The 57,671-nt window shown below is 55.3% G+C and carries 41 protein-coding genes (2 of these 41 running past the window's edge); 7 read left to right on the top strand and 34 right to left on the bottom strand.

What is annotated here, in order from left to right; translation table 11 throughout:
- The 7 genes in view from addA to HMPREF1985_RS03750 are tightly spaced (at most 36 nt apart) and all read right to left on the bottom strand, a layout consistent with a single transcriptional unit that may run on beyond the window.
- On the bottom strand, nucleotides 1-806 hold the 5' end (the start) of the coding sequence (addA, locus tag HMPREF1985_RS03780; protein ID WP_021771144.1) for a helicase-exonuclease AddAB subunit AddA. The gene continues 3,124 nt to the left of window position 1, outside the view; the window shows 806 of its 3,930 coding nt (coding positions 1-806); its start codon is at nucleotides 804-806; its stop codon lies off the left edge, out of view.
- Entirely contained in the window at nucleotides 772-4,395 is a 3,624-nt protein-coding gene (locus tag HMPREF1985_RS03775; RefSeq protein WP_021771143.1) for a PD-(D/E)XK nuclease family protein, read from the bottom strand. Before HMPREF1985_RS03775 ends, addA begins: the two co-directional genes overlap by 35 nt.
- 25 nt (nucleotides 4,396-4,420) lie before the next feature.
- Nucleotides 4,421-8,257, bottom strand: a complete 3,837-nt coding sequence (locus HMPREF1985_RS03770; protein WP_081695795.1) for a PolC-type DNA polymerase III — start codon at nucleotides 8,255-8,257, stop codon at nucleotides 4,421-4,423.
- Nucleotides 8,258-8,278: 21 nt separating this feature from the next.
- On the bottom strand, nucleotides 8,279-8,890 hold the full coding sequence (locus HMPREF1985_RS03765; RefSeq protein ID WP_021771141.1) for a lytic transglycosylase domain-containing protein: 612 nt from the start codon (nucleotides 8,888-8,890) through the stop codon (nucleotides 8,279-8,281).
- Nucleotides 8,874-9,479, bottom strand: coding sequence for a dephospho-CoA kinase (gene coaE / locus HMPREF1985_RS03760; protein WP_021771140.1), 606 nt, complete (start codon nucleotides 9,477-9,479; stop codon nucleotides 8,874-8,876). The genes HMPREF1985_RS03765 and coaE overlap by 17 nt, the downstream gene beginning before the upstream one ends.
- A gap of 36 nt (nucleotides 9,480-9,515) precedes the next feature.
- Nucleotides 9,516-12,122: a DNA polymerase I gene (gene polA / locus HMPREF1985_RS03755; RefSeq protein ID WP_021771139.1), complete on the bottom strand. Its 2,607-nt coding sequence runs from the start codon at nucleotides 12,120-12,122 to the stop codon at nucleotides 9,516-9,518.
- 25 nt (nucleotides 12,123-12,147) lie between these two features.
- Nucleotides 12,148-13,329, bottom strand: a complete 1,182-nt coding sequence (locus HMPREF1985_RS03750) for a L,D-transpeptidase (protein ID WP_051349056.1) — start codon at nucleotides 13,327-13,329, stop codon at nucleotides 12,148-12,150.
- A gap of 223 nt (nucleotides 13,330-13,552) precedes the next feature.
- Between HMPREF1985_RS03750 and HMPREF1985_RS03745 the strand changes: the two genes are divergently transcribed.
- The 4 genes from HMPREF1985_RS03745 (at nucleotide 13,553) to HMPREF1985_RS03730 (ending at nucleotide 16,884) form a co-directional block, all read left to right on the top strand.
- Nucleotides 13,553-13,906 carry an ASCH domain-containing protein gene (locus tag HMPREF1985_RS03745; protein WP_196805321.1) on the top strand — a complete coding sequence of 118 codons (354 nt, stop codon included), beginning with the start codon at nucleotides 13,553-13,555 and terminating at the stop codon, nucleotides 13,904-13,906.
- A 119-nt stretch (nucleotides 13,907-14,025) separates the two neighbouring features.
- Entirely contained in the window at nucleotides 14,026-14,733 is a 708-nt protein-coding gene (locus HMPREF1985_RS03740) for an SIMPL domain-containing protein (protein ID WP_021771136.1), read from the top strand.
- Nucleotides 14,734-14,773: 40 nt separating this feature from the next.
- Entirely contained in the window at nucleotides 14,774-15,943 is a 1,170-nt protein-coding gene (locus HMPREF1985_RS03735) for an acyltransferase (protein ID WP_021771135.1), read from the top strand.
- Between the two features lie 11 nt (nucleotides 15,944-15,954).
- A complete protein-coding gene (locus tag HMPREF1985_RS03730) occupies nucleotides 15,955-16,884 on the top strand; it encodes a metal ABC transporter substrate-binding protein (protein ID WP_040636975.1) in 930 nt (309 codons plus the stop codon).
- A 14-nt stretch (nucleotides 16,885-16,898) separates the two neighbouring features.
- Here the strand turns inward: HMPREF1985_RS03730 and HMPREF1985_RS03725 are convergent, their stop codons facing one another.
- From HMPREF1985_RS03725 to HMPREF1985_RS03715, 3 genes are all read right to left on the bottom strand, one after another.
- Complete coding sequence (locus HMPREF1985_RS03725; protein WP_021771133.1) at nucleotides 16,899-18,554, bottom strand: nucleoside kinase; 1,656 nt, start codon at nucleotides 18,552-18,554, stop codon at nucleotides 16,899-16,901.
- Nucleotides 18,555-18,632: 78 nt separating this feature from the next.
- On the bottom strand, nucleotides 18,633-19,634 hold the full coding sequence (locus HMPREF1985_RS03720) for an inorganic phosphate transporter (RefSeq protein WP_021771132.1): 1,002 nt from the start codon (nucleotides 19,632-19,634) through the stop codon (nucleotides 18,633-18,635).
- Complete coding sequence (locus tag HMPREF1985_RS03715) at nucleotides 19,627-20,253, bottom strand: DUF47 domain-containing protein (protein WP_040636973.1); 627 nt, start codon at nucleotides 20,251-20,253, stop codon at nucleotides 19,627-19,629. The genes HMPREF1985_RS03720 and HMPREF1985_RS03715 overlap by 8 nt, the downstream gene beginning before the upstream one ends.
- 190 nt (nucleotides 20,254-20,443) lie before the next feature.
- On the opposite strand from HMPREF1985_RS03715, the gene fba reads away from it, so the two are divergent.
- The 3 genes from fba to HMPREF1985_RS03700 all read left to right on the top strand — a co-directional run bounded on the left by fba (nucleotide 20,444) and on the right by HMPREF1985_RS03700 (nucleotide 23,228).
- Nucleotides 20,444-21,433 (top strand): class II fructose-1,6-bisphosphate aldolase, encoded by a 990-nt coding sequence (gene fba / locus HMPREF1985_RS03710; RefSeq protein ID WP_021771130.1) that lies wholly within the window; start codon nucleotides 20,444-20,446, stop codon nucleotides 21,431-21,433.
- Between the two features lie 131 nt (nucleotides 21,434-21,564).
- Complete coding sequence (locus HMPREF1985_RS03705; protein ID WP_021771129.1) at nucleotides 21,565-22,044, top strand: Lrp/AsnC family transcriptional regulator; 480 nt, start codon at nucleotides 21,565-21,567, stop codon at nucleotides 22,042-22,044.
- Nucleotides 22,041-23,228, top strand: coding sequence for an aminotransferase class I/II-fold pyridoxal phosphate-dependent enzyme (locus HMPREF1985_RS03700; RefSeq protein ID WP_021771128.1), 1,188 nt, complete (start codon nucleotides 22,041-22,043; stop codon nucleotides 23,226-23,228). The genes HMPREF1985_RS03705 and HMPREF1985_RS03700 overlap by 4 nt, the downstream gene beginning before the upstream one ends.
- Before the next feature lie 177 nt (nucleotides 23,229-23,405).
- Here the strand turns inward: HMPREF1985_RS03700 and HMPREF1985_RS03695 are convergent, their stop codons facing one another.
- From HMPREF1985_RS03695 to HMPREF1985_RS03580, 24 genes are all read right to left on the bottom strand, one after another.
- The gene (locus tag HMPREF1985_RS03695; RefSeq protein WP_021771127.1) at nucleotides 23,406-23,705 is read right to left on the bottom strand and encodes a late competence development ComFB family protein; all 300 of its coding nucleotides are present in this window, start codon (nucleotides 23,703-23,705) and stop codon (nucleotides 23,406-23,408) included.
- A 155-nt stretch (nucleotides 23,706-23,860) separates the two neighbouring features.
- A complete protein-coding gene (locus HMPREF1985_RS03690; protein WP_021771126.1) occupies nucleotides 23,861-24,694 on the bottom strand; it encodes an Asp23/Gls24 family envelope stress response protein in 834 nt (277 codons plus the stop codon).
- Between the two features lie 13 nt (nucleotides 24,695-24,707).
- Nucleotides 24,708-25,538, bottom strand: coding sequence for a PHP domain-containing protein (locus HMPREF1985_RS03685; protein ID WP_021771125.1), 831 nt, complete (start codon nucleotides 25,536-25,538; stop codon nucleotides 24,708-24,710).
- Nucleotides 25,539-25,659: 121 nt separating this feature from the next.
- Nucleotides 25,660-26,445 carry a TIGR00282 family metallophosphoesterase gene (locus HMPREF1985_RS03680; RefSeq protein ID WP_021771124.1) on the bottom strand — a complete coding sequence of 262 codons (786 nt, stop codon included), beginning with the start codon at nucleotides 26,443-26,445 and terminating at the stop codon, nucleotides 25,660-25,662.
- A 15-nt stretch (nucleotides 26,446-26,460) separates the two neighbouring features.
- Entirely contained in the window at nucleotides 26,461-27,012 is a 552-nt protein-coding gene (locus HMPREF1985_RS03675; RefSeq protein ID WP_051349055.1) for a hypothetical protein, read from the bottom strand.
- An 86-nt stretch (nucleotides 27,013-27,098) separates the two neighbouring features.
- On the bottom strand, nucleotides 27,099-28,643 hold the full coding sequence (rny, locus tag HMPREF1985_RS03670; RefSeq protein WP_021771122.1) for a ribonuclease Y: 1,545 nt from the start codon (nucleotides 28,641-28,643) through the stop codon (nucleotides 27,099-27,101).
- Between the two features lie 153 nt (nucleotides 28,644-28,796).
- Nucleotides 28,797-29,366, bottom strand: a complete 570-nt coding sequence (locus tag HMPREF1985_RS03665; protein WP_021771121.1) for an anthranilate synthase component II — start codon at nucleotides 29,364-29,366, stop codon at nucleotides 28,797-28,799.
- Nucleotides 29,347-30,846 carry an anthranilate synthase component I gene (gene trpE / locus HMPREF1985_RS03660; protein WP_021771120.1) on the bottom strand — a complete coding sequence of 500 codons (1,500 nt, stop codon included), beginning with the start codon at nucleotides 30,844-30,846 and terminating at the stop codon, nucleotides 29,347-29,349. The genes HMPREF1985_RS03665 and trpE overlap by 20 nt, the downstream gene beginning before the upstream one ends.
- 81 nt (nucleotides 30,847-30,927) lie before the next feature.
- On the bottom strand, nucleotides 30,928-31,203 hold the full coding sequence (locus HMPREF1985_RS03655; RefSeq protein ID WP_051349054.1) for a hypothetical protein: 276 nt from the start codon (nucleotides 31,201-31,203) through the stop codon (nucleotides 30,928-30,930).
- A gap of 110 nt (nucleotides 31,204-31,313) precedes the next feature.
- Nucleotides 31,314-32,102, bottom strand: a complete 789-nt coding sequence (gene trpA / locus HMPREF1985_RS03650; protein ID WP_021771118.1) for a tryptophan synthase subunit alpha — start codon at nucleotides 32,100-32,102, stop codon at nucleotides 31,314-31,316.
- A complete protein-coding gene (gene trpB / locus HMPREF1985_RS03645; RefSeq protein ID WP_021771117.1) occupies nucleotides 32,099-33,298 on the bottom strand; it encodes a tryptophan synthase subunit beta in 1,200 nt (399 codons plus the stop codon). Before trpB ends, trpA begins: the two co-directional genes overlap by 4 nt.
- A 17-nt stretch (nucleotides 33,299-33,315) precedes the next feature.
- A complete protein-coding gene (trpC, locus tag HMPREF1985_RS03640) occupies nucleotides 33,316-34,119 on the bottom strand; it encodes an indole-3-glycerol phosphate synthase TrpC (protein WP_021771116.1) in 804 nt (267 codons plus the stop codon).
- The gene (locus HMPREF1985_RS03635) at nucleotides 34,119-34,748 is read right to left on the bottom strand and encodes a phosphoribosylanthranilate isomerase (RefSeq protein WP_040636971.1); all 630 of its coding nucleotides are present in this window, start codon (nucleotides 34,746-34,748) and stop codon (nucleotides 34,119-34,121) included. The genes trpC and HMPREF1985_RS03635 overlap by 1 nt, the downstream gene beginning before the upstream one ends.
- 388 nt (nucleotides 34,749-35,136) lie before the next feature.
- Nucleotides 35,137-35,643 (bottom strand): tRNA adenosine(34) deaminase TadA, encoded by a 507-nt coding sequence (gene tadA / locus HMPREF1985_RS03630; protein WP_021771114.1) that lies wholly within the window; start codon nucleotides 35,641-35,643, stop codon nucleotides 35,137-35,139.
- Nucleotides 35,640-35,924, bottom strand: coding sequence for a hypothetical protein (locus tag HMPREF1985_RS03625; RefSeq protein WP_021771113.1), 285 nt, complete (start codon nucleotides 35,922-35,924; stop codon nucleotides 35,640-35,642). The genes tadA and HMPREF1985_RS03625 overlap by 4 nt, the downstream gene beginning before the upstream one ends.
- A gap of 102 nt (nucleotides 35,925-36,026) precedes the next feature.
- Entirely contained in the window at nucleotides 36,027-36,932 is a 906-nt protein-coding gene (locus tag HMPREF1985_RS03620; RefSeq protein WP_021771112.1) for a DUF2156 domain-containing protein, read from the bottom strand.
- Nucleotides 36,933-37,067: 135 nt separating this feature from the next.
- Nucleotides 37,068-40,850, bottom strand: coding sequence for a phosphoribosylformylglycinamidine synthase (locus tag HMPREF1985_RS03615; RefSeq protein ID WP_021771111.1), 3,783 nt, complete (start codon nucleotides 40,848-40,850; stop codon nucleotides 37,068-37,070).
- Nucleotides 40,851-40,899: 49 nt separating this feature from the next.
- A complete protein-coding gene (locus HMPREF1985_RS03610) occupies nucleotides 40,900-41,370 on the bottom strand; it encodes a YhcH/YjgK/YiaL family protein (protein WP_021771110.1) in 471 nt (156 codons plus the stop codon).
- A gap of 151 nt (nucleotides 41,371-41,521) precedes the next feature.
- Nucleotides 41,522-52,267, bottom strand: coding sequence for an MBG domain-containing protein (locus HMPREF1985_RS03605; protein ID WP_196805315.1), 10,746 nt, complete (start codon nucleotides 52,265-52,267; stop codon nucleotides 41,522-41,524).
- Nucleotides 52,268-52,328: 61 nt separating this feature from the next.
- On the bottom strand, nucleotides 52,329-53,984 hold the full coding sequence (locus HMPREF1985_RS03600) for a ShlB/FhaC/HecB family hemolysin secretion/activation protein (protein ID WP_051349053.1): 1,656 nt from the start codon (nucleotides 53,982-53,984) through the stop codon (nucleotides 52,329-52,331).
- Between the two features lie 355 nt (nucleotides 53,985-54,339).
- On the bottom strand, nucleotides 54,340-55,038 hold the full coding sequence (locus HMPREF1985_RS03595) for an ATP-binding cassette domain-containing protein (RefSeq protein ID WP_051349052.1): 699 nt from the start codon (nucleotides 55,036-55,038) through the stop codon (nucleotides 54,340-54,342).
- Nucleotides 55,022-55,819 (bottom strand): ABC transporter ATP-binding protein, encoded by a 798-nt coding sequence (locus HMPREF1985_RS03590; protein ID WP_021771105.1) that lies wholly within the window; start codon nucleotides 55,817-55,819, stop codon nucleotides 55,022-55,024. Before HMPREF1985_RS03590 ends, HMPREF1985_RS03595 begins: the two co-directional genes overlap by 17 nt.
- Nucleotides 55,812-57,359 carry an ABC transporter substrate-binding protein gene (locus HMPREF1985_RS03585; RefSeq protein ID WP_040636967.1) on the bottom strand — a complete coding sequence of 516 codons (1,548 nt, stop codon included), beginning with the start codon at nucleotides 57,357-57,359 and terminating at the stop codon, nucleotides 55,812-55,814. The genes HMPREF1985_RS03590 and HMPREF1985_RS03585 overlap by 8 nt, the downstream gene beginning before the upstream one ends.
- A 26-nt stretch (nucleotides 57,360-57,385) precedes the next feature.
- On the bottom strand, nucleotides 57,386-57,671 hold the end of the coding sequence (locus tag HMPREF1985_RS03580; RefSeq protein ID WP_021771103.1) for an ABC transporter permease. The gene runs 530 nt beyond the window's last position; the window shows 286 of its 816 coding nt (coding positions 531-816); its start codon lies beyond the right edge, outside the window; its stop codon occupies nucleotides 57,386-57,388.

The following is a 57,671-nucleotide window of genomic DNA, read 5'->3' as shown; positions in this document are numbered from 1 at the left end:
TCCAGCCATTCGCGATAAGGCTTCCATGCCGAAAGGAGCGACGCGTCCGATTCCGTTTCTCGGACGATCTGGCAGTCCGAATATGCCGCAAGACAGGAATCGAGCCTTGCAAGTGCTTCATCTGCCATGATCTTGGTCCATGGGCTATCCCATATAGAGCGGTCTTCTTCCCATGCGTAACGCGCCTGCTGCGCGGAAATCCAAGCCTTTGGAAAGGGCTGGCTCTGCGCAAATTTGTAGAGCCTGAGCACGGCATCGTAGACATTCTGATCGCCCTTCTCGTTGCCGTAGGCATCGACAAAGCCCAAGAACTCCTGCCACGCCAAACGCGCTTCTTCCTCCTCCGGTTCACAATATGCCTCTTCAAAGAGGCGTTCGAGTACGTCCTGCTGCAAGAGCGAGACTTCCTGATCAGAAGCGAGACGAAATTGGGGATCGACATCGATCGATTCGATATGTGCACGTATGACCTGCTGGCAAAATGCGTGGAACGTGCAGATCGAAGCGCCTGTAAGCAAAATCATCTGGCGTTCGATGCGCTCAGCGCGTTTTCCGCTCTTTCCTTCCCGCATCTCACGCTCAAGCTCGCGTTCAAGCGCCTTTTCAATGCGCTCGCGCATCTCCGTCGCCGCAGCATTCGTAAAGGTGACGACAAGCATTTCCTCAATGCTGCAGTCACCGCTTAGAATCTGCTTGATGATGCGGTCGACGAGCACGCTCGTCTTGCCGGAGCCTGCCGCCGCCGCGACGAGGATATTGCGTCCCCGCGTATCAATCGCCCTTTGCTGCGCTTGTGTGTACCGCATCACGCAAATCCTCCCTTCCCGTCCGCTCGATCATCTTGCGCTCGATCCTCGCATCGCTTTCTTTTTCGATATCGCGGTACGCATAGCCCGCAAGATTCAGATCGAAACCGCATACATCCGCATAAGGACAAAACGCACAGGCGTTTTTCTGACCCTCGCGATAAGGACGAATCCGAATATCGCCGTCTAAGATCGCCTTCCCCGTATCGCGAAGAATGCAATCGACATACGCCATCATGAGTTCAAATTCTTTTTGCGTGCGAATGTAGCCGCTGTCCTTGCTCGTCTTCGTAAATCCGCCATCGGACTTCTTGACCGAAGGCTTTATAAAGGCAAACGAAGAATCGATCGCCTTCGCAACCTCAATATCAGCAAGGACCCACCCTGGCATGCGAAGTGCCGCTTTGATCTTATCGGCGAGCTGCCCTGCACTTAGCCGCTTGTTTCCCGCATCGACAATCGGATTCCGTACGAGCGAGTAGAGCATGCCCGCAGGGATACGGTCATCTCCTTTTTGATGCAGCAGAATCTGTCCGACCATCATGTAGACGAGGAGCTGCAGCCTCAGCCCGTAGTAAACCTCGAATAAATTGATGGCAGCAGCGCCCGTCTTGTAATCGATGATGAGGAAATACCGGTCACTTGTATGAAGATCGAGCCGGTCGATCTGCCCCTTAAAGGAAAGCGCATATCCTTCGCCCAATTGCAGCGGCGTAAGCTGCACGCTGTCGCTCGCATGTCCGAACGGCTCTTCAAAGAAAGCAGGCTGAAACCGGGAAAACGCTGCCCACGCCGAGAGATGGCTCACCGTTCGCTCCGCCGTCGCGCGAATGCGCTGTTTCAGATGGCGGTAATTGTCACGGCTCAGCAATATCTCGCTTTGGAGACGCGGCGTGAGCGTATCGACGAGCGCACCACAGAGTGCGCTGCGCTTTTCTTCAGGCACGGCTGCCCAGTCGTTTTGATACGACGTCCTGACGACCTCGCTGTAAGCGCGCAGCACCGCATGAAGGAGCTTTCCGAGATCCATCTCACGAAACTGATACATCTGCCTCTCCATGAGTTTCAGACCATACGCGGCAAAGTGAGAAAATGGGCACTGATGGAATTTTTCAAACTGCGTGACGCTTCCGCTAAGCACACCGCGCGGTGCGAATAGTTCCTCAGCGAGCTTCGCGGGAAGCTGCTCATCCCGCGCTGTAGCAAAAAGTCCGGCGATCACGAGGTGCAGGGGTCTTGCAAGCTCTTTTTGCTCCCGCGCCCAGTTGTAGACATCACGCCAAAAAGCAGGCATGCCTTCGCCTGCAGCTTCCGATCCCTCCGCCCTCTGCTCCTTCTGTCCGCGCAAAGCACGTGCAAGGCTTGAAAGCGCAGGACGCGGCGCGGCGAGTTGGAGATCATCGCGGCGCGCGATGGTCTCCAAGCCAACGGAGAGCGTGCGCACGTCATTTGGAAGAAGCATCTGCATCTTCTTGACGATAGCAGCACGCATGAGACCATTTCCCTCTCCATCTGCCAGTGCATTCGATACCCATAAGTATTCGCGTGGCAGGGTGAAGGCATGGTAGAGCAAAAACTTCTCTCCAAAGCTGCTCTCCTGCCTGCCGCGCGAAATTTCGCGTTTCGGTGCACCGCTCTTTTGCGCTTTCAAAAATGCATCGGCAATATGCAGACGGTCTGCATCCGTCAAAAGCCCTTTTTCGCAGACACGGCGCGGCATCGTATTGCTCTCCGCCCCGATAATGTACAGCCCTCGTATATTTTCCATGCTGTTTTGATCAAACGAGGCGACTGTCACATAGTCGAGTCCAGGCGGAACCAAGGCAATCTCAAGCGCATCGAGCCCATCGGAAAGAAGTGCGCCGTAATCCGCGAGCGTAATCCCCTCGTCTCCGCTAATCTCTACGAGCTGATCAAAGAGTTCGATGGTATTCGCCCAGACCTGCCGGTTCTCCGCCGCATCAGCGAGCCTGCCGTCCGCTTCCGCCTGTTCTGTCCATTCGTCAAGCCGTTCGGGAACCCCCAGCGAGATGAGGAGTGCATAAAGCGCTTCCGTGATACAACGCACATTGCGAGTGCGCTCATCGCAGCCTGTTCGGATCGCGTGCTCGAAAGCGCAAAGCGCTTCTGCCGCCTGCCTGCGCATTCCGTCAATCTGTGCGAGCGCTTCCGCACGAGCATCGTCGACGCGGTCCTCGCCTTCGAGCGAGAAGCGACGATGCCAGCTCCAAGATTCTTCCTGCTGCCAGCGCTTCCTGCCTCGGATGCCAAACTCCAAGACGTAATTTTCAAGCCTGTCCACATCCTCGCGAACGAGCGGCGAAAAACCAGCCCGCAGATAACGAAAGACCGTCTCGTACGACCAGTTCTTCGTCACGACATCGAGTGCGGATCGCATGAGCTCTGCGAGCGGATGGTGCATGATCGGTCGCTTGCTGTCCGCAAAGAACGCAATACCGTACTCCTCAAACACGAGCGGGATAAGCCCGTCGTAAGCATCGTGGTCGCGCACGAGCACGCCGATGTCGCGGTAGCGCCAGCCTGATTCGCGGACGAGGCGCAGAATATCCGCCGCGACACACTCGACCTCGATGCGACGATTTGCCATCTCGGCAAGGCACACGCCCGCCTTTTCCGCAATCGGTTCTGCCCCGAGCCGAAAGAGTTTCTGCTCAAGTGCAGGAAGTGCCGTTCCTTTCGCATAGCGCCGTGCCTGCCCAAGCAAGCGGACAAGAATCGTTCTGCACGCACCAAACTCCTTGTGAGCCATGGCGAGGACAGACTGATACGTGCAATAAGAGCGATGGAAAAGACCAGCCTCCTGTTCATTTTCAGGCAATCGCAAGAAGACTTTTCCCTGTGCGTCCAAAACGCCCGCCATCGGAAGCGCGATATGCACCGAAGACGCCGTAGCGAGAATCTCACGCAGCACTTCCATCTCCTGCGGATTGAAGAATAGAAATCCATCGAGCCATACTTCCGCGCCTTTCATGATAGCGGCACGCGGCAGGACGCCGGCAAGCGCTTCCATCATGTCCTCGGAATCCGTTGCCTTCCCCGCCATTGCCGCATCGAATTCTTCGGAAAGGAGTGCCATATCGCGCAGCTTGCCCGCAAGCTTTTCCTGCCCTGAAAGGCTCTCTGCCGTATCGCGAAGAACGCCGCTCGTGATGCGATAGCTCTTGCATTCCTTGATGATGGCGGATAGGCTTTCCGTAAAGCCGCGTCGACGAACAGCGCGTCCGAACACGGCAAGATCCTTTTTCTTGGCATGATGGGAAAGAATTTGACGTAGGAGAATACGCCGACCGACCTCACTGATGCGCGTCACAGAAAGAGCTCCCGTCTCCATGAGCACGTAGCGAGCAAAGCGGCGGAATCCAAATACATAGCCGCGCAGAAATCCATGCCCGCGCGAAACGCGCGCGGCAAGTGCACGCTCCGCCTTGTACGTCATGTGCTCCGGCAGGAGCAAAATGAGTGGTGTGCCAAGAGGCTGCGCTGCCATGCGCTCGCACATATCGGATAAACACGCCTCCGTTTTGCCCGTGCCGGCACGCCCGACAATGAATTCGATTTTGGCAACCATGGTGCTCCTTCACTCTTTTTTCCGTTCAGACGAACAGTGCAATCTGATCGTCCTCGCCCATGCCCTCCAAGCAGCCGTGATCGCGCAGGATTTCGATGTTTGTCTTCGAAATGCCCGAACGGCGTCGGAGATCCTCTATCGAGGTAAACACCCCGGAGCGACGCGCCTCTACGATGTTCTGTGCTGCCTTTGCCCCCATGCCCGAAAGGGAACTGAGCGGCGGCAGCAGCGCATCGTCGAGAAGGATGAACTTCTCTGCATCTGACTCGTAGAGATCGACGTTCTCACAGTGGTAGCCGCGCAGATACATTTCCCATGCGAGCTGCAGGACAATGAGCGTATCGTTCTGCTTTTGGTCGAGCTTCTTCTCCTTCGCCATCGATTCGAGTGCTTCAATCCTTTCCTTGATGAAGTCCTTGCCGCGTGCGATGACATTTGCATCGAACGCGTCAGCGCGAATCGAAAAGTACGCCGCGTAATACGCGAGCGGATAATGCACCTTGCAGAATGCGATGCGGAACGCCATCATGACGTAGGCCGTCGCATGTGCGCGCGGGAACAGATACTTGATCTTCTGGCACGACTCGATGAACCACTCGGGGATGCCGCCCTTTCTAAGCGCCTCTACGACTTCCGGCGCAATGCCTTTGCCCTTTCGCACGTTTTCCATTGTCTTGAATGCGAGGAGCGGCTCAATGCCATTGTGTGCGAGATACATCATGATATCGTCACGCGCCGAAATCGCGTTTTTAATCGTACACTGTCCACCACGAATGAGATCCTGCGCATTGCCGAGCCAAACATCCGTACCGTGTGAGAAACCCGATATGCGCACGAGATCCGAAAACGCATCCGGATTTGTGTCGTCGATCATCTGACGCGTAAACGGCGTGCGGAACTCCGGTATGCCGAATGTCCCAGACGTCGCGCCAAGCTCTTCCGGCGTAACGCCGAGTGCTCCCGTCGAGTTGAAAATCGACATCGTCGCCGCGTCGTCGAACGGAATCGTCTTCGGATCGCGGTGCGTGATATCCTCAAGCATCTTGATGACTGTCGGATCATCGTGCCCGAGAATATCGAGTTTGACGAGACGGCTGCTGATGGAGTGATAATCGAAATGCGTCGTGATCGTGCCACAATCCATCTTATTGGCAGGATGTTGGATCGGCGTGAAGAAGTGGATGTCCATATTGCGCGGCACAACCATGATTCCAGCAGGATGCTGCCCAGTCGTACTTTTGACGCCCATGCAGCCATGCGCGATCCTGTCGATGTATGAGGCATGCTTGCGCACACCCTTTTCTTCGAAGAACTTTTTGACGTAACCGTATGCGGTTTTATCGGCAACCGTCTGGATCGAGCCTGCGCGGTAGACGTTGTCCTTGCCGAACAGCACCTCCGTGTACTTGTGCGCAACGGGCTGGTACGTTCCCGAAAAGTTGAGGTCGATATCCGGAACCTTATCGCCATCGAAGCCGAGGAATACGGCAAACGGGATATCGTGTCCATCCTTGATGAGCGGCGTGCCGCAGACGGGGCACTCCTTGTCCGGAAGGTCATAGCCTGAGCCGTAAGACCCGTCTTCAATGAACTTGCTGTACTGGCAATGCGGGCAGCGCCAATGCGGCGGAAGCGGATTGACCTCCGTGATGCCCGTCATCGTCGCGATGAAAGAAGAGCCGACCGAACCACGCGAGCCGACGAGGTATCCGTCGTCATTCGACTTCTTGACGAGGCGCTGCGCAATGAGGTAAAGCACGGAAAAGCCGTGTCCGATGATCGGCTTCAGTTCCTGCTCAAGGCGCACCTCGACAACCTTCGGCAGATTCTCGCCGTACATATCGCGCGCCTTGCGGTACGACATCGTGCGGATCACATCGTCGGCACCCGGAATCATCGGCGAGTAGAGATCGTCCGGTATCGGCTTGAAGCGCTCGATCATATCACTGATTTTACGTGGATTCGTCACGACGGCCTCGTACGCCGCCTCTTCGCCGAGATAGGCGAACTCCTTGAGCATCTCCTCCGTCGTCCGCAAGAAGAGCGGCGGCTGCAGCTCAGCGTCTTCAAATCCTTTGCCCTTCATGAGAATTGCACGGTAAATGCTATCTTCCTCATTGAGAAAATGGACGTCGCACGTCGCGACGAGCATCTTGCCGAGTTTCTTTGCAAGTGCCGCAACCTTTAGGTTGATGGCCGTTAGGTCTGCGTCCGTATGGATATGCGGGAACTTTTCACTCCGTTTCAGGAAGTCGTTATTGTGAATCGGCTGAATCTCCAAGTAATCGTAGAAGCCCGCAATATCAAGCAGCGTCTCGTCACTCTGTCCGTCGACGATCGCGCGGATGAGCTCACCAGCCTCACAGGCAGAGCCGATGAGAATATCCTTGCGGTACTCCGCAACGATCTTCTTCGGCAGACGCGGCTGGCGATAGTAGTATTTGAGATGCGAAAGCGATACCATCTGATAGAGATTGCGAAGGCCATTCGGATTCTTCGCTAGGAAGATGATGTGATTCGCACGCTTCTGTGCGTAATCTTCGCCGACGAGATATCCTTCCATGCCGTAGATGATCTTGATGCCGTTCTTGCATCCCTTGAGTGCCTTTGCCGCATCGGGGAATGCCTGCACGACACCGTGATCGGTGATCGCGATCGATGGCCATCCCCAGCGATCCGCTGTCTGAATGAGATCCTCGACAGAAACGACCGCGTCCATGCTGCTCATCTTCGTGTGTGCATGGAGTTCCACGCGCTTTACTCCAGCACGATCCTCACGCGTCTTCTTTTCCTTCTCGGCAAGACTGTCGACGAAGAGCACGTACTCATTCATGTAGCTGTCGAAGCGCACCGAACCGCGGACGCGTACCTCCATGCCTTCTTTGAGCTTGCCGACGATCTCATCAAAGTCCTCATCCTCGCCCGCCTTTCCACGTTTCGGCTTGAAAAACTTTTTGCAGGCGATGCCATCCGTATCATCGGTGAGGCAGAATGCGAGGAGTTTCGATCCCGTTTGGAACTCGTTCGTCTTGATGCCGGATTTCGCACCCGTTCCGATCCTTCCTTCCAGGATGACATTCTTCGTCTCGCCGTCAAGACTGTCAATCTTGTGCGCCTCGCCCATGACACCGCGTCCAAAAATGAGGTTTCCCGTGCTCTGCACGACGATGGGCTTGCTTAAATCGTCGTATTCTGCCTTCTTTTGCTCAGACGCAGATGTGCTCGTCTTTTGGTGCACAGCAGGAACAGCCGCCTTATCGCTTGCAGCTTCCTTTTTCGCTGCTACGAGATGGGGACGCATGCGTACAGGGCCACGCGCTGCCGGTGCTTCCTTTTCCCCGAGCGTTTCGAGCACTTCCTCACTCGCACTGCACTCGACGGTACAGCGATAGCCAAGCGTTTCCTTTAGTGCCTGCTCCATGCGTGAAACGACGGCGTGCGCATAAATGATCTCGGAACCCAGTTCACCTGGCACGGAAAGCGTGAGCGCACCGCCGTCTACCACGTAACGCGAGCGCTTCAGCAACTCATATACCGTATGATTGTCCTCTGCCACACGCTCAATGACCGAATCCCAAACGCGCGGAAGCGCGTCCTCGACATTGATGACGTCTTGATAGAAAACGACTTCGTCAAGGGCGCACTTCTTCCGTATCTGCTCGGATGCCTGTGTCAATAGATCCTTCGGGATAAGACTCGGCGACGTCAGCACGACCTCCCAACGATTTTCGCGCGTGCTGACCTCGACATGGCGAATTACGCCATTCCTGAGCAGCGTGCGCTCCGCATCATCGAGATGCATTCCCTTAATGAGCTCCCAAAAGAGATGCGCATTTTGAGGAACAATCCGATACTTCTGCATGACAGTCATCCTTTCTGCCCCTTACGGGTACAAGGATTCATAGTGTTGTTTCGTTTCGAGTACACGCTGGACGTATTCGCGCGTCTCCGTGTAAGGAATTGCGGCCGCATCCGCAAAGTCGTATCCCCAATCATACCGCTTCATCCATTCGTGCACGTTGCCGCGGCCTGCATTGTAAGCGGCAAGCGCTAGGCAATCATTGCCATGGAATTCCTGCTCCAAGGAATGGAGGTACCATATCCCAAAACCAATATTGCGCTCCGGCTCATGAAGTGCATCGACAGACTCCCCATACGATTCGTCGCCTACCTGTTCCGCGATCCACAATGCCGTGTCAGGCATGAGCTGCATGAGCCCGACGGCGCCGCGATGCGAATGTGCCTCACACTTGAACTTGCTCTCCGTCCAAATCACCGCTGCAGCGAGTGCGCTGTCGACTTGATACTTCGCGGCATACGATTCGACGAGCTCGCGGTGCGGATAAGGATAAAGCCATGCACGCTGCATAGCGGGAAGCCGCATGACGGCAAAAACGGCAAGCACGATGCCGAAGAAGCCCGCCAGGAGCACGATGCACGCCTTGCGCCTCGCGACGCGGCGCCTTTGCGCTACGCGCTCACGGAAGCTGCCCATGGACGCGCTCCTCCCATATAGCTTCAAACTGCGCCGCAAGCTCGTCTGGCGTGCCGGAATTATCGAGGATGACATCGGCGCGCACGCGCTTTTCATCGAGTGGCATCTGTGCCGCAATGCGCGCACGCGCCTCCTCCTCTTCATTCCCTTCGCGAGCCATGAGCCTAGCGAGCTGCACGGCAGGCGGCACGTAGACGAGCCAAACCTCATCGACGAGACGATCCCAGCCCACTTCGTAGAGGAGCGGCACATCAAATACAACGACGCGCTCTTTGCGCCGTAACGCCTCATGCATCTCGCTTTGCGCCTCCGCTTGAATGAGCGGATGACACGTCGCATCGATCCATGCTTTCTCCTTTGGCCGGTCAAATACGAATCTGCCGATACGCCGCCGATCCATTGTGCCGTCAGGCAAAAAAAACGAAAAAGGAAAATGCTGGACGAACGCGCGATGAATCGAGCCGCCCGGCACAGAGAGGCGCTTCGCGATGGCGTCCGCATCGATCACGCGGGCGCCCTTTGCCCGAATCATGTGGGAAACCGTGCTCTTGCCGCTCGCAATCCCGCCGGTAAGCCCTATCGTCTGCATAGATACTTCCTTCCCCAATATAAGTGGACAAACGGATCACTTTGCCTCTGCCCAATTCTTTCCCCAATGGATATCGATCGTAAGCGGAACCGAAAGCTTCACGATATGTTCCATGGCGGTCTTCAAAATATCCTGTACGAGCTCGAGTTCATCCGACACGACTTCGAGCAGGAGTTCATCGTGTACCTGCAGCAGGATACGGCTCTTCGTTCCCGCTTCATGCAGTTTTTTTTCTGCTTCGATCATCGCGAGCTTGATGATGTCTGCCGCCGTGCCTTGGATAGGCGTATTCATCGCCATGCGTTCCGCAAGGGCACGCTGATTGAAATTACGGCTCTTGATCCCAGGCAGTTCGCGCCTTCTTCCGAGCATCGTCGTGACGAAGCCATTCGCATGCGCTTCGCCTACCATGTGGTCCATAAAGGAGCGGATGCCGGGATAGCGCGCGAAGTAACGCGCAATGTAATCCCCCGCTTCCTTGCGCGAAATATGAAGATCGCGCGCGAGACCATAGTCGCTGATGCCGTAAACGATGCCGAAATTGACCGCCTTCGCTTTGCGGCGAAGCTCCGGCGTCACCGCTTCCATTGGCACGCCGAAGACCTCCGATGCCGTATGGGCATGGACATCATAATCGTGGCGGAACGCGTCGATGAAATTCGCGTCGCCTGACAGATGCGCGAGAATCCGAAGCTCGATCTGCGAATAGTCAGCAGAGAGCAGGAAATCATATCCTTCGCCCGGCTCAAAGAGCGCGCGGATCGTGCGCCCCTCCTCTGTCCGCACGGGAATATTTTGGAGATTCGGCTCAGAACTTGAGAGCCTGCCCGTTGCTGTCGTCGTCTGATTAAAGCGCGTATGAATGCGTCCCGTCTTCACGCGAATGAGGGGCGCGCTCCCATCGAGATACGTCGATTTAAGCTTGCTCCAAAGACGATACGCGAGAATCTTTTCGATAATCGGATGCTTCGTGCGCAGCGACTCCAACACTTCGGCATTCGTCGAGTAACCCGTCTTCGTCTTCTTGAGCGGTGTCAGCCCGAGCTCTTCGAATAGGACGGTGCCGAGCTGCTTGGGGGAATTGACGTTGAACTCCCTGCCCGCCGCCTCGTATATCTCTTGCTCCATCGCATGAATGTGTGCTGCCACGCGCTCTGTCTCCGCCTCTAAATGCTCGCGGTTGACATAGATGCCGCGCTGCTCAAGTGCGGAAAGCACGCGTGCGAGCGGGAGTTCCACTTTTGTAAACAGGTCTTCCAAGTTTTTTTTCGCGAGTGCCCTTTGAAGCAGCGGATAGAGTTTCCGCAGTGTCCGCGCCTCCCATGCGGCGCGATGTGCCGAATCCTGAAACGTCTCTTGCACGAAAACATTCGGTGCATAGGTGTGAAGGAGCTGCCCAAGCGTATAATCGCCGCGCTCCGGGCTAAGCAAGTATCCTGCGAGCATGGCATCAAACGGAAGGCGTGCGGGGGAAAAGCCCGCATGCGCGTACTGCTTGAAGTCGAGCAGGCAAACGGAATCCGACGCCGACAATGCTGTCATAAGTGGCACCCACGCCGTATCATCGCGCGCAATAAAGCCGACTTCACCGTCCTCCGCCGCTATCGCGACCGCAACCCCCTGCATCGTTTCAAAAGGATGATCGCCTTCCCATACGGCAGAAATCGCGCAGTGTGTTTCCCTTTCTATGCGTGCGATATCCCGCTCCGACCACGCGATGAACGCATCGGAAAGCGTTTCTTCTTCCGCTGCCATCGCGTCCTCAGATACCACGTGGAACGATTTCACGAAATTTTTCCAAACCATGTGAAGTTCGTATCGATCACAGAACGACTTCATGGCTGCCGCATTGGGGTGGAGCGCGTACGCTTCTGCCTCGAAGTGCATATCAGGAACAGCGATCTCAATCGTAGCGAGCTCCTTGGATAGCATCGCCTGCGCCTGATACGTCACGAGATTCTCATGCAGCTTTTTCCCCGAAATCTCTTCGAGATGCGCAAATACGGACTCAATGCTTCCGTACTCGACGAGAAGCTTGCCCGCTGTCTTCGGCCCGATGCCAGGAACGCCTGGTATGTTGTCCGACGTATCGCCCATGAGTCCTTTAAGGTCGACGAGGCGAATCGGCGCAAAGCCGTATTCTTCCTGAAATGCTGCCTCATCGTACGCTGCAAGCTCCGTAATACCCTTTTTCGTCAGCATGACGCGAAGATTTGGGCGTATGAGCTGCAGCGCATCGCGGTCGCCCGTAACGACAAGAACATCGAATCCCTGTGCCGCTGCCTGCGTCGCAAGTGTTCCGATGATATCATCCGCCTCGTAACGATCCTTTTCGAGGAACGGGATGCCGTAATGGGCACAGAAGTCCTTTAGAAGCACAACCTGCGAGAGGAGATCTTCCGGCGTCTTATCGCGCGTTCCCTTGTAGTCTGCATAACGTTCCGTCCGAAACGTATGACGGCTCTTGTCAAAAGCAAGAGCCATCAAATCGGGTTTGAGGTCAGAGAGGAGACGCGTGAGCATATTGGAAAAACCGAGTATAGCTCCCGTCGGCTGTCCTTGTGCGCTTGTCATAGGCGGCAGCGCATAAAACGCACGAAAGATGAGGCTGCTCCCATCGAGCACTACAAAACGCTTTTTCATCGGTCACGCCACCTCGCTCTCTTTTTTATTTCTTCTGCTTTGCAGTGCCCTTCGTCTGATCAGCAGAAGACGTCGTCTGATCCTTGCCTGCCTTTACGGCCTCCTGTGTGTTCGCCTTCGGCGCAACTGTCATACCATCATCGACGACTGGCGCAAGTGCCGAAGCCGTTTTCTTGAGGTCGAACCTCCCGTCCTTATCGACTCCGCCGTCCACGCGGAAGAGCGTGCTTACATCATCTGCATTGCAGTACAGGACATCTTTTTTTTCGTAGCCGACTGCTTCGCCGTACGAACTCACGAGAACCTTCTCGGCAGGTTTCCAGCCGAGCGAAATCTGTACCGCTTCCGCGAGATCAACGGCGGGCAGGTACGTGATTCCGTCCTGGATGACCGCCTTGCCCTTCGTCTTCGTCCCGTTGACATAGAGCGGATAGACCCTGGCAACGTACGTCGGCTCTCCGTCCGAGTTCGCAATCTTCTTCTCGATATCTTCCGTGCTCACGAAATCATCGACGCCGTAGCCCGCGAGCCAACGCTCTACGTCCTTGACCGTCAAGTTCTGCCAGCCGTATCCGTCCGGATAAATGTAATAAACGATCTGATTGTCATCTATCTTCTCAACGACGACGCGGTTGTAGGTGATATCGACGGGTGTTCCCGGCTCAACGAGATCGTAAAGTGCTTCGACATCCTTTTCTCGCATGCGGATGCAGCCATTGGAAACGTACTGACCGACGGAATCCGGCTTGTTCGTGCCATGGATGCCGTAGTTACCGTAAATCTGCATCCAGCGATAGCCGAGCGGGTTCTCCTCTCCAGACGGGATCGAAAACTCCGGATCGGATGGATCGATCCAAGTTGGATTGATCTCCTTCGTCATGATCTTATAGTAGCCCGTAGGCGTAGGCGTCGAAGGTTTCCCCACCCCGATCGGATAGAGGCGAATCTTCTTGCCGTCGCGGAAAAGCGCGAGCGAACAAGCCGCGAGATTGATGTCGATGCGCTGGTTGAGCGCCGCCTTTTCCGTATCTGCCTTCGTCTCTGCTTTAGAGAAAGCCGTCGCCGCCTGCTGCGAAAACGCTTTGTCAGGCCCCTGCGAAACGACGACCATATCGGACTGTCCCTCCGCCGCAAAAGCCATCCCCGCCGTTCCCGCCGCAAGCACCGCTGCAAGCATCCCTGCACAAACCGTTTTCCATAAATCCATCGCCAATTACTTCCTTTCAATAAGCATAAAATAAGTTCATTTACATGCTTTCCATACTATCACCTCGGCGCGTTTTTTGCAATCAAAACAGATGGGAAAAGACCCCCGCGAAAACACATAAAAATAGCCAATCAATCTATGAAATACGGCAGGATTATCGGATATGAAAATCGAAATAGCAGCAAGAAGAGTTATTCGTCTTATTGCACAGGAGAAACGCATGATGATGGCATTAAACTTTCAAGCAGCCAAACACAAAAAAATGCTCATAGAGCGCACGAAAAACTGCACCGTCCGCCTCGGCGACGTCAGTGCGCAATTCCCTGAAAACTCTATCGTATGGGTCACGACGGGCGTGAAGGGAGAGCCAAAGCACAAGCTCTACACCGCATTCCTCGACAAAGTGCGCGTCAAGACGATGGGTACGCTGACGAGCAGCGACCTCGGCCATCAGAATCCCGAAATCAACTCCCGCGAAGAGCTCATCGAAGACTTCGAACGCATCTACAGGCGCCGTATCCTCATGGAAGATGTCGTCACAGTAATCTACTTCACCGAAGTGCACGAAGACCTCTGAGCACTGAGCGCCGTGCATACGGGATAGTGGGTAAATTTCCTGTAGTGCCATGTTTAGTGCCATGTCTTAAGATGCAGTGTATCATAGCATGAAAATATTCTTATAGAAAGGACTCCGTCATGAAAAAATATATCGTATTCCTTCTGCTCTTGATTGCCCTATCGTCACAGGCTTTTGCCGCATCCGCTGTCCCTTCTGCCGATCCGCCGATCCTCTCGGTGGAGGGGCGGGGCGAAAGCGCGGCTTACCCCGATATGGCGGCTATATCCGTCGGTGTCATGAGTGAAAACGAAAATGCCGCCTCCGCGCAGAATGAAAATGCGAAGCGCACGAAAGAAGTGCTCGCTGCCATGGAAAACCTCGGCATCCAAAGGAAGGATCTCGCGACGAGCGATTACACCTTCTACCCGATGACAGCTTCGGACGAAAACGACCGCAGCACACGGATAAGCTACGTCGTGCGCAACTCCGTCACGGTCACGGTACACGACCTGAATGCGGTGGGCGGCGTCATCGATGCAGCCCTCGCGAACGGAGCCAACGAGATCCACTCGCTCGAATTTCTCTCGTGCGACACGAGCAAGGCGCGTGACCAAGCGATGCTTCACGCTGTAAAGGATGCGCGGGAAAAGGCGAATACGATCGCAAAGGACGTCGGCATGCACGTCATCGGTATCAAGTCCATCAGCGAGAGCACGAACGGCGCCATCTCACGTCCCCTTACGGGCGATCTCGCGATGGCGTCCAAGCATGCAGCGACTCCTATTGAAGCCGGCAATCTCACAGTCACGGCAACCGTCCGTATCGACTTCATCCTCGGCGCGTAAATACGTCTCACAATGATCGTAAAAGGAGATTGCACGTTCCATGCAAGAACAGCCTGCAAATGAACCCCTGCACCCCACACCACGCAAACCACGGCTCGCTGCCATCGAGTACATCCGCGGCATCTCCATGACGGGCGTCATCGGCATTCACGTCGGATCTCAGTACATCATGAACCCTGCCTCGAACATTCACCTCATTGCCCTCTTCGAAATTGTCACGCGTTTCAGCGTGCCGATTTTCTTCTTCATTTCCGCCTTTGGTCTCTTCTACAACCTCGACCTTCATAAGCCGTTCTCGTATCGCGCATTTCTCTCGCGTCGTTTCAAGACGGTTCTCATCCCCTATCTCGTTTGGTCGATCTTCTACCTCATCCATGATGCGATTCTCTACGGATCGGGACTGCCTTCTCCCTTCCGTCTGGCAGGCGTGCTTTTCTTCGGTGTCGCAAAATATCAGCTTTACTTTTTGGTGCTCCTCACTTGGTTCTACCTTGCAATGCCGCTTTGGATTCGGATCATACGCCATACAAACAAGGCGTTCCTGCTCGCACTGCTCCTCTTTCAGCTCGCATTCGACTACTGGTCGAGTTTCTCCGTTCCGTTCAATACATTCGTTTACGCTCTGCCAGACACCTCACTGCTTAAGCCACTTCTCATGTATCGGCTCAACTACTGGATCCTGCACTACGTCTTCATCTTCTTGCTCGGCGGTCATCTCGCTGTGCACATCGATGCCTTCCACGCACTCATGCAGCGGGCGCGCGGCAGGATCACGCTCTTCTTTTGGGGTTCGCTCGCTTGCCTTCTCGCCTTTTACTACCATCTTATCCTCGCACAAGGCTACACGCCGATTGAAGCAATCAATACGGCGCATCAGCTATGCCCTGCAGGCATCTTCTACACGATTGCTGCATCACTCTTCTTCTTTACGATTTTCACCTACCAACGCTATCCAAAATGCCTGAATCCTATCCTGCATCAGCTCGGCCGCCATTCCTACTTTGCCTATCTTGCCCACCCTCTCGCCATCACGTATCTCGCACTCCTCATGGCGCATACGCACAGCACCATGACTGCCCCGCTCGCCATCCTCTTCTACGTGGCGACCCTGCTGCTTGCCGTAGGTACGGCAGCCATTTTCAGGCAAGTCGGAACGGTTTTCCCGTGGCTGAACAAACTGACGATTGGCACTTACTCAACGAAACGATAAGGAGACTTACCATGACCACAACACACATCCCCCGCTTCCTATCCTGCCTGATTGCCCTGCTGTCTGCTGTGCTGCTGCTCGCAGGATGCGGTGCATCCAATGGCACGAACCGTACATCAAGCAGCACGGAAAAAGGCGATACATTCCATATCGTCACCTCATTCTACCCGATGTACATCGCTACGATCAACATCACACAAGGCATCGACGGCGTCACGGTCACGAATATGACAAAGCCGCAGACGGGCTGCCTGCACGACTACCAGCTCACGATTGAGGACATGAAAACCCTTGAGACGGCTGATGCATTCGTCGTGAATGGAGCTGGCATGGAAAGCTTCCTCGACAAGGCCATGCAGCAGAAGAAGAACCTTCGCATCATCGATGCCTCAAAGGGCATCGAACTCCTGCAGGAGGACGGCGAGGAAAACCCGCATGTCTGGCTCAGCGTCACAGCGGCAATCGAGCAAGTCAAAAACATCACCGCGCAGCTTCAGGCAGCAGACCCCAAGCACGCCGATGCATACGAGGCGAACAGCAAGGCCTACCTGGAAAAGCTCGAAGCACTCAAGCAGGAAATGCACGCGACACTCGACGGCGTCCCACACAAGGACATCGTGACCTTCCACGAGGCATTCCCTTACTTCGCAAAGGAATTTGGACTGAATATCATCAGCGTCATCGAACGCGAGCCCGGCACCGAGCCAACACCGACCGAGCTTGAACAGACCATCGCACAGGTAAACGCACTGCCCGTCAAGGTGCTCTTCACCGAACCGCAGTATTCGCCGAGTGCCGCCGAAACCATCGCGCGCGAGACGGGTGCCAAAATCTACACGCTCGACCCCGTCGTCACCGGCGAGGCAAACGAAAGCGCCCGCGATGCGTATCTCACGACCATGCGCGAGAACATGCGGACGCTGAAAACGGCACTTCAATAAACGAACATCGATCCTCAATCAAAGAACACAGATTTCCCGATAAACTCGCGCAAAATCGAGTTATTCGGGATTTCTTCTTCATTGGGGATATCGAGGAAATACTGACAGAAATCAAGGATGCGACGCGCTTTCGTATACTCTGGCACGTCGGGCGTTACGGTCTTGAGCATTGGAACGGCGTAGCGATGCAGCGCAGCTAGCTCATAAAGAAGCGCCGAGTTAAACATGACATCCGCGTCCTCTTGGAACGGGAAGATGTACTTCTCCTCTCCCTCCCGCACGTCCGGCCATTGTTTCAGCGTCTTGAGCGCATCTGCACCGCGGAACTGGTGGTCACGTACGAGGCGGCGCAGGAGACGCGCGTCCGTCGTCGAAATGCGGTTATGCGCGTCGATGTTGAGCTGTATAAGTGCACTGACATATATTTTAAGCTTATTTTGCCGTGGGACGGACGCACTGAGCATTTCGTTGAGTCCGTGGATGCCCTCGACAATGATTGGCTGGTCGGCGCGAATCGAAAGTGGCTCGCGCTGCTCCACCCACTCGCGTTTCCCCGTGAGAAAATTGTAATGCGGAAGCACGACCGCTTCTCCGCGCAGCAGTGCCGTCATATCCGCATTGAACGCCGCTACATCGAGTGCCTCGAGACATTCATAGTCATACTCTCCCATCGGCGTTTTCGGCGTATCGATGCGGTTCTTAAAGTAATCGTCGAGCGAGATGGACACGGGCGCAAGCCCCATGACCTTGAGCTGAATGCGAAGGCGCTGTGCGAAAGAAGTCTTGCCCGATGAAGACGGTCCTGCAATCAAGATGAGGCGAAGTCCCTCTCGCTTCGATGCAATCGTATCGGCAATACGTGCAATACACTTCTCCTGCAATGCTTCCGAGACGCGGATAAGCTCCCCGATATGTCCCGAACGAATGATGCGATTGAGATCGGTCACGTAGCGGCAGCCCGATATGTCTGCCCACTGTTTCGCTTCCGCGAGCATAGCAGAGAGTTTCGATTGCACCTTGCATGCAGGGATCTTTCCATTGCTATGGCAGTCCGGTGTGCGAAGCAGGACGCCCGCGCCAAAGAGATCCAAGGCAAAGCGCTTAAGCGCGCCCGTACGCCCGACCATCGCACCGTACAGATAATCGTAATATCCTGCACAATCGTAGACACTGACCGTTTCCTTCTCAAGCCCTGCAATGAGATTTGCCTTTTCGATCTGTTTGGCATCCTTGAACAGCCGTACGGCATCCTCGCGCCCCATAATGCGTTTTTCAATCGGAAGATCCTGCTCTGCGATTTGACGCATTTTTCGTTCGATTGCCGCTGCCAATTCCTCTGTCAATGATCGATTGGGCAGATTGACTTCGCAGTAAAGCCCGTTGTTTGCACGGTACTTTGCAACCACCTCCGCTTCCGGATAAAGCTCCTGCACCGCCATAATCAAAAGGAATGCAACGGAGCGACGATAGATGATCCAGCCGTCCTCGCTTTCGAGCTCGACAAATTCGAGGCTGCGCGCCTGCCCGACGGGCGTCTGCAGATCGTGCAGTGCATTGTCGAGCTTGACCGCGACGATAGGGCTTCCGAAGGCATGCTGATACTGAGGTGCCACATCCTGTGGAAACGTCGCAGGTGGCAAAAACTTTTCGCGACGAATATTGATAAACATAAATACCCTCCTCAAAAACGGTCAATCGGATATCGTGATATGAAAAAGCCCGAGAATCCATACTTTCTCGGGATCATTTTATTTGCCAAAAACAAAACAAACGAACTGATAAGCAATCGCGCCCATGACAGCCGTACAGGGGATCGTCAGAATCCACGCCAAGACCATTTGCTGCGCGACGCTCCAACGGACTGCATTCACGCGTTTTGCCGTTCCAACGCCCATGATCGAGCCTGAGACGACATGCGTCGTGCTGACGGGAAGATGGAGAAGCGTCGCCGAGAAAATGACGAGCGAAGAGTTGAGATCGGCCGCAAAGCCGGAAATCGGTTCCAGCTTGAATATCTTTCCGCCGATCGTCTTGATGATGCGCCACCCCCCAACTGCCGTGCCGAATGCCATCGCGGTAGCAGCGAGCAGCTTGACGTAAGTCGGCACCTCAAACACATCAATATAACCGCCGGACAGCAACGCGAGCGTGATAATCCCCATCGATTTCTGCGCGTCGTTCGATCCATGCGAAAACGCCATCATCGCTGCGGATAATATCTGCATTCGCTTGAATTTTCCGTTGATAGCGGACGGACTGAACCGTCCAAAAACACGAAAGAGCACCATCATGATGATACAGCCTGTCACAATGGCGATGAGCGGTGAAGCGATGAGCGAGACAATGATCTTGCCAATGCCGTAAAAATTCAGCCCGTCCGATCCAACGGAAACGAGCACTGCACCAATAATGCCGCCGATAAGCGCATGTGACGAACTCGACGGCATGGAAAACCACCAAGTCAGGAGATTCCATATAACAGCGCCGAAGAGCGCCGCGACGATGATGTGCTCATCGACATGCTGCGCCGACTTGACGATATCCCCACCGATCGTCTTTGCTACGCCCGTGCTGTACATGGCGCCAAGGAAATTGAGTCCTGCCGCCATGAGGATCGCATGACTCGGATGGATTGCACGCGTCGAGACAGAAGTCGCAATTGCGTTTGCCGTATCGTGAAATCCGTTGATGAAATCGAAAAGAAGTGCGAGCGCGATGACGGTAAAAAGCAAAAGCTGCAGATCATGCATATTTCATGACCACCCCTCGAATCATATCCGAGAGACTTTCACAATGATCAAGCGTGTCTTCGAGTTTTTCGAGTATGTCCTTCCACTTAATCAGCTCAATCGGATCTTTAACCTTGTCAAAAAGGTATGCGACCTCGTGACGGTAAACGCGATCACCTTCGCTTTCAAGGCTTGAAATCTTATGTGTCGCATCGAGGATCTGCGCCTGATTGCGGCGAATGTCCTTCAGCAAGGAAAATGCCCGAATGATTTCCTCCGTGCTCTCGATCAAAAGCTTTGTAAGCTTCACGGCCCCCGTCATCGCCTTGCCCGTCCGATACATGACAAGGCATTGGAGCGTGCCCTGCAAGTAGTCCACTCCATCGTCAAGCCCATTGGCAAGCGCGTAAATATCTTCACGATCAATTGGCGTGATGAAAGTCAAATTCAGCTTATCGATGATTTTATCGTTTACGGCATCCGCCTGATGTTCCAGTTCATTGATCTGTTTGATTTTTTCGCTCGCTTTATTGTAGTCAGCCATGACTTCGTCCATCATGAGTGCACCGGTATAAAAGTAACGAGCGCTGTCCACAAACAAATCAAAGAACTCGCTGTCCTTCTGTTTGAACTTAAACATCTTTTTTGCGTCCCTCCCGAACGACAAACTTACACTACTATCCATACTAACTATATCATTATTTCGATAGCACATCAACAAATAAATTCTCATTAGAAGTTGATGGCTAGACCTATACACTTCAATCCGTTTTATGCTATAATGAACTAGGTTATTCGATTCGCTTTACATTAGTAGGGGGTAATGAACCATGCCATTAGTCGGAACTAAGGAAATGTTCAAGAAGGCACACGAAGGCAAATATGCAATCGGTGCTTTCAACGTCAACAACATGGAAATCGTGCAGGGCATCACGGAGGCAGCCGCTGAGCTGAACTCCCCAATCATCCTGCAGTGCTCCGCAGGCGCACGCAAGTATGCAAAGCATGCTTATCTCGTGCATCTCGTACAGGCTGCTCTCGAAGTCAACGATATCCCCATCGCGCTGCACCTCGATCATGGTCCGGACTTCGAGACGTGCAAGTCCTGCATCGATGGAGGCTTCACTTCCGTCATGTTCGATGGCTCGCACTATGCATTCAAGGAAAACATCAAGCGCACGCAGGAGGTTGTCGCTTATGCGCATGAGCATGGCGTCGTCGTCGAGGCAGAGCTCGGTCAGCTCGCCGGCATCGAGGACGATGTAAAGGTTGCCGCACACGAGGCTTCCTACACGCAGCCGGAAGAGGTTGAGGAGTTCGTCAAGGAGACAGGCGTTGACTCTCTCGCCATCGCGATTGGCACGAGCCACGGCGCATTCAAGTTCAAGCCAGAGCAGTGCACGCGCAATGCGGATGGCGTTCTCGTTCCCCCAGACCTTCGCTTTGATATCCTCGCTGAAATCGAGAAAAAGATTCCAGGCTTCCCGATCGTTCTTCATGGTGCGTCCTCGGTCATTCCGAAGTATGTCAAGATCATCAACGAGCATGGCGGCAAGCTTGCCGATGCGATCGGCATCCCCGAAGATCAACTCCGCAAGGCGGCAAAGTCCGCTGTCTGCAAGATCAACATCGACTCCGACCTGCGCCTCGCTATGACGGCTGGGATCCGTGAGCACTTCGATCTCCATCCGGAGCATTTCGACCCACGTCAGTATATTGCGGATGGCCGCTCCTACATCAAGGAACTCGTCGAACACAAGATCAAAGCCGTCCTTGGTTCCGATGGCCGTGCACCAGAAATCATGGCGCTCATCAAGTAAGAATTCCATTTCTTGCGAAAAAGCACCCTGCTTAGGGTGCTTTTTTCTGCTATGTTTCTATTCTTTTTGGCTTAATTATGATATGATAATTTCAGGCTATTTTCATCCATCTTTGAAAAAGGAGACTCCGCATGAAAGAGATACTGGAGCTTTTGGAGCATGATGCACGGCGCCCTATTGGAGAGATTGCTTCCATGCTACACCGCAGCGAATACGAGGTTGAGCAGGACATCAAGAAGCTTGAAAAAGACAAGGTCATCCTCTCCTACAACACCGTCATCAACTGGGAAAAATTCGGCGAAGAGACGGTGACTGCCATCATCGAAATCAACCTCACGCCGCAGCGCGAGGTCGGATTCGACGCGATTGCCGAGCGCATCTACCGCTTTGACGAAGTGCGCACCGTCTACCTCATGAGCGGCAGCTTTGATCTCATGGCCATTATCGAGGGAAAATCCCTAAAGGACATCGCGAATTTCGTCGCGACACGCCTCTCGACGATCGAAGGCGTCACACAGACGCGCAGCCACTTTATACTGAAGCCTTACAAAAAAGACGGCGCCATCATGAACGATGAGGAACGCGACCGCAGATTGGTGGTGACCCCATGATTGAATCACGCGATTGGAGCAGCCGCTTATCTCCTTCCGTACAGTCCATTGCGCCATCCGGCATCCGCAAATTTTTCGACATTGCCGCACAGATGAAAGACGTCATCTCGCTCGGTGTCGGCGAGCCCGACTTCATCACGCCGTGGACGATCCGCGAGAGCTGTGTCTACGGTCTCGAATGCGGATACACCTCTTACACGGCAAACCGCGGCATGATGGAGCTGCGCGAGGAAATCGCGTACCACTACGAGCAGGAATACGAGACGAGATACGACCCTGCAACCGACATTCTTGTGACCGTCGGCGTCAGCGAGGCGCTCGACCTCGCCATGCGCGCGGTCCTTGCCACCGGCGATGAAGTCTTGATCCCCGAGCCATGCTACGTCTCTTATCAGGCATGCACGATTCTCGCAGGCGGTGTTCCAGTATCCGTTCCCACGAAACTCGAAAACGAATTCCGCATCACGCCAGACGAGCTGGAGCAATACGTGACGGACAGGACGCGCGTCCTCCTCATCGGATACCCGAATAATCCAACCGGCGCTGTTATGGAACGCGCCGATCTCCTCGCCATCGCGAAATTCGCTGAAAAGCATGATCTACTCGTCATATCGGATGAAATCTACGGCGATCTCACCTATGGTGACGAAAAACACATCGCATTCTCTTCCCTGCCCAACATGCAGGAGCGCACGATCCTTCTGAACGGTTTTTCCAAGGCATACGCGATGACGGGCTGGCGAATCGGCTATGCGATGGGCAATCAAGCCATCATCGCCGCCATGACAAAAATTCATCAGTACACGATGCTCTGCGCTCCGATTACGGCACAGCTCGCAGCAATCGAAGCACTCCGCCGAGGCGAAAAGTACATGAAAAAAATGGTCGCCGAGTATGATCGCCGGCGCCGCCTCATCTACGATGGCTTTACGAAGATAGGTCTTCCATGCTTCGAGCCCAAGGGTGCTTTTTACATCTTTCCTGACATCACACCGTCGGGTTATCAGGATGAGGAATTTGCCGAGGAACTCTTAAAAGCAGAACATGTCGCACTTGTGCCCGGAAGCGCATTCGGTGTCTGCGGCGCAGGGCACGTCCGCTGCTCTTACGCAACCTCAATCGACAAGATCTCAGAAGCACTCGCCCGCATCGAAAATTTCCTCGCCAAGCATAAAAAAACTTAATGCAGGCCACTGCACCATATCCGAATGCAATACTATCCTCATCCCAGAACGCTCATGAAACAGGTGCAAAGAAGCCCTCTCATCCCTTTGCCCAATCCTCCCGACAACTGAAGCTTTGGCAGCAGGACGGTATTTTGGGGAATAAGAGGGCTTTCTCTCTTGCGCAATCTAGCACGTTTATTTTGCAGCGTCCTCCGCTTCACTCTTCACCTTGTGACGCGGATGTGCCGTAACGATCTTGATTGCCTGCGCGATCTGCTGGATAACCTCAACGAGATGCTGTACCTCCATCTCATTGACGCGTGCAAAAATGTCGCCTTTGAAGGAGGAAATGTAGCGCGGCGGCAGATTGTTCAACGCGAGTGCGGCAATGTCCCTGCGGCATTCCTCGCACTTGCAGCAATTGGGAAATTTCGCCATGATCGTATCGAGATTTCGCTCGACGACTTCTTCCATATAATTCGTAAGTCCCTGCATGAAAATCACTCCTTATTAGCCGAATAACAAGATGAATGAATTCTTATGACTAGTATACCATAGTGCTCGAAAAACAACAAAATAAATGTTACAAAGGTTCCATCATAAATATTGCGGATGCATGAAACAGACTGCCACATAGGCGACAGCCTTTTTCATGCCTGCACATAAAGTGCCTTGACGCCGATATCCACCTCGTGGACGATCATGCCCGTCATGTACTCAACACACTCGCGCACGCGCTTTTGCGCCTGCTCGATGAGCGTCGGAATATGATTCCCATACGATAACACAACCTCGCACGAAATCTTGAGCCCACGATCCTCATCGCCGACGAAGAGGTGTCGGACTTGGATGTGGCTGACCTTATTGATCGGATGATTGCGCTTCATCTCACTTCGCACGATGTTCTCGACGACATTATCATCGATGCTAAGTTTCCCATAGTAGCTGAACACGGGACGGACGATGGACTTTTCGCCAAGCCTGCGCCGCCGCGTCGAGGAGCGCTTGAAGAGCGTTTGAAGCGGATCTATGAGATAGCCTGAAAAGTGCGGCTTTAGCTCGATGGTTGGCACGGGAATAATGTGCTTTCCCTGCTTGAGCCGGTAGAACCGCGCCTTTTCCATCTCTGCCTTCGACGCAATGTCTTCAATATGAATGATTTGTGCAATTGCAGGAAGCTGCAAGATCTTCGCGATCTTATGCACCATGTTTTCGGACGTGCCAAGGACTAGAATACGGTGGGGACTCACCTTCTCAATGGCCTTGCGCACCTCTTCGGCATGCCCAGGCAGGATGAAGATCGCGCGACGAACTGCCATGATCTTGCTCTGTTCTTTCTTCGCCGAATGACCTGCGACAATCTTTCCGTCCTTAATCAATATGCCGTCGTCGATGATGGCATCCGCGCCATGCTTATGCGCGACGATCAGTGCACGATGGCTTTTTCCCGTACCACTGGGGCCGACCAAAGCGAGAACATCCATCTCGTCCACCCTTTCAAAGCTTTTGCACGGGGCGGTAGAATTTCTCCGCCCATTTGTCCTCAATCGTAAAATCGCCGAGATTCTGCGGCAGGCGCGTCGGAATTCCATGAAAGTCCGATCCGCCCGAGACAAGCAGCCCATGACGCTCCGCCATCGCTAGATAGCGCTTCGTCGCTTCCGCATCATGCTTCGGATAAAACACCTCGATCCCTTCAATTCCCATACGGCAGATGCGCTCGACGAGCGCATCATCCTCGACGAGAATCGGATGGGCCAAGACGGGTATTCCGCCAGCCGACTTGATGAGATTGATGCACTCATCGATTTCAAGACGATAGTGCTCGACATAAGCGGGCTTTCCATATCCGATCAAGGCATCGAATGCCGCACCGATCGTATCAAAGTACCCGCGCTTGACGAGTGCACGTCCAATATGCGATCGGCTGATCGATTTGCTCCCATCTGCAAGCAGGAGCACCTCCGTCTCGCTGATCTCATAGCCGAGCGCATTGAGCTTCTCTATGATCTCGCTGAACCGCGTCCAACGCGCTTCCGTGATGTCATTGAGCCGTTCGAGCATCGGTGCATGATAAATATCGATATTATAGCCTAGGATATGCACTTCATTAGACGGATGATGCGCACTGAATTCAATGCCAGGTATGAGTCGGATCCCACGTGTCGGATAAAGGCCATTTTCATAGAGATGACTGATTCCCTCCACCGTATCATGATCTGTAATCGCAAGGTAAGAGAGTCCCACCTTCTTAGCTGCTGCGATGAGTTCCTCTGGCGCCAGCCTGCCATCCGAGTACGTCGTATGTGTATGCAAATCACTTGCCATTCTGTTTCACTCCCATAGCACATACAAGCAAAAAACTTGCTACTACGTCGAACCACTCGTTTCATATTTCTTTCATAAATTCGTCAACAAGCGGAAAAACCCTTTTTTCCGTATGAATACATTACGCCTTCTCTTCGCGTATCATAATGCGTTCAATGGACTGTGTCCGATTCGTCGTATCGTCGATTTCGAGCAGAATGCCGCTGTAGACAGCAGGGCCCTCGGCAACATCAAAGCGAACAGGCATTGCCGTAAGGAATTTCCGCAGGATGAGCTCTGTCTTGACGCCGAGCACAGAGTTCCACGCTCCCGTCATGCCGAGGTCGGTGATGTACGCCGTCCCCTTCGGCAGGATTCGTTCATCTGCCGTCTGAATGTGCGTATGTGTTCCGACGACAGCATGGACGCGCCCATCGAGATAAAATCCCATGGCCATCTTTTCAGAGGTCGTCTCCGCATGAAAATCGAGCAGCAGAATATCGGCTGAATCCGAGAGCTCGCGCAAGAGCTCTTCGCTCTTTTGAAATGGATCGTCAAGAGCAGGCATAAAAGCGCGGCCGGAAAGATTCAGGATGCCGACGTTCTTCGCTTTGAACGGGTAGACACAGCAGCCTTTGCCCGGCGTTCTGTCTGGATAATTGGCAGGACGAATGAGAAACGGTTCCTGGTCGACAAACTCAAGTACATCTTTCTTGTCCCAAATGTGATTTCCAGAGGTCACGACGTCGGCTCCTCCTTGGTAAAGCTCATCGAGCGACTTGCGCGTGATGCCTTTCCCACCTGCGGAGTTCTCTCCGTTGACGACGACGAGATCCACGCCCCGCTCCTTTCGAAGCACAGGCGTATACTTCCGAAATGCACGCCGTCCCGTCCGCCCGACGACATCCCCTACCATCAAAATGCGCATGCTATCCCTTCTTTGTCAGCGATCATACACGACGACGCGATCGCCCTCACGGATTCCCACCATGCGAGAACGCAGGTGAAGCTCCGACACTTGACTCAGAATCTGATCGAGGATCTCGCTTTGCATATCGAGGAAATCCTCTGCAAGCGTGCCAGGCTCATGATCATCGACAACGAGCCTGTCATCAAAAAAATCAAGGAAGAGATCTGCCATGAGCGTAAGCTCTCCGCGCTTGATCGAAAAAACATCGCGCATGATGTGCAGTACGGCCATCGAATCCCCGTAACTCTCACCCGAAAGTGAAAATTCAATGGAAAGCCCGTCCTGCAGGACATGATACGTCGTGATGCTCTCATCAAGAAGCTTTGCGAAATGCTCGAATTTCTCCTGCAAGATATCCCCCTTGAGCAGAAAATCCATCGTGAGTGTTTCCTGCTTTGGCTCATAGCGCGCCGCATGAATTTCGGGATAGCATACGAGGAGCGAAGCAAGGAACTGGATCCCCGCCTTCTCCTTTTGCGTCCTGCCCGCAGGCACGGACGACTTCAGCCAATTCAAGCCAAACATCTTGCTTTCCTCCACTGCTTTGCGATGCGATAAAATGTAAAAAAAGGGTGCTAGGGCGATGCCCCGCACCCTCCCATGTGCAAGGATTATTTTGCGTAATCGACAACGCGCGTCTCGCGTATAACCGTCGCTTTGATCTGTCCTGGGTACTCAAGCTCGTCCTCGATGCGCTTGACGATGTTGTGTGCAAGCGCTGCGGATTCTGCATCGTCCATCTTGTCTGGCTTGACCATGACGCGGATCTCGCGGCCTGCCTGAATGGCAAAGCAGCGTTCGACTCCGTCGAACGACTCCGCGATATCCTCAAGGTTCTTGAGGCGCTTCAAATACGACTCAAGACTTTCGCGGCGCGCGCCAGGACGTGCTGCCGAGACAGCATCTGCCGCTGCGACAAGAACAGACTCGACGCACGTCGGCTCGACATCACCGTGATGGCCTTCGATCGCATTGATGACGTCTTTCGACTCGCGATACTTGCGTGCGAGGTCGGCACCGATCGTGACATGCGGTCCCTCGACCTCGCGATCAATCGCCTTGCCGATGTCGTGCAGCAAGCCGCCGCGCTTCGCAAGCATGACATCGCAGCCGAGTTCTGCTGCCATGACGCCCGCGAGATGCGAGACCTCTATCGAGTGATCGAGCACGTTCTGCCCATAGCTCGTACGGTAGCGCAGGCGTCCAAGCAGCTTGATGAGTTCCGGATGGATACCGTGCACCCCTGTGTCAAACGTCGCCTGCTCACCCGCTTCCCTGATGCGCTGGTCGACTTCGCGTTTCGCCTTCTCGACCATTTCCTCAATGCGGGCAGGATGGATTCGTCCATCTTGGATAAGCTTCTCAAGCGCAATGCGCGCGACCTCGCGACGCACCGGATCAAAGCCCGAAAGGATGACCGCTTCGGGCGTATCATCGATGATGAGATCAATGCCCGTAAGCGTCTCAAGCGTGCGGATATTGCGTCCTTCGCGCCCGATAATTCGCCCTTTCATCTCATCGTTCGGCAGTTCGACGACGGAAACCGTCGTCTCTGCCACATGGTCGGCAGCACAGCGCTGGATGGCAACAGAAAGAATTTCGCGTGCCTTCTTCTCGGCTTCGTCCTTCGTCTGCTGCTCATACTCTTTGATTTTGATTGCCTTCTCATGCTTGAGCTCTGCTTCCGCTTCCTCCATGAGACGGATTCGCGCCTCCTCTGCTGTCAGGCTGGATACGCGTTCGAGCTCTTCCTTCTGCTTCGCATGGATTTCGTCAATCGCTGCTTGACAGCGGTCAAGACGCGACTCCTTGCGCGAGAGCGCCTCTTCCTTTTTCTCGATGGAATCGAGCTTATGGTCGAGGTTTTCTTCTTTCTGAACGACACGCCGTTCCTGCCGCTGAAGCTCCGAGCGGCGCTCCTTCGTCTCGCGGTCGAGCTCCTGACGCAGGCGATGGATGTCCTCCTTCGCCTCAATCATCGCTTCTTTTTTCTTCGTCTCGCCCTTCTCTTCCGCTTCGGCGACGATGCGCCTTGCTTCTTCTTCGGCCGAGCCAATCCGCGCTTCTGCCGTGCTCTTCCGCATGAAATATCCTGCCCCTGCGCCGACAGCAACCGCAACGATTACCGCCAAAATGATTGTAACGATATCGTTCACCTCCTCTTTCTATTATTTTTCATGTCTTATCGTACAGGTCTGTAACTATACCTTTCTATTCTAATGGCTTTTGCATGGTGTGTCAATATGAGAAAATCAGAGGCGTCCTCTATGAAAGTGGATTATATTCCTAAGCGACCCCCTAGGCATTGATCAGGCAAGCCGACGCAGAAAGTTTTCCATGAGTTTTTTCCCATCCGGCGTCAAAATCGATTCGGGATGGAACTGGATGCCCTCGATCGGATACGATTTATGGCGAAGCCCCATGATCATGCCGCTGTCGAGCTCGCTCGTGATCGCGAGACAGTCGGGCAGGCTTGCTTGATCGACGATGAGCGAATGGTATCGGCCAACCTCCATGCCCTGCGACAGTCCCTCGTAGAGTCCCTTTCCGTCATGTCTTAGCTTGGATACCTTGCCGTGAATCGTCTCGCCCGCCTGCACGACCTTTCCGCCGAATACCTCGCCGATCGCCTGATGTCCAAGACAGATGCCAAGGATAGGCGTTGACTTGCCAAGTTCACGAATTACATCCTCGCTGATGCCCGCGTCCTTCGGCACGCCTGGACCCGGTGAAATGACAATGCCTGCGTAGTGTTTCTCGCGAATCGCATCCAATGGCATCGCATCGTTGCGGACAACCTCGACTTTTGCGCCTAGTTCAGCGAGAAGCTGATAAATATTATAGGTAAAAGAATCGTAATTATCCAAAAGCAACAACATTGTTTTCCACCTCCTCGACGACCTCAAAGAGTGCCTTCGACTTCTGCAAGATCTCCTGATACTCCTTGACGGGAACGGAATCTGCAACGATTCCCGCACCCGACTGTATGACCGCCATGCCATCATGTTCAATGCGCATGGTACGGAGCGTGATGCACATATCCATATTGCCGCAGAAGTCCATATAACCGACCGTCCCCGAGTAGGCGTTGCGCGCAACTGGCTCAAGTTCACGGAGAATCTCCATCGCGCGCAGCTTCGGCGCCCCGCTGACCGTGCCAGCGGGAAACGTCGCACGGAGCACGTCCATGGGCTTGTAGCCGGGCAATAATTTCCCGACGACCTCAGAGACCATGTGCATGACATGACTGAAATTCTCGACTTCACGCAGCTTCGTGACGTGGACCGATCCCGGTTCGCTGATCCTGCCGATATCGTTGCGTGCAAGATCGACAAGCATCGAATGCTCGGCGCACTCCTTTGTATCCGCCTGCAAATCCGCTTTGAGTTCCTCATCCTCCTCCGCGTTCGCTCCGCGGCGGCGCGTGCCCGCAATCGGATAGGTCCAGACCTTTTCACCGGCTACCTTGACGAGCATCTCGGGCGATGCGCCGACGAGCTTGACGCCGCCAAAATTCAGATAAAACATATAGGGGGACGGATTGACCTGACGCAGGCGGCGGTAAAAACGAAAACACGGCTTCGTGATCTTCTCGCGAAACTGGCGCGAAGGCACGACTTGGAAGATATCGCCGGCGGCGATGTATTCCTTTGCCTTTTGGATGGCCTGCAGGAAATCCTTCGGCGGTTCACTGAACTTCCTCAGGAAGTCGACAGGCACCTGACGCACAGGCGGCACATTTTCTTTCATTCGGAGCGGTGCTGCAAGGTGTTCCTTGAGCGCAGCAAGCTTCTCTTCGATCTCGTGATAGCGTACCCGCGCATCGCCTTCCTCCACATCGGCGAGATAGATGAGGCGCGCATTGTTTTTGAGCGCATCGTAGATGACGAGAATGCGGCAGAGCATGAACTGCCCCAAGAGTTCCTCTTCTCCAAGTGCAAATCCGCGCACACGGTCGAATGTAGCGACGATCTCATAGTTGAGATAGCCGACGAGCCCACCGTTTAAGAGTGGAATCTCCGCATCCTCAATAGCAGGGGAAAAGCGTGCCATATACGATTTGATCGCATGGACAGGATCGCCGTCAATGCACTTCATTATGTCATTTTCTTTGATCATAAGCCGGTTCTTGAAGACCTGTAAGTGAGCAAATGGCTCTGCTCCGATGAAGGAGTAGCGCCCGAACTGTTGATGCGTTGTGTCGACGGATTCCAAAATAAAGCCATGAGCTTCATCAACGAGTTTGTAGTACAGCGAGACGGGTGTATCAAGATCCATATTGAGTTCCGTCTGCACGGCAATCAAATTTTTCGTTTTTGCCAGCATTTCAAATTGTGCCGAGTTCGGCTGCAATACCATAAAAATCCCTCCTATATAAAATGCCCATCCATCTCACAGAATATACAGTGAAAGGATGGACGGGCAGGACTCCAAAAATCATCAAATAGGCTCATTGATCTCGCGAACGACTTTCATCTCCTCGCGTCCCATGCACCAGCCGAGTGCCTTGATCTCCGCGTAGAGCATCACGCGCTGCTCGCGGTTATCATTTTCTGCGCGCATGAGCTGCTGGTACTGCTCGCGCGCCTGATTGTAACGTGCGAGGATCTGCCGTGGACTGCGCGGGCGTTCGAGCGTGTCCGCCTTGTAGCTTCCGAACTTTTCGAGCTTTTCGAGCGAGTTCCCGCGATTTCCTTCGTCCTCATAGATTTTCATAGCGGTCATCCTTTCCTCATGGCGATTTGCACGTGCAGCTTGCACTTCATAGTTGCATTATTCATTTCGCTGCCCGCTATCAAAATCCTTTTATTTCTGTCACCATCCGATCAATATGCCTGATCGAGTGCCGTACGCATCGCGCGGATGAGTTCCATTGCACCTTTTCGGTTGCCGCTGATGATCGGTTTGACGACGGCGCTGCCGACAATAACTCCATCCGCATACGCCGCCGCCTCGACTGCCGCCTTTGGCGAGCCGATGCCGAAACCGATTGCGAGCGGCGTCTTCGTATAGCTTCGTGCTTTCTTGCAGACGGCACCAATCACAGTGTAATCGGTCTTTCGGACACCTGTAACACCGTTGTTCGAAACGCAGTAGATAAAGCCCGACGCACCTTTGCACGTCTTTTTCATGCGTGCCTCACGCGTCCCCGGTGTAATGAATTCGGCAAGATGGAATGCTTCTCCCGCACAGATTGTTCGCAGCGCTTTCGACTCCTCATGCGGTAGGTCCGGCACGATGATGCCGTCCATTCCTGCTGCCTTGAAGTCGTGTACAAACCGCTCATAGCCGTAATGATGGACGTTGTTGATGTAGCCCATGCCGACGAGCGGAACCGCAGATCTCTTCCGTATCTCACACACCATGTCGAGTATGCCGGCAAGATTTGTGCCGTTTTTGAGTGCCATGACCGATGCTTCCTGTATGACAGGACCATCCGCCATCGGATCGGAGAACGGCAGGCCAAGCTCGATGACGTCCGCCCCGACTCGTTCCGCTTCACGCACAATCCCGACGGTTTCCTTCACACCTGTCGCGCCCGCAGTGATGTAAATAATCAATGCTTTCCTTCCCGCTTCTTTGAGCGCGGTCATTTTCTGCTCCAAACGCGTCATAGCTCTATACCCTCCCCGAGTGCCTTTGCCACCATTGCAACATCCTTATCGCCGCGCCCTGAAAGACAGACAACAACGCGCTCCCCTTCCTTCGTCTGCGGCATGAGCGTTTCGAGATACGCGAGCGCATGTGAGCTTTCAAGTGCCGGAATGATGCCTTCGTTCTCTGATATACGCTGGAACGCCGCAAGTGCCTCCTCGTCCGTCACGGAAACGTACTTCACAATGCCCGCATCTTTGAAATACGAATGCTCCGGTCCGACACCTGGATAGTCAAGCCCTGCCGAGATCGAATACGCTTCGACAACCTGCCCGTCCGGATTTTGCAGGAGATAGCTGTATGCCCCATGCAGGATGCCAGGTTCTCCCGTTCCCGAAAGCGTCCTTGCACTGTCCTCCGGCGCATCACCGCCGCGGCCGCCCGCCTCTACGCCAAACTTCTTGACCGACGGCTCGTCTTTGAAGTCATAGAACGTACCGATCGCGTTGCTGCCGCCGCCGACGCAGGCGACGAGATAGTCGGGCAGCGCGCCTGCCTCCTCCCGCATCTGTGCGCGAATCTCCTCGCCGATCACCTTTTGAAAATCGCGCACGATCGTCGGATACGGATGCGGGCCAACAGCAGAGCCGATGATATAGTGTGTATCCTCGATATTGGTTGCCCAATAGCGGATCGCCTCACTCGTTGCGTCCTTGAGCGTACCCGTTCCAGACGATACGGGAATGACTTTCGCACCGAGCAGCTTCATGCGAAAAACGTTGAGCTTCTGTCGCTCGACATCGAGCGCGCCCATGAAAACGCAGCACTCCATCCCGAAAAGCGCGGCAACCGTCGCCGTCGCAACGCCGTGCTGACCGGCACCCGTCTCAGCAATCACGCGTTTTTTGCCCATGTGCTTTGCGAGCAGCGCCTGACCGAGCGCGTTATTGATCTTATGTGCGCCCGTATGCAGAAGGTCTTCCCGTTTGAGGTATATCTTTGCCTTGCCGTAACGTTCCGAGAGTTTCTTCGCCTCGTATAAAAGCGTCGGACGACCCGCATAATGCATGAGGCAGTGACGGAACTCCGCCTGAAATGCCGGATCGTCCTTGTACGATGCATACGTCTCTCCGAGCTCGGCAAGTGCCGGCATAACGATCTCGGGAACGTACTGCCCGCCGTATTCGCCAAATCTTCCCTTTTTATTCTCACGCATGTCTTTTCTCCTTTTTCTCAAGCTGTCGCTTGTGCGCTCTTATCATTCCTGCCGATACCTGCCAACGCACGCGTAAACGCCGAAACGTCCGCCGATCGAACGAGTCCTTCGCCGACGAGGACCCCGTCACATCCTGCCGTGTAAAGTCGTTTCGCATCCTCTTCTGTAAAGACGCCGCTTTCGCTGATGAGCTTTCGATTTCGATCCGCATACGGCAGAAGCTCAATCGTCTGCTTGATCGACGTCTTGAACGTTGCGAGATTGCGGTTGTTGATGCCGATAATCTCAGCAGGTGTCGCAAGTGCCTTTTCCATATCGTCTCGGTCGTGCACCTCGATGAGTGCATCCATGCCGAGACTCCACGTCGTGTACAGAAAGCGCTTGAGTTCCTCCCTCTCTAGGATGCGGGCGATGAGGAGCACGGCGTCCGCGCCTAAAAGACGCGACTCGTAAATCTGGTATTCGTCGATGATGAAGTCCTTGCGCAAAAGCGGAATCTCAATCTCGCGGCGCACAGCGCAAAAGTCTTCATTCGAGCCAAGAAAATGTGGATCCGTGTGTACCGAGAGCATCAAAGCACCGTTATCCTCATACGTATGTGCGAGCTCCAATACAGAATATCTCTTCGTGAGCCTTCCCTTTACAGGACTTTGGAGCTTGCACTCAGCGATGAGGATCCATGGTTCATTTCGCATCCGTTTTGAGCCGCGAAACGAGCTGTACACTATCTTTCTTTTGATGTCGTACAGCGGCTGCTCTCGCTTTGCTGCCTCGACGGTATCTCTTTTTTCCTCCACAATTTCTGCCAGTATATCACGCATTACAATTCCTCCATTTCATTGATGCGCTGCACTTCTTTCATAAAGGTGCGGATGCGTTCTTCCGATTTCTCATGATCAACCTCTAGGCTGCCCGAAACGTCGACGCCGTACGGTTCGAGAATAGCTGCCACCTCGGCAACATTTTCCGTTCCGATGCCTCCTGCGATGAGCACGGGTTTTCGGATGGCCGCAATCACCGCCTTTGCCGCACGCCAGTCGAACGATTTCCCCGTCCCTCCGAAAACGCCGGGGCGAAAGGCGTCGACGAGAATCATCGCGGCAGGATACCCGTTCGCTGCCTCTGCCGAGAATCCATCACCGTATCGATATGCCTTGATAACGGGGTGCTCAATCTGCTCTGCGTAGTCCGCCGTCTCATGCCCATGTAGTTGAACGTAGTCGAGGCCGCATCTTTCGGCAAGCGAATTGACGTACGCGGCATCCGCATCGACGAAGACGCCGACTTTCTTGATGCGATGAAGGCTTTTCGCAATCCTTGCAGCCGATTCCGGCTCGACATATCGCCTGCTCCCGTGCCAAAAGACAAAGCCGATGTAGTCCGCGCCTGCATCTTCCGCTGTGCATGCCGCTGCAATCGTCCTCATTCCACACAATTTTGTTCGAAGCATCGCTTCACTTTCCCCCTCCAACTTCTTTCATGCGAAAAAAAGCCCCGACAGGTCAAAACCTGTCGGGGCGAAAATTCGCGGTACCACCCATATTCAAACGGCAAACGCCATTCCTCAATTCCAGCACGGGATGCAATCTCAATCGATCCGATACTGTAGCCAAATAACGGTGGCTACCGTCTCAGCCTACTAGCTTATGGAATCCATAATGGCATAAAGCCATGCGTTCGGTGAACACTCGCGGGACCATTCACGAAACATATCACGCCGGACCTTACACCTACGCCGACTCGCTGATGAGATAGCGGCTACGCTACTATTTCCCGTTCAAAGTTTTCATTTTTACAATAGAATTATCAATGAATTCTATCTTACACACATTCTTGTATCATGTCAAGGGAAAATGCGGATCTTCTTGCTTATCAGCAAAACTGCGCTCCTTGCGCCGCTCGCGGAAAAAACACTTCATGATCGCAGCGCACTCTTCCTGCAGGATTCCTGCCGTGACCTCCGGTCTGTGATTGAGTGCCATATGACCCGGAATGTTGAAAATCGACTCGCAAGCGCCAGCCTTCGTATCCGTACTGCCGTAGACGACGCGATCAATGCGGCTCATGACGATTGCGCCCGCACACATCGGACACGGCTCAATCGTCACGTAGAGCGTAAGCCCCGAAAGGCGCCATCTGCCGAGTGATTCACACGCTGAACGAATCGCGACCATTTCGGCATGTGCCGTCGCATCGTGCCACGTCTCGCGCCGATTGTGCCCAGAAGCGACGATGTCCCCATCGGTGCTTACGAGGACGGAACCAATGGGGACTTCTCCTAGATCGTATGCTTTTTGCGCCTCTTTGAGCGCGCATTCCATGAACATCTCGTCGCGGGTCTTCATGGCGTCTCTGCTGCATGCGGCAATCCATCCGCCCACTTGATCTTTGCTTGTCCCGTGTAGAATAGGGACTGCGTCGGACGCGAAAGATTCAGATTATAGGCACTCTCGCGCTCTGCTGCACGCTGCGCCAACTGCTCTTTCCGCCGCTCCTGTTCTTCATTGAGCATATGGGAAAAGCCATCCTTCTGTTCCCCATCCTCTTTGCGCCTGCGCGCGAACGGGCTTTCTTCGTCATAGCGCACCTTCGAGACACGCGCAATACGCTGAACGCGTTCTACCATAGCAATCCCCTCCCTCTTTTAGATGCAGAGCTGCACCTTGTTTATTAGTATATCGTCGAGTTCTTGCGTTCCGATAACAATAGGATAAAAATTATATTATTTCTATTTCATGCGTGCGTTGAACTTCTCGACCATCTTCTCCGGCTTATACGACTCCTTTGCCTTGCGAAGCCCTTCGTGCCCCATATCCTCCTCACGGTTGATGTACGTCATCGTGCTCCATGCATGCTCAACGAACCCTTGATTGATCGCGGGATACGCGCCGCGAATGTCGGGGTCGGCTTTTTCGACATGGATGACTGCTGTATCGAGATTGAGTGGCTCACCGAATGTGAACGCAATGATTCGATTGTCGAGACGAATCGCGCCGCCCTTCAGTCCAAAATAATCAAAATCGTTGAGAACCTCCAGGATGGCCTTGCGCTCCCAACCGATAAATGGATCGTTTGCCTCGTCCTGCACGCGCATCTTGTACCAGTTATTCAGCTCGATCTTGCATGCCGTGATGATATCCGCCGTGATCGGCAGGTACTCCGCTTCCGGATAAAGCTTGCGGAACGCATTCAGATGATTCTTCTTCGAATGCAGCTTGCGTCCCGAAAGCGTGATGAGCTTTTCTGCAAGGTAGACGTAATCCCAGTTGTCGCGATCTTCCTCGATCTCGAACTTCGCATCGGAATACGCTTCAAGCGCATCGGCAAAGTGCTTCTCGATGCCCATGAAAACGAGGGGCTTGCCCATGTGATCAAAGTGTGCGGCAAACTTCGTGATCGCCTCTTCATACTTCGCGGAATCGCAGAATGGCTGGAGTGCCATGAGCTCGCCTTCCCACTCACAGGTCATAAAGAGGATGCCATCCTCTTCTGCCCATTGAATGCGGTACGGCTCGCGCCACATGAAAAGATTCGTAAAATTAAAATGGGAATTCTCATAGTAAGCGCTGTGAAAATATGAATCGAGCAGCGGCTTATCGTCTTTTTGCAAATCCTGGAATTTTATGGTGCTCATCCTCCCTGCGAAGCAATGCGGCAATGCCAATGTATGTGTCTAATTATATCAAGTCTGTCAAATACAGCGCGTGACTAGCTCACATTCTCCGCGATGCAAAAATCCCCATTGCCAGAAAGGCAACGGGGATTTCTCTTATTTGTAATAGCGAACACCGGCCGCAAAAAGCTTTTGATCCTTGTTGCCCGGCACATTCTTTCCGATGTCCTTGCCGATTCGCTCGCTGTGTCCCATCTTGCCGAGGACACGGCCATCAGGGCTCGTGATGCCTTCGATCGCATTGAGCGATCCGTTCGGGTTGTCGGGCATGAGCATTGTCGGATTGCCGTGTGCATCGACGTACTGCGTCGCAATCTGCCCGCGTACGCGCATCTGCGCGATCGTCTCAGCATCGCCAACGAAACGCCCCTCGCCATGTGAGACGGGAATCGTATGAATATCGCCGACGCGGACATCGTTAAACCACGGCGAGAGATTCGATACGACGCGCGTCTGCACCATGCACGAAACATGTCTGCCAATATTATTATAAGTGAGCGTCGGCGACTTTCCCGTGAGATCGCAAATCTCGCCGTAAGGCACGAGACCGAGCTTGATGAGTGCCTGAAACCCGTTGCAGATCCCGAGCATGAGCCCGTCACGTTCGCGCAGGAGCTTCATGATCTGCTCGGCAATACGCGGATGGCGGAACATTGCCGCGATGAACTTGCCGCTTCCATCCGGTTCGTCACCGCCGCTGAAACCGCCCGGCAGCATGACGATCTGTGCCTTATGGATGCCCCTTGCGATCGCCTCGACTGTATCCTCAACGGCACTCTTCGTGAGGTTGCGCACGATGAGCGTCTCGGGGACGGCCCCAACGCGCTCCCATGCGCGAGCCGATTCGTACTCGCAATTTGCACCAGGGAATACGGGGATAAAGACGCGCGGATGTGCAAGCTTCGCTTGGGCGTTGATGCAGTTCCCCTTCTCGTAGGGAAGGCACGTCGCGCGTTCCTTGCTGTTCTTCGGCGGAATCTGCGTTGGGAAAATCCGCTCCAACGGCTGCGTGTAGGCTTCGATCGCATCGTTCAGCCCAACGACCGAATTGCCGCAGACAATGCTCGGCACATCCGTCGTCATACCGAGCTCGACGACGCCCGTTCCTTCGAGAAGCTCCAACGCTTTCGTGTTTTCTGCCACCTCGATGAGGAGCGAGCCGTAGTCGCTCGTAAAGAGTTCGTTGTCCACCACAGGACGAGCAAAGCGGAACCCGATATTATTGCCGAGGCACATTTTCGTGAGTGCCGCTGCAATGCCGCCAATGCCCACGCTCTGCGCCGAGAAGACCTTGTGCGCGCGAATCAGCGCGGTGACCTTCTCGAAATTCTTCTTGAGCTGGCGAAAGATCGGCATATCCTGCGTGTCCTTGCGCATCGGAATGAGATAGACCTTGTTGCCCGCATACTTAAACTCTGGCGAGAGTGCATCGTCCGCTTTGATGACATCGATGGCAAATGCCACCAGCGTCGGCGGAACGTGAATCTTCTCGAACGTCCCTGACATCGAGTCCTTTCCGCCGATGGCAGGAATACCAAGCCCATGCTGTGCCCAAAGTGCGCCCAAGAGCGCGGCAAATGGCTTTCCCCACTTCGCCGGATCCGTTCCAAGATGCTCGAAATATTCCTGGAATGTCAGGCGAATCTTCGAGGCATCGCCTCCGATGGCGACCATCTTCGCCGCTGCTTCGACGACCGCATAGACAGCACCGTGGAACGGGCTCCACTCCATGAGTGCAGGATTGAGCCCGAACGTCATCGCCGTTGCCGTATTCGTCTCTGCGCCAAGGACAGGCAGCTTCGCGACCATGCCTTCCGTCGGCGTGATCTGATTCTTGCCGCCGAACGGCATAAGAACCGTATTGCCGCCAACCGTCGAATCGAACCGCTCCGCCAAACCCTTTTGGCTGCAAATATTGAGATCCTTTAGATTCTCAAGCCATGCCTGCTCAAGATCCGCCTGCTTCTCCTGAACCGCTGTCGGAATCTCACGCATGTAGCGATGGCTGCGGTTCGGCTGCACGATCTTCGCCGAGACGTGCAGCCGAACGCCATTCGTATCGAGAAATGCGCGCTGCATCCGTACGATGGGCTTTCCGCGCCATTTCATGACGAGGACAGGCTCCTTCGTGACCTCAGCAACTTCCGTCGCCTCAAGGTTCTCGCGATCTGCCGCCGCCTTAAAGAACGGAACGTCCTCCGGTGCAAGCACAACTGCCATGCGCTCCTGAGACTCCGAAATCGCAAGCTCCGTTCCGTCAAGGCCATCATACTTCTTGCGCACTGCGTCAAGATTGATGACGAGCCCGTCGGCGAGTTCGCCGATCGCAACCGCGATGCCGCCTGCACCAAAGTCATTGCAGCGCTTGATCTTGCGGCTGACCAAGGGATCGCGGAAGAGCCGCTGGATCTTACGCTCCGTCGGCGGATTGCCCTTCTGCACCTCTGCACCGCATGTCGAAAGCGACGCCTGCGTGTGTTCTTTGGATGAGCCAGTCGCACCGCCGCATCCATCGCGTCCCGTGCGTCCGCCGACGAGCACGATGACATCGCCCACCGCCGGATGCTCACGCATCACGTTCCCTTTAGGTGCTGCCGCAATGACCGCACCGATTTCCATGCGCTTTGCGAGATAGCCATCATGGTATACCTCGCGCACCTGTCCCGTCGCGAGACCAATCTGATTGCCGTAGGAACTGTAGCCTGCCGCTGCGCCGAGCGTGATCTTCTTCTGTGGAAGCTTTCCGGGGAGCGTATCTTCGAGCGGGCGCCGCGGATCCGCCGCGCCCGTTACACGCATTGCCTGATAGACGTAGGAGCGGCCTGAGAGCGGATCGCGGATCGCACCGCCAAGACACGTTGCCGCGCCGCCGAACGGCTCGATCTCCGTCGGATGATTGTGTGTCTCGTTCTTGAACATGACGAGCCAGTCCTCCGGCTTGCCGCTGACATCCGCCTTGACGACAACGCTGCAGGCATTGATCTCCTCCGACTCATCAAGATCAGTGAGAAGACCTTCCTTTCGGAGTGCTTTCATGCCCATCACGGCGATATCCATGAGCGTGACATCGCGAATCTTATCGCCGTAGACGGTCTGACGATCCGCGATATATTTCTCGTATGCCTTCGAGATGGCGGGCGAGAAATATCCCTCCTCGATATCGACAAGGTCAATCGCTGTCGTGAACGTCGTATGGCGGCAGTGATCCGACCAGTACGTGTCAATGACGCGAAGCTCCGTGATAGTCGGCGCGCGATGCTCCTCATCGCGGAAGTACTTCTGACAAAACTGCAAATCATCGAAGCGCATCGCAAACCCTTTTGCCGCATGGAATGCTTTCAGCGCGCCTTCATCCATCGCGTTGAACGCATCCAGGACTTCGACGTCGGCTGGATCTTCCGTCACCATCTTAAGCGAAGCCGGCTTCTTAAGACTCGCTTCACGGCTCTCGACTTTATTGATGCAATAATCCTTGATCTTCACGAACGTCTCATCATCGATCATGCCGACGAGCACGATGACGCGCGCAGCGCGGATGAGCGGCTGCTCTTTCTGCGTAATAAGCTGGACGCACTGCGCCGCTGAATCGGCACGCTGATCGTACTGTCCCGGCAAATACTCGATCGCAAAGACACGCGCCTTTGAAAAAGGAGGGAGTTCTTCCTCATAGATCACATCAACGGGCGGCTCAGCAAAGACGATGTTCTTGACCTGTTCGTACTCTTCGTCGCTAATCCCCTCGATATCGTAGCGGTTGATGATACGAACAGCCTTTAGGTCGAGCAGACGAAACGTTTCCGTCAGATCGGCACAGAGCTGCTGTGCCGCGACATCATAAAATCCCTGCCGCTTTTCTACGAAAATTCTTCTTACCGTCATGCGCTTTTATCCTCCCTATCTAGCTTCACTGCTGCGGGCAAATCATGGATTACAGGCTATCGACACGCACCTTCACGACGACCTTCGTCACCGCTGATGGCTTATCGATCGCAGTTTGAGGCCGATGTACGTCATTGGGATACAAAATAGCATAATTTCCAGCTGACAAAATAAAATTGCTCTCCGGAACGAGTGCCTCGTAAAACGCGATATCCCGTTCAGCATCGTATGGCACGACAATCTTGAGATCCGGGCTAAGCGGGCACCAGCCAAGATACTCCTCCCCTTCGACGACGCATTGGATGTCGACATACTTCTCGTGCACCTCCGGACGGCACTTTGCCATAGGGCGCGTCTTGTACCGTTCGATGACTGCATAGCTCACGCCCTCTTCAATATCGTACCTGCCACTCTCGAACGTACGGAGATCGTGATTCTTGAGGTATTCGAGCGCCTTGCGAATGGAATGAGGAAGTGTCACATACCCCTGATCCAATTTTCCGAGGCTTCCTATTAGCATGGATCCATTTCCTCCTAAATTTGCTGTGTTATGGGATTTGACCATAATACTCCTTATTTATTTTAACGAATATGCGGCATATATGCAACATTTTCTTAAAGACATGTAAAAAACGGCGCATGGGAAATTCCCATGCGCTGCTTCTGGTTGTTTATGCATTGCCCAAATTCTTGTACTCAGTGTAGATGTAGACGGCACGAATCTGTTCCGGCATGACCCCCATCTCTTCAATGGCAGTCACGACGCCCGTCGCGAGCAAGGCACGCTCTGCTGCACGATCATCGGAATGAATGAGATCATACGCCATTCCATTCTTCGGAACGATGGCAACGATGCCATTCCCGAACAAGATCTCATACTCGCCGCCTTGCTGCTGATATGCAAGGCGGAAAGCGTTCTCAACGCCGTTGACGAGCTCATCCGGAGAAGGAATTGGAGCCTTCTCCGTCGAGGGAATGATGGAGAGTTCCTGTGAACTGTATTCCACTTGGTACATGCCATCAAGGCGTTTCGAATCACCGTCCGTAAAGAGAACGGGGATAACGTTCTTCTTCTTGCCGTGCACTTCTTCTGCGCCGCCCATATCCGGTGTATCGTAGCCAGCATTGTCACCTGTACTCGACATTGAGGAACGCATCGATTTACTTGGTGTCCCGTTGGAAGCATCGGAAGAACCACGCGTGCTGCTCGAAGTGCTGCCCATCGTCCCCGTAGAGCCGCTCGTCCCACTCGCCGAGCCGCCAATGCCGCCTGCACCACGTCCGCTGCGACCGAGCTGCACGCGAATGCTTCCATCAGTCCCAATTGCGACGTGATGCTGCATGGCATGATCGCCAATCTGGATCGCGACGTTGCCCGGCGTCGTCGGGATCAACGAGTTTGCCACGCTATCCGGCGATGCCGTTCCACTCGCCCCCATACGGGGAATGCCGGAGGGATTCCATCGAACGTTTCCGCCGCCCGATGAGATCGAGCCGATTGGCACACCATGCAAAAAACTGCCGCCTGATACGGAAGATCCGCCGCTCACTGCGTGATTGACTGTGCTCATTGCCGACATCGCTCCCTGCGTCGCACGACCTTCTGGCGTGTTCGGCGGAAAACCAGCTGCCTGAATCGTCAGTGCGCCCGGCTTATACTGGAAGCGATAGTTCGCCATATTGCCGCCCGTGAACGTCCAATCCGTCGAAGGATGAATGACGCCCACATGCTTTCCTGCACTTGCGCGTGCTCCCATAGAAGCATCGTATGAAGCCGAAAGCCCTATGATCTGCGCGCCAAAGACGAGTCCCGTGTCTTCCGTAGGTGCCTGTACATACGCAGTGGCAGCCGGATTCGGCTCGCCGTATTTACGCGATGCATCTTTCGCCCCAATGTAAACGAGGCGCGGCAGAATCGAAAATTCGCCATCGACATACGAAATCGCGTAGTTCGATGCCTTTCCCTTGCCAAATACAAGATGCGCGTTGCCGCCCGCATCCAAAAGGGAAACGGCGAGGTTAGGCGTACCTGCGTCTGCCGTAAGCGTCGCATTCGCATCGATGTACTCCTGCACATCGCGAATCGTATCGCCGTTTACAAGACCATCTGCACGGAACTTGCTCGAGCCGGCTGCATACTGTGCCGTCGAATTCGCCGCCCCGTACGCACGCGTCTTTCTGCCTGCATAGAGCGTCAACGGACGCGGGATTACGGTCAGTGTGCCGCTTTGCGTCGTGATCGTGTAGTCGCCTGCCTTTGCATGCGACCCTGCGCCAAACGTAACGCCGGCCGGGTTCAATGCAATGGCGTAGCTGCCGGCATCACTCGCGTGCGTAGCAGGCGTCGTGACATTGAGATGCCCAAGCGTATCGCCGGCGGCAAGCATGCCTGCGACAACCGCACCCACAAACGTGCCATTATCCTGTCCGTAGAGACGCATCTTGTCGCTTGCCTTGACGGTCAGAGCAAGCGGCGTGATCGTCAGTTTGCCCGTTTCATACTGAAAGTCGTAGTTCGTCGCGGAAAGATTGCCCGTGACGCCTAGGTCGTAACTGCCCGCATGGACTGCCGCGCTTCCGTCCGCACCCTTTGCCGCATAGGAAAGCGCACCTGCCATGCCGGCCGCCGTGTTTTCCGTCTGCCCGAACAGGAAGCCCGTGTACGTCGCGCCGTTGTTGCCCGTATACGCCGTGCCGTTATAGGAAGCCGTTGCATCGTTCGCCTTGACGGTGACCATCTTTTTCTTGATGATGAATTCACCCGGCGTATAGATAAAGTTGTAGTTGCCGTTCTTCGATGGATCGAGAAGCGATGCGCCGCTTGCCGTGACTGCTCCCACATACATACCCGCGTCCGAGGTGTTCGTCAGCGATGGCGAAATGCCTTCCGTAACGCTTGCGATGGTATCGCCGTAGACGAGTCCCGTCGTCGCGTCCGCCTTGCGGACGCTGTACTGCCCGTGCGAATACGCAGCAGCCGAGTTTGCCTCACCGTACGTGCGCTCCTTCGCCCCCGCATCGATATAGACCGTGCGCGGCGTAATCCTAAGGTTCGCCGTGCCGCTTGTGATCGCATAGTCGTTCGACACGTCGACGCCTGCTGCATTCCTGATATGCGCCCCCGTCGCCGTGAGCACATTCGAATAGCTGCCGACGTCCGCCGAGCCGGTATTGCGTACACGGAGTCCCTGAAGTGTATCTCCTGCCGCAAGCATGCTGCCCGTCGCAAGACCGCCTGGAAGCGAGTCGGGCAAATCGCCGTAGACGTGCGTCGCATTGTCCGGCTTTACGGTGATCGCCTTCTTATTGACCGTCAGGATGCCGTCAACGAACTGGATGCGGTAGTCCGGATTCTTGAGCGTGACGTCGCTGCCTGCAATGCCGATGCCGTACGTTCCGGCGTGAAACGCGCCTTCGGCGTTCTTCTTCATCGTGCCGTCCGTATTCTTCGGTACGGCAAGCGTGCCATACTTGAGCCGATGCATCGTGATGACGCCCGCTTCGGTATTGCCGTTCGTAAGCCCGGAAACCGTGTAGCCTTCGCCGTTCGTGTACGAAACACCGTCGTACGTCTTCGTCCTGCTTTTCGCTGTCAGCGCGAGCTCACGCGGCGTTACGCGATACTCCAGCTCGACCTTGTAATTTAGCGGATTCGATGTAGCATTGCTGTTGAATGCCACGACTTGGTTCTTTCCTCCTGCCGCGACTTCGCTGCCGAATTCGCCCATTCCTGCGCGCAAGGTTCCATCGATATTTGCATTCGCATGGGTACTGCCGTCAAGATGCGCCCAACCCGTCGTTCCGTATCCATTTGCCTTGATGCGCATTTCCAAAGCATGCAGCGCTGTCGCATCATGCGCATCGCGCGCTGCCTTGTCGGCCGCTGACTCGTTGCCGACACGCTGCGTTTCAAACCGATACTTTGCGTTCGTAAAGAACGCCGTATTCGCATCACCGTACGGACGCTCGCTGTATATCCTGACCGTTGGGCGGTCATAGTAGAAGAATCCATTTCCTGTCGTATAGCCTGCAATGCTTTCCGTGCCATACGCCGTACCGTAGCGATGGAAGTTGAGGTACAGATTGAGCGTGCCCTCCTTGTCCCCGACAGAATCCTTCGTCGAGATCGCAAACCTGCCGCCCGAAATGGGGTTCGAGCTCGTGCTGTTGTTGATGAAATGACCATTTTCTGCCGTGATGTAGACAGGTGTGTTATTCGTCGTCGCAATCGTGGCATGCTCGCCGAGTATGACATTGCCGGAATCCTTGTTCGTGATTTTGACTTTTCCTGCCCCTGCTTCGACGGAGCCATCGAGCTTCACACCGCCTTTCGTCGTGAGCTCGAATTTCCCCGCGCTCTTGACCTTGCCGATGCTTCCAATCCGATTGTTTTCATTGGTGAGCGAGACCTCGTTCGCCTCGATATTGAGCTTATCAATGCCCGTGACTGCACCCGTTCCGCTGACCTTGCCGCCTGACTTCAGCGTGACCGCATCGGTGAGTCCCTTGCCGACACGGAGTCCTGAAGGATTGATATCCCCAGCCCCAGCATCCCCGATGATGATGTTTTGGAATCTTACGGGATGCCCGTTTACCGTGCCGGTGCGGAGGAGACCCGTTCCCGAGAAAATCTTTGGGTCGAGTTTCAATGGATCATTTGTGCCGGCTGACGCCGCAGGTGTGTCAAAGTCAATCTTCTTTTCCGGCGTATACGTCGAAAATTTAACGACGCCGTCACTCGTGATATGGCTGTCGTCATCGACAACAAATTCATCTGTCGTAATGTAGGTGTACGGACCAACGCTCGGTCCGGTGCCCGGACCTCCTTTGTAATTGATGATATGCACCTTCGAGAACGTGACCTTGCGACTCTTGACCGAATAGTCATTGCCATGCGTGTCAATCGAGCCACTGACCGTTACGCCGCCCGCAGCACTATGAAGTGCCTGCACAATGTTGACCGGGTCCGTGAAGCCGACCGTACCGCTCTGCACGAGGTTGCCGGTTGCATTCTCGTCACCAATCGTGATAAGCGAGAATCCGTCACGGAAAACGCGCGTATCCGTCACGTCATGTGCCGGATCGTCATCCTCAAAGTACTCGGAGAACAGATTGAGCCCGCCGAGAGCATCGGGATCCGTCGTCTTGGCTCCCTTCTGCAGGTAAAGGTCGCGTGCCGTATCGAGCGTCTTGACATTGAGCCTGCCAGAACCGTACACGCGTGCGCTTCCGTTCGGTGCACCCGCAATGTCGAGCGTGTCGGCTGCGATCATAAGGTTTCCAGAGCCTGCTGTGAGCTCACTCGCCGCATCCATCTTAAACCTTTTGCCGCGAATCCCAACATCCTTGTTGTTTCCGACGATCTTCCCGCCCGTGAATTCGACCCCGCCGAGGCCATTGATCGTCGTCGGATTGTCGAGATGCACTTCTCCCGAAACGTACGCCTTGCCCGTGCCGTCCGCACGTCCAAGCTCGATCTCCTTAAATCCGTCTGCGATCTTCTTGTTTGCGCCGCTGAGCGCGTCCGCCTTGATGGAAAGGCCTGCCGTGTTCTCCGCGCCAAGGTAGAGTGCCCTGGACGGCGTCTTCTGCTCGATCGTCAGTGTTTTCGTACCTGCAGAAGCGCCCGAGACCGTGCTCTGAATTTCTTTATCGAGCGTCAGGCTGTCCGTCGTGAGCTTGATATTGCCCGTGCTTTTGAGTCCATACAGCGGTGCCTGATGGATCGTGACCGTCGTGCTGTCAATCTTTTCCGGCTGGGTGACCGTACCGACCGTAAGCTTATCCGACGTGATCGCGACATCGCCGACGTGATTCGCTGCGATTGTCCCGATCTTGTTGTTCTTGCTGTCAAGCGTATACGTTCCCTTGAACTCGAGGCGCAGGTTCTTCGCCTCGAGCGAGGCCGCAGCATCTTCTTTCACGTCACCGCGCGAGCGAAGGATGACGCTGTCCGTGCCGTGCTGGACGAACTTGCCCTTGATCTCGATGTGATTTGCCGTAAGATACGTATGCTTGCTGCGATCTGCGCCGGGATCGAAGTCTCCGACATGGATCGTTTCCTGCGTCGTGCCGCCGTCTGCACCGCCCTGTCCGAAGTCATACTCGCTGAAGCCATTGCCGACGACGTTCTTCATGAAGCTGTTCGTGATCTTCATGTCGCCCGTCACGCCGTCACCAAGCGCGAGTGTCCTGCCCGCATCGAGCGTGCGCAGCCCGAGGATGCCGCCGCTTCCGACGACAGCCGGCGCACCGGCGCTCGCCTGCAGATCGTCGATATTGTTGACGTAGACGTGGAGCGAGCTCATATTGCCGACGGAGATCTTGCCGCGTGCTGCAGTGCCGACGGACCGATTGCTGAGCTTGTCCGTACGCACGTTGAGACGCGCGCCGTCGCCGAGCGTCATGCCGCTCGCGCCGATCTTGACCTCATTTCCTGCAGCGAGACTGACATCCACTGCCTTTTTGCCCGACGCCTTTTGCAGGTTGAGCCCGTCAACGGTTACGACGCCTGCCTTGCCCGGCGCATCCGTATGGGAACCGAGGAACATCTTCACGAAGTCCTGCCCGAAAAGATGCCCGTTGAGCTGGTCGCTCGTGACGACGAGTTCTCCCGCCGAAGCTGTCGCACCGTCGCCGATGTGCATCGCATGCCCCGATGTGAGCGGCTGAATGGCGAGCGTACCCTTGCCCTTAATGCTAGGGCTCGTGCCCGCCGTCGCATCCGTCAGCTTATCCGTGCTGAGTGCAAACGTGCCTGCACCGCCCGTATCGATCTCAGTGCCCGATTCGACTTTTGTTTCCTTCGCTTGGACGTCGAGTCTTCCCGCTTCATTGGTATGGATCTGAAACGAAACATTCTGTCCAAACGTCACCTTTCCATTTTTCGTCTTCAGATTTGCTGTGACGCTCGGCTTTACGATGCCTGTCGGCGTCTTGAGCTCGACCTTTGCATTCTGTCCGAATGTAATATCCTGGTTTGCGGTGACGTTGAACACCGTTTCCTTCTTCGCGCCCGCAACATCAATCTTTTTATTGTCTTCGAGCTTAAAGTCGCGTCCCGCCTCAAAGGTTACAGTTGAAGCCGCACCATTCACGTTGACGTCATCGCGTACAACAATGTCGCGAGCCGCCTTGACGTTGATGGATGCCTTGAGTGCGCCCGCATCAAAGAAGACGTCCCGATGCCCTTCCAGGTTGATCGCATCAAAGCCGGCAAGAACATTGTTGACCGTACCATAAGAGACCTTGTAGCCGCCCGGATTCGGATCCGTCACACGGTTGTACGTATCGCTCACAAAGATATTCTGCGTCGCACCGACGCCGCCGAGCTTGAGCTCACCGTGTCCCTTGACCTTGCCGTTGCCGAGGTCGAGCCCGCCCTTGAGATTCAGCGTGAGCTTATTGACTTCGAGTTTGTCGCTCGAGCCGGGAAGCTTCGCCCCCTCTGCCGTGATCGTCATATTCTTCGGCTCTGCCGTCGTTCCGACGAGGTTGTTGCCCGTCATCGTGACATTGCCCTTGCCGCTCGGCACAGCCGTATCGTGCGTCTCGATGTCCGCATTGCCCGCAAAGGTCGTATCCGCGACGTTGACATTGCCATGGTAGTCTTCCCCGCCGACTTTTAGATCGTCGAACTTGCTGCCGTTCAGATTCCATGCGCCGGATGCCGTTCCGCCGATTTGGATATCCGCGGTATTCGTCTGCTTGTTGAGGCGAAGCTTTTTCGTCTCAAGCTTGCCTGGTGCAAACGTCATGGAATCCGACTTCAGATCCGCCTTCTCCGTCGCCTTGAGCTTTTCCGCGATATCAAGCGTGCCGCTATTGACATCGAGCTTTACATTTTTCGCCTCTACACCGGCAACTGCCGTATTCGTATTGCGATTTTGGACGCTTGCCGTCTGGAGACTGCCAAGATTCGATAGTGCGAGCTTGCCATCGGAGAGATCTGTCGCGAGATGACGAATCTTGTTTTGCACCGTGTCAAGCACAAAGTCGCCCTTGCCCCAAAGCAGGACATCGTCGACGGCAAGCGGACTGCCCGCGCCTTCCGTCATGCCGTTTTCCGAGTAGGCGCCGAGGGTCTTTCCCGCGCCTTCGCCGGACGTGATCGGCCCGTCGAATTGGATGCCGCCCTTGGAAAAGAGACTCGTATAGATCGGCAGATCCGTGATGGAAGAAATCGTTAGCTTGCCCGCATCCGTCTTATCGCCAATGACTACGTTATGGAACCCGCCTGCCTTGAGCTTAGCGAGCACCGTATTGTCAAGATAGGTGCCTGTGCCGCCAATCGTGTAGTCCGAGCCCTTCGTCTTGCGTTTTACCGTGATGGTTCCCGTCCCCGACGGCATCGCATTCGCCCAGTTCGTGATCGTGTCTGCCTCAAGCGTAAGGTTGCCGGAACCAGCCGAGAGACTCTGTGCGCCCGTAAAGGCAATCGAAGGCGCACGAAGCGAGAAGTCCTTATTGGTCGACCCTGCCGTACCGCCTTCCAATGCGATGCCCGTGCCGCTCTCCACGGCGAGCGGCGACGTTGCCGATGCCGTTCCGATCGTCACAGTGCCCGTATCCTTCGAACCAATGCCCACGTTTTTCGCGCCGGCGGCAATGAAATCAAGACGAGCCAAAGCGAGCCCCGACGGAGTCGCCGTACCGATCGAAATCACGCCGCCTGCTGCGGCCGTATCGATCTTGACTTCGCCGTCCGTGCTCTGAATGAGGTCGGTTTCCGTTCCGGGAAGGTTGATTTTGTTGATTGCGAAGTCGGCCTTGCCGCCCGTCGCATCGATCTTCACACCCGAAGCGAGATCCAGCGTTCCCGTCCTGACCTTAAGGTCGAATTGGTTCGTCCCCGTGCCCTTGATCTTAGTGTTCTGCTCGAGCCTGACATGCTTTGCCGTGCTCGTCGTGAGGGCTAGGCTTCCCGTCCCCGTCGACGCAACGCCGTCGCCCGCAACCGTGATGTCACCCGCCGATTCCACCTCGCTCGCGCCGGACTTCAGCGTGAGGCCTTCTGACGGCGTACCCGCCTTGCCGAGCGCGATGTCGACCGCATTCTTGAGCGCGAGGCTCCCCGCCTTGCCTGTAACCGTCTGGATCTCGTTTGCCGCCGTGAGCTCGACCTTCGCGTCATCCGCCTCAAGATTTACTTCATCTGCCGTAATCTTGCCCGGTGCCTTGACCTCAGTGCCTGCTGCAACCGTCAGTGCATGACCGGGATCGACCGTGACCGCCTGATTGACTGCGACCTTGCCATGCGGGGACCGGAGTTTGAGGTTGCCCGCTGCATGGACTGCCGCGTCGATGGAGACCGTGCCCGTGCCATCATCTGCACCGATTGCGGTCGCATCAAATCCCGTCACCTTCGTTCCGTCGAGGAAGGAAGCGGGGAGATTGAGCGCATTCGTGCCCGTGCCGCCGATGCTGACGTTGCGGCTTGCCGTGCGCGGCGCGACGGTGATTTCTGCCGTTGCACCAGCCGCCGGCGCAGGCGTGAGCGAAGAATCGATCCCTTGGAACGCGCCTTCGAGCTTCGCTTTGTCAGCAGCAAGCACAATCCTGCCCGCCTGCAAGTGCGAGGCGGAATCCACCGACAGATCGTCCCCTCCGCCGTCATTGCGCGAAACAAGCTGGATTGTACCCGTATTTCCTGCCGTGATAGTTGCTCCATCAAGCTGGACGCCGCCATGTCCGGCATGATTCGTGACGCCCTTCAGTATGACGGAGCCGCCACTCGTATCGATCGTCGTCCCCTTGAGCAGGATGCCCGCCGCATCCCAGGAGCTCGATGCGTAGTCAACGCCATCGCGGTTCGTACCGCCGTGAAGCAGGAGATTCCCGCCGTTCGTATTGAGATGAACGGCATTGACGCGGATGTAGCCGCCGCCGTTCTTATCGTCGGAAGCGGAAAGAAAGTCGAAGCCAAGCTTGCCCGAAGTCGATGCAATGTCCCGATTGATGACGATATTATGCCACGCCTTGAGCGTGAGCTTCACGTCGCTGCCCGCTGTCTTGTGAATCGGTGCATTGACCATGATGTTGCCTTCCGGGCCACTCGTCGGCGAGCCCGTGACGATCTCAACGTCCGTACCTGTATTGAGCACCGACTCGATCTGCGACGCATGGATTTTCGTATCATCTGCTGTATAGGTATTCGTGCCGCCCGAAACCGCCTGCGCCGGCGTAACGCTGTCTGCTTCGATGAAGACGTTTGCCGGGTCGAGCAGCCACTTGCCCGCCCTGCCGCTGTCGGACGCTGCCGACGCGAGCCCTTCGACGGTGAGGCGATGCCCTGATGTCTCGATGCTGCCGCCTGCCCCCGCGCCCTTGCCGCGCGCCACGATCTCGCCCGCGAACTTCGTCTCACCGTCCGACCAAAGCGCGACCACGCCGCCCGCGCCGCCGTCCTGCTTCGCCGACGCATCAATCTTTGCGCCTTGCTCCATCGTAACGTTTTTCGCATGGGAAAGCGAGCCCGCTCCCTGCCAGCCGCCGCCAGCTTCGACCGTGCCGCCCTGTGCGCCCGTGACGTCCGTCGCAGAGCCGCTGCCGAGCCGGACATCGTTTGCCGTCATCCGTACCGTTCCAGTCTTTCCGTCAAGCGAGCGAGCACGCACGATGCCGTCCTGATTGACGGCGGAGCCAATGAGGTCCTCCCCCGTCTGTGCCGTGAGAAATACAAGCCCGCCGTCCGCCTCGACGAGTCCCTTGTTCATCACGGCGGCGTCGATCGCTTCCTGCGAAGGCAGTACGGAAACCGTTCCGTCCCCCGTAAAGTCGAGTGCCACCTTCGTGCCGGCAGCGAGTTCGACCTTGCCCTTCTTCGCGACGATGACACCGTCATTTTCGACTTGCGGTGCGAGCAGCGCGACCGCGCCCGCATGTTCCGCGATGAGCTTGCCCTGATTGAGCACTTTGCCGCTATGCGCATTGCCGGCAAAGGCGTAGCGGCCCGCCATGAAATCCGCGTCGCTGATCTTGAGCGTCGAAGCAACGAGCGAACCGACGTTGACCTGTGAGTCCGGCGCAAAGAGCACGCCGGCAGGGTTCACGACGAAGACACGTCCATTTGCTGCGAGTGCGCCAAAAATCGCGGAGGGATCATTGCCCACCACGTGATTGAGGAGTGCGGCCTGTGCGTTTGGCTGCAGAATATTCACGCGTTCGCCGGCTGCGATACCGAACGACTGCCAGTTGATAACGGCATTCTGCGTCATCTGACGGATCGCCATCTCCGCGCCATTGCGCGCGATGTCTGCCGCACCTGCCGCGACCTGTCCGCCCTGCGGCATCGCGAGGGTCTGCGTCGAAGAACCAAATAGCAGGCCTGCGCCGAGGAGCAGTCCTGCACTGCGGCGCAGGATCTGCGAGCCAGACTCCTTCTTGCGACGCAGCCTACGAGCCCGTTTTCTTGTCATGCGCATCATTCGATCTCCTTATCCAAGCTGCAATCTCTTACTTTTATGTACAGTTTCATTTTCATGAAAACAAGCGATAAAGCTGAAACCAAAGCCTGCCACGCGAATCCTCGCGGGAATCCTTTGCATGCTCTGGTCCTAAGCGCCACGCATAGTGAAGACGGCCGACCCACTGACTCTTTCGGCTCCAGTTGATGCCGATGCCCATGCCATAGAGCGAGCGGCTTCCCGTGTAGTCACCGCGCGAATCGTGATAGAGTCCAACGTGGCCACCATCCACGAAGGCAATCAGCTGCCAGATATCCGACGCGCCTTCCTTCTTAGGCAGCGTGTCGCGGTACTCGGCGCTCCAAAGCCAGCCATCGTCGCCCGACGCTTTACCGACGGGATAGGCGCGCACGCCGTACGGCCCGCCAAGCGAGAGCTTCTCCGACGAATCGAGGTTCTTGCGCGCCCACTGTCTCTGATACGAGAGGCAGAGCGACTCGCGCTCGGAAATGCGCTGGTCGCGCGTCAGCATGAGGTTCCATTTGCCGAACCCGCCCGACGTATGCGGGCCAAGCGGCGCCATGTCCGTCACGTAGCTCAGCTCGTCATCGATGGAGAGATCCCCCCACGTGTAGGTCAGGCTGTAGTTGTTCTTGCCGCCGCCGTGCCATTTATCCTCTGCGTCACCATTTATGCCGACCGTCCATTCGCTAGCCGTCTTTGGCGTATGGAAATCATAGGCATCGGATCCGTCCGAGAGCTTTTTGTTGTCGTAGCGCAGCAACGCATAGACACTCGACGGCTTGCTTCTGTGCAGACTGTACTGCAGCCACGTGCTGAACGTATCCGACTGCCCTGCGTAATCAAGGCTCGCATACGATCCGCCGAGCGCGTAATGCGAACGCCCGTAACTTATGCCAAGCCGCAGCCCCTGCACTAGGATCGGGCTCTGCCATGAGATCGATCCGCTCCACATACCTCCCGCCTGCGCCGAGAATACCCCGCCGATCGAAAGCAGGTCGCCCGCGTGAAACGGATTCGCATAGTTCATGAACAGGCTGTACTGGTACTTTCCCGTGTAGCGGTAGCCACCGTTGTCGAAGCCCGCATATCCCCAGAAATCCTCGCCTTTGCGCTCCGCCTGCAGGACGAGATCGGACATGCCGCGCTCCTTGCCCGCCTTCAGGAACGCCTTGATGTCTGTGCGCGGAAGGTCGCCCGCGATGAGGATGCCGCGTTCCAACGGATCGCGCTCGATGTAGTGTCCCTTTCGTACGGAGCGGATTTCACGTTTCAATACGCGATCCGCCGCGCCCGTCTTATTCTCGATGATCGTCCCATCGAAAGTCCCGATCATCACGGCAAGATGCACCGTGCCATCTGCGAAATCCTGCATCGGGATGTAGGCCGTCGCGACAAGATAGCCTTTCCTGCGCAGGAGATGCGTGAGATCGTTCGCCGTCTTTTCGAGATCCGCAAACGTCACGGATTTTCCGATCGTGTCCGCGAGCGGTCCCATAAGCTCCTTTTGCTCGAGCGGCCACGTGCCGTCAAAACGGTATTGCCTGATCGTGACCTTGGCTTCATTCTTGGTTGGTGCGGAAACAGCAGCCTGTGCAGTATCTGTCGGCTTCGGTTCCATGACAGCAGGCATTCCTGCATGTGTTGCCTTCGGCTCTGCGCCTGCCATCCCTGCCATGGCCGTGAAAAGCAGTGCCGTATACCCCACTATGGAGAAACGGCTTTGCTTGTGCCTTCGGTATGCTCCTCTTCATCTCAAAATCTTCCTCTTTTTCCTTCGGGCCGAGCTCCTTCTTGGTCTCGCCCCAACAAGCTTGTTATGATCCTTCCTGCATATACGAAATAGGGCTATTTTGACTACGGCGTTCCGCTCTAGCCGAGATAGCAAGGATACATCCAGTGCTTCCATCCTGACACATCTTTTTTGCCCGCACTTCGGCAGGAAAGCCTCTACCGAGTTAAAAATCGCTATTATTCAACTTATTTTATCGAATGAATTCTCTTCCTTCTTAAGCGATCCTTCGTGCGATTAAAAATGAATTTTTATTATACGAATTATTACACTAAGGCTGCACGGCAATTCTCCCATCCTCCATTTGCAGGATGCGCTCGGCAAGTCCTTCGAGCAGCGCGCGGTCATGCGTGATGAATAGGCATGCGAGACCTTTCTTTCTGCAAAGATCTTTTACGATCTGTACGATCTGCACCTGCATGATCGTGTCGAGCGCGCTCGTAATCTCGTCGCAGACAAGGAGCCGAGGTTCAGCAGCGAGCGCGCGGGCAAGCGCTGCCCGCTGACATTCGCCGCCGCTCGCCTCATGCGGGTAGCGCAGGGCGATTTCCTCTCCCAGTCCAACTTCATGCAAAAGCGAGCGCACGCGCCGAATGCGCTCTTCGCTGGCTACGCCGCGCGTACAAAGCGGCTCGGCGACGCTCCATCCGAGCGTTCTGCGAGGATCGAACGACTCGCGCGGCTGCTGAAAGATGAGCTGCGCCGCATCGTAGACCGCGCGGAGCTCCGTCCCACGCACATGTGTGACGTCACGCCCCATGAGGTGAATCGTCCCCGCATCCGGCTCCAAGAGGCGCAAAATGAGTCGCGCCGTCGTGCTCTTGCCGCAGCCCGACGCGCCGATGAGTCCGACGCACTCGCCCGCGCGGATCGAAAAGGAGACGTCTCGAATGCCGCGCGTCCCGCCCATTTTACCAAATCGTGCAGCATAGAACTTTCGCAGGTTCGTGACCTCAATCACAGATTCCATCTTTTCCGGTTCCTTTCCGTATCATGGGCATCGCTGCAAGAAGTGCCTTCGTGTAGGCACACTTCGGCGCCGCAAAGATTTCCTCGCGCGTGCCTATTTCGACGATCTTCCCTGCCCGCATGACGAGAATGCGATCCGCCATGTGCCGCGCAACGCCCATATCGTGCGTGACGAGGATCATGCTAAAGGGATGGGATGCCTTCAGCCTGAGCAGCAAATCCAAGACCTGCTCCTGCGCATGGCAGTCGAGCGATGCCGTCGGCTCGTCGGCAAGCAGGAGGCGTGGCGCGAGCACCATGGCCGCAAGGATGCCGACACGCTGCGCCATGCCTCCCGACAGCTCAAATGGATACGCCGAAAGGACGGACGGATCGAGCCCGATCTCTCCCATGAGCGACGATGCCCGTTCCATAATCGACTTCTTTGCGTCCGCTTCGTGCGACTGCACAGCTTCCACGATCTGCGCGCCGACGGTGCGGACAGGACAGAACGAAGCGCCCGAATCCTGGAAGACCATCGTGACGCCCCTGCCGCAGACGGCGCGATGCTCGCGCGGCGAAAGTGCTGCGAGATCGCACCCCTCCATGCGAAGCATCCCTTCGCGGAAGGCACTGCGCGGAAGGAGACCCATGATCGCGCGAAGCAGCGTGCTCTTCCCGCTGCCCGATTCGCCGACGACAGCGAGTGTCTCGCCCTCAACGACCGCAAACGAAACGGAATGAAGCGCCGCCTTTCCCGCATACGAGACACTCAGGTTTTCTGCTTCTACAATATTACTCATTCGCCTTATCCAGTTCCGAAGTAATCTCATAGTAGTCGGACGGATGTGCCGTGAATCCCATGACCCCTGTCTTCACGACAAAAGTCATGCGAAGATGTGCGGCGTAGAGAATCGCGCAGTCATCCAGTATCTGCTGTTCCATCTGTATGGCAAGCGCCGCACGGTCTGCCGCACCGAACGTATTATGAAGTTGCTCGGCGAGAGCGGAAAGGCGTCCATTCTCATAGCCGCCCTTATTTTCGACCGCTCCTGCCAGCACATGCCCGCTCAAATAGTATTCTGGATCGCCTGTTGGTGCTGTCACGATCGCATTTGAAAAGATGTCAAATGCGCCGTTTTTGAGAAATGTCCGATAGTTGTCCGTCGCGTTGACCGTGAGCTTCACACCGATCTCTTTGAGACTCGCCTGAAGCATCTCGGCGAGAAGCGGAAGCTCCTGCCGCGAGGTGTAGGTAAGATAGCGAAGTTCAAGCGGCTTGCCGTCCTTTTCGACGTACCCGTCACCGTCCGTATCCTCATAGCCCGCCTCGCGAAGCAGTGTGCGCGCACCCACCAGATCGTACTTGGGTGCCTTTACTGCCGCGTCGCCGTACGCGAGATTTCCGGGGAACGGGCCGACGGCAGGCACACCGTTTCCATGCAGAAGCACCTTGGAAAAGTTCTCCTTGTCTACCGCCATGCAGATGGCACGGCGCACGCGCACATCCTGCAGCGCAGGCGTCTTGAAGTTAAACGCAGCCTGATACGTGCGCGACGTCTCCGCTTGACTCATCTTGAATTTTTCGGGTGCGTTCCGAAAAAGCGGCAAGCTCGCATAAGGAAGCCCCTGTGCCGCATCGATCTCGCCGTTTTGGAGTGCCATCGTCAGCGTGTCGCCGTCGGTGATGCTCTTCACGACGATGCGGTCGAGCTTCGGCTTCGTCCCGCCCCAGTAATTCCTGTTCTTTACGAGATCGAGCTCCGTATCGGTCACGCGCTCTGCCACGTAAGGTCCCGTGCCGACGACGATGCGATCATGCTCGCCCGCCTCCATGTCGATGATGCAGGCGTAGGGATCCGCAAGATAATTTCGGAGCGCCGGAACTTTTTCGAGACAGTGGATCGTCACCGTCTGATCCTCCGCCTCGATGCGATCCATCTTAAGGTCTTTTGGCGCACGGTCGTGCTTTTCCACGAGATCTTCCAAGCAAGCTTTCACCGCTTCGCCCGTGACCTTCCTGCCGTTTGAAAACGTCACATCGTCGCGGATGAAGATACGCACCGTATTGTCATCCACCTGCTCATATCGCGCGGCGAGCCACGGCATGGGCTCCATCCTGTCATCGAAGCGAAAGAGCGTCTCACCGATGCCGTAGCGCAGCGTGCTCCATCCCGTATACGCTTCGTGCGGATTCGTGCCGACGTTCTCCATCGCTGTACCGTATGCCATCGTGCCGTAGGAAAACGTCTTTTCCTGTGCTGTATTCGCCTTGCCGCAGCCGCCCAAAATCATCGTGCAAAGCAGGAGAAGAGCAGCAACCCACATACCATTTCGCTTCATCGTCATGCTCCATTCAACGTAGTATCTCATTGATCACAGCGCGTATCAAGTGCATCGCGCATCGCATCGCCGAGCAGATTGAAAACGGCTACGCTCAGGAAGAGCGCGGCTCCCGGCGCGAGGATGACCCACGGCGCCGTCTGCAATAGACTTCGTCCGTTCGCCATCATCGCGCCCCACTCCGCCGTCGGCGGCGTTGCACCAAGTCCGAGGAACGAAAGCCCCGCAAGCTCCATGCTCGCCGTGCCGATATCGAGTGCCGCTGTAACGAGAAGCGGCCCTCCTATATTTGGCAGAACGTGGTACCAAAGA

Source organism: Mitsuokella sp. oral taxon 131 str. W9106 (assembly GCF_000469545.1).
Lineage (GTDB): Bacteria > Bacillota > Negativicutes > Selenomonadales > Selenomonadaceae > AWVT01.
This window is presented reverse-complemented; position numbering and strand designations above follow the sequence as displayed.

Coding starts and splice junctions, on each gene's coding strand:
- HMPREF1985_RS03765 (WP_021771141.1), bottom strand. CDS start 8,890: ATGGGCAGCTTCCGTGAGCGCGTAGCGCAAAGGCGCCGCGTCGCGAGG.
- HMPREF1985_RS03655 (WP_051349054.1), bottom strand. CDS start 31,203: ATGAAAATCTATGAGGACGAAGGAAATCGCGGGAACTCGCTCGAAAAG.
- polA (WP_021771139.1), bottom strand. CDS start 12,122: ATGAAAAAGCGTTTTGTAGTGCTCGATGGGAGCAGCCTCATCTTTCGT.
- HMPREF1985_RS03675 (WP_051349055.1), bottom strand. CDS start 27,012: ATGTTTGGCTTGAATTGGCTGAAGTCGTCCGTGCCTGCGGGCAGGACG.
- trpB (WP_021771117.1), bottom strand. CDS start 33,298: ATGCGTGAGAATAAAAAGGGAAGATTTGGCGAATACGGCGGGCAGTAC.
- trpC (WP_021771116.1), bottom strand. CDS start 34,119: ATGCGTGATATACTGGCAGAAATTGTGGAGGAAAAAAGAGATACCGTC.
- HMPREF1985_RS03615 (WP_021771111.1), bottom strand. CDS start 40,850: ATGACGGTAAGAAGAATTTTCGTAGAAAAGCGGCAGGGATTTTATGAT.
- coaE (WP_021771140.1), bottom strand. CDS start 9,479: ATGCAGACGATAGGGCTTACCGGCGGGATTGCGAGCGGCAAGAGCACG.
- HMPREF1985_RS03775 (WP_021771143.1), bottom strand. CDS start 4,395: ATGGTTGCCAAAATCGAATTCATTGTCGGGCGTGCCGGCACGGGCAAA.
- HMPREF1985_RS03605 (WP_196805315.1), bottom strand. CDS start 52,267: ATGACAAGAAAACGGGCTCGTAGGCTGCGTCGCAAGAAGGAGTCTGGC.
- HMPREF1985_RS03735 (WP_021771135.1), top strand. CDS start 14,774: ATGCAAGAACAGCCTGCAAATGAACCCCTGCACCCCACACCACGCAAA.
- HMPREF1985_RS03590 (WP_021771105.1), bottom strand. CDS start 55,819: ATGAGTAATATTGTAGAAGCAGAAAACCTGAGTGTCTCGTATGCGGGA.
- tadA (WP_021771114.1), bottom strand. CDS start 35,643: ATGAAGACCCGCGACGAGATGTTCATGGAATGCGCGCTCAAAGAGGCG.
- HMPREF1985_RS03595 (WP_051349052.1), bottom strand. CDS start 55,038: ATGGAATCTGTGATTGAGGTCACGAACCTGCGAAAGTTCTATGCTGCA.
- HMPREF1985_RS03750 (WP_051349056.1), bottom strand. CDS start 13,329: ATGGATTTATGGAAAACGGTTTGTGCAGGGATGCTTGCAGCGGTGCTT.
- HMPREF1985_RS03725 (WP_021771133.1), bottom strand. CDS start 18,554: ATGTTTATCAATATTCGTCGCGAAAAGTTTTTGCCACCTGCGACGTTT.
- HMPREF1985_RS03720 (WP_021771132.1), bottom strand. CDS start 19,634: ATGCATGATCTGCAGCTTTTGCTTTTTACCGTCATCGCGCTCGCACTT.
- HMPREF1985_RS03680 (WP_021771124.1), bottom strand. CDS start 26,445: ATGCGCATTTTGATGGTAGGGGATGTCGTCGGGCGGACGGGACGGCGT.
- HMPREF1985_RS03585 (WP_040636967.1), bottom strand. CDS start 57,359: ATGAAGCGAAATGGTATGTGGGTTGCTGCTCTTCTCCTGCTTTGCACG.
- trpE (WP_021771120.1), bottom strand. CDS start 30,846: ATGGTATTGCAGCCGAACTCGGCACAATTTGAAATGCTGGCAAAAACG.
- HMPREF1985_RS03690 (WP_021771126.1), bottom strand. CDS start 24,694: ATGGATGTTCTCGCTTTGGTCGGCCCCAGTGGTACGGGAAAAAGCCAT.
- HMPREF1985_RS03715 (WP_040636973.1), bottom strand. CDS start 20,253: ATGTTTAAGTTCAAACAGAAGGACAGCGAGTTCTTTGATTTGTTTGTG.
- HMPREF1985_RS03695 (WP_021771127.1), bottom strand. CDS start 23,705: ATGCAGGGACTTACGAATTATATGGAAGAAGTCGTCGAGCGAAATCTC.
- HMPREF1985_RS03705 (WP_021771129.1), top strand. CDS start 21,565: ATGAAAGAGATACTGGAGCTTTTGGAGCATGATGCACGGCGCCCTATT.
- HMPREF1985_RS03745 (WP_196805321.1), top strand. CDS start 13,553: ATGATGGCATTAAACTTTCAAGCAGCCAAACACAAAAAAATGCTCATA.
- HMPREF1985_RS03625 (WP_021771113.1), bottom strand. CDS start 35,924: ATGGTAGAACGCGTTCAGCGTATTGCGCGTGTCTCGAAGGTGCGCTAT.
- HMPREF1985_RS03740 (WP_021771136.1), top strand. CDS start 14,026: ATGAAAAAATATATCGTATTCCTTCTGCTCTTGATTGCCCTATCGTCA.
- HMPREF1985_RS03665 (WP_021771121.1), bottom strand. CDS start 29,366: ATGTTGTTGCTTTTGGATAATTACGATTCTTTTACCTATAATATTTAT.
- HMPREF1985_RS03700 (WP_021771128.1), top strand. CDS start 22,041: ATGATTGAATCACGCGATTGGAGCAGCCGCTTATCTCCTTCCGTACAG.
- trpA (WP_021771118.1), bottom strand. CDS start 32,102: ATGACGCGTTTGGAGCAGAAAATGACCGCGCTCAAAGAAGCGGGAAGG.
- fba (WP_021771130.1), top strand. CDS start 20,444: ATGCCATTAGTCGGAACTAAGGAAATGTTCAAGAAGGCACACGAAGGC.
- HMPREF1985_RS03635 (WP_040636971.1), bottom strand. CDS start 34,748: ATGCTTCGAACAAAATTGTGTGGAATGAGGACGATTGCAGCGGCATGC.
- HMPREF1985_RS03620 (WP_021771112.1), bottom strand. CDS start 36,932: ATGAGCACCATAAAATTCCAGGATTTGCAAAAAGACGATAAGCCGCTG.
- HMPREF1985_RS03730 (WP_040636975.1), top strand. CDS start 15,955: ATGACCACAACACACATCCCCCGCTTCCTATCCTGCCTGATTGCCCTG.
- HMPREF1985_RS03610 (WP_021771110.1), bottom strand. CDS start 41,370: ATGCTAATAGGAAGCCTCGGAAAATTGGATCAGGGGTATGTGACACTT.
- HMPREF1985_RS03685 (WP_021771125.1), bottom strand. CDS start 25,538: ATGGCAAGTGATTTGCATACACATACGACGTACTCGGATGGCAGGCTG.
- HMPREF1985_RS03770 (WP_081695795.1), bottom strand. CDS start 8,257: ATGCAGAAGTATCGGATTGTTCCTCAAAATGCGCATCTCTTTTGGGAG.